Below are 56,739 nucleotides of genomic sequence, written 5' to 3'. Positions count from 1 at the left end.
CTGCTGCCGCCGGCGATCTTCGCGGTGATGGCCGGGCTGTTCCTGTGGGGGATGAACCGCGACGATCCGACCGCGCTGCCGTCGGCCATCGCCGGGCAGCCGGCGCCGCCGGTGGTGCTGACCCCGCTGCCGGGGCAGGGTCCGGCCTTCGACGACGCGCGCCTGCGGGACGGGCAGGTGAAGCTGGTGAACTACTGGGCGAGCTGGTGCGCCCCCTGCCGGGTGGAGCATCCGAACCTGGAGGCGCTGGCAGAGGAGGGGCTGGCGATCTACGGGGTCAACTACAAGGACGACCCGGAAAAGGCGGTGGCCTTCCTGGAGGAGCTGGGGAACCCCTACACCGCCATCGGCGCGGACGGTTCCGGGCGGATGGCGCTGGACTGGGGCCTTTATGGCGTGCCCGAGACCTATGTGATCGACGGCGCGGGCAAGGTGGTGCTGCGCTTCGCCGGCCCGCTGACGCAGCGCGCGATCGAGGAGCAGATCCGCCCGGCGCTGGCCGCGGCGGGCGGGCAGTAGCGGCGCCGGATCAGGGGTTGCGGATCAGCCCGGCGGCGGCAGGAAAGGCAGCACGTCGACGATCATCTGTCCCGCGCCGTCGGGCCGGTCCGACAGGCCGGCGCCGATCAGCGCCACGGCGACAAGCGCGACGACGGGTGCCAGCATGCCGCCCCTGCGGCCGGCCAGCAGCCGCCCGCCCAGCCGGGACAGGACCGCCGTAACCGCCACGACAACGGCGAGTGTCAGCATCCAGACCCGGGCATCGGCATCGGCCATCCGCCAGCGGCCGGACCCGGCGACATGGCCCAGCATCTGGCTGGCGAGCGCCGCCGCGAAAAGCGTCAGCGCGAGGACCGCGGCGAACAGCAGGCTGCGGCCCGCGCGGCGCAGCAGCCGCGCCCCGAAGCCGGGGCCGCCGGGCTGCCGGTCGATCAGCGCGCCCATGACGGGCCAGACCACCAGCGCCAGCACGACCCCGCCCAGCATCAGCGCGCCGGAATTCCGCCCGACGAAGCCCGCGACCTGCGTCACCGCGAGGAAGCCGCCCCCCAGCACCAGGATGGCGACCAGCCCGCCCGCGCCGCGATTGCCGCCGCCGCCCTGCGCGCGCCGGCGCATGTCCTGCCTCTGCCACTCATAGGCCATCTGCTGATGGGCGTTGCGCGGCGCGGCATGGTTGCCGGTGATCGCATCGCCCTGGCCGATCAGCCCGTCATTGCCGTCCCTGTGCATGCGCGTCCCGTCCCTGGCTGTCCCGGGTTCCAGTCGCGGCCAGCCTAGCGCGATTCCGTGCCAGCGTCACCGCGGGGACGGGGCGGGCAAGACAAAAGGGCCGGCGTCGCCGCCGGCCCCCTGTCATCCCTCCGTCCCGGATCAGGACTTGGCGAGGTTGCGCAGCACGTAGTGCAGCACGCCGCCGTTCTTGAGGTATTCGATCTCGACCTCGGTATCGATCCGGCTCTTCAGCTGGATCGTCTTCACCGTGCCGTCGGCATAGGTGATGGTGCAGGGCACGAGGCTGAGCGGCGTGATGTCGCCTTCGAGGCCCTCGATCGTCACCACCTCGTCGCCCTTCAGGCCCAGCGTCTTGCGGTTCTCGCCCGGCATGAACTCGAACGGGATCACGCCCATGCCGACGAGGTTCGAGCGGTGGATGCGCTCGAAGCTTTCGGCGACGACCGCCTTGACGCCCAGAAGGCTGGTGCCCTTGGCCGCCCAGTCCCGCGACGAGCCGGCGCCGTATTCGACCCCGCCGAAGATCACCAGCGGCGTGCCCATCGCCTGATAGGCCATCGAGGCGTCGAAGATCGAGGTCTGCTGCCCGTCCGGCCCCTTGCTGTAGCCGCCTTCGACGCCGTCCAGCATCTCGTTCTTGATGCGGATGTTGGCGAAGGTGCCGCGCATCATCACTTCATGGTTGCCGCGGCGCGAGCCGTAGCTGTTGAAGTCGCGCGGCGCGACCTGACGTTCGGTCAGGTACTGGCCGGCCGGGGTGGTCGGCTTGAACGAGCCCGCGGGCGAGATGTGGTCGGTGGTGATCATGTCGCCGAGGATCGCCAGCACCCGCGCGCCCGAGATGTTCGAGATGGTGCCCGGCTCCTGCGACATGCCGCGGAAATAGGGCGGGTTCTGGATATAGGTCGAGGTCGGCGGCCAGTCATAGGTTTCGCTGTCCGTCGTCTCGACCGCCTGCCACAGCGCGTCGCCCTTGAACACGTCGGCATATTTCGCCTGGAAGGCCTCGCGCGTCACGGTCTTCTCGACCAGGTCCGCGATTTCCTGCTGCGTCGGCCAGATGTCCTTCAGGTAGATGTCGCGCCCGTCGGAGGAAACGCCGAGCGGCTCTGTCGTCAGGTCGATGTTCATGTCGCCCGCGATGGCATAGGCCACGACGAGCGGCGGCGAGGCGAGGTAGTTGGCGCGCACATCGGGGCTGATCCGGCCCTCGAAGTTGCGGTTGCCCGACAGGACGGCCGTCGCGACGAGGTCGTTTTCCGCGATGGCCTTGGAAATCGCCGGATCGCCGAGAGGGCCGGAATTGCCGATGCAGGTGGTGCAGCCATAGCCCACGAGGTTGAAGCCGAGCGCGTCGAGATCGTCCTGCAGGTCGGCGGCGGCGAGGTATTCGCCCACCACCTGCGACCCGGGGGCGAGCGAGGTCTTGACCCAGGGCTTGCGGGTCAGGCCGAGCGCGCGCGCCTTGCGGGCCACCAGACCGGCGCCGATCATCACATAGGGGTTCGAGGTGTTGGTGCAGGAGGTGATCGCCGCGATCACCACCGACCCGTCGCGGATCGTATAGTCGGCACCCTCGACGGCCACGGTCTTGCGGCAGTCCACCGGCGCCTCGATCACGCCGCCCTCGGCGCCCATCTTGGTCGCGTCGGGCGAGACGTCGACGCCGCGATAGTCGGCCACGACCTTGTAGAAGTTGCGCGCCGAGTCGGTCAGCGGGGTGTAGTCCTGCGGCCGCTTCGGACCCGAGATGGCGGGAACGATGGTGCCCATGTCCAGATGCAGGGTCGAGGTGTAGACCGGCTCGTAATCCGCGCCGCGCCACATGCCGTTTTCCTTGGCATAGGCTTCGACCAGCGCGATGCGCGCCTCGTCGCGGCCGGTGTTGCGCAGGTAGCGCAGGGTTTCGCCGTCGATCGGGAAGAAGCCGCAGGTGGCGCCATATTCGGGGGCCATGTTGCCGATGGTGGCACGGTCGGCCAGCGGCAGATGGTCGAGCCCGTCGCCGTAGAATTCGACGAACTTGTTGACCACGCCATGCTTGCGCAGCATCTGCACGACCTTCAGCACCAGGTCGGTGGCGGTGGTGCCTTCAACCATCTTGCCGGTCAGCTTGAAGCCCACGACCTCGGGGATCAGCATCGAGATCGGCTGGCCCAGCATCGCGGCCTCGGCCTCGATCCCGCCGACGCCCCAGCCCAGCACCGCCATGCCGTTGACCATGGTGGTGTGGCTGTCGGTGCCCACCAGCGTGTCCGGATAGGCCACCGTCTCGCCATTCTGGTCGGTATCGGTCCAGACGGTCTGCGCCAGGTATTCGAGGTTCACCTGGTGGCAGATGCCGGTGCCGGGCGGCACCACGCGGAAGTTCTGGAACGCGCTCTGGCCCCATTTCAGGAACTGGTAGCGTTCCATGTTGCGTTCGTATTCCAGTTCGACATTGCGCTGGAAGGCGCGCGGGTTGCCGAATTCGTCGATCATCACCGAATGGTCGATGACCAGATCGACCGGGTTCAGCGGGTTGATCTTCTGCGCATCGCCGCCGAGCGCCTTGATCCCGTCGCGCATCGCGGCGAGGTCGACCACGGCCGGCACGCCGGTGAAGTCCTGCATCAGCACCCGGGCCGGGCGATAGGCGATCTCGCGCGGGTTCTTGCCGCCATTGGCCGCCCAGTCGGAGAAGGCCTTGATGTCCTCGACCGAGACGGTGAAGCCGCCATCCTCGAACCGCAGCATGTTCTCCAGCACGACCTTCAGCGCGGCCGGCAGCCGCGAGAACTGGCCCAGACCGGCCGCTTCCGCGGCGGGGATGGAGTAATAGGCGACCGAGGCACCGCCCGCGCTCAGCGTGCGGCGTGCGCCTGCGGTGTCGTGTCCGGTGATGATGGGCATGGGGTGGCTCCCTTCGCGTGACGAGGAACGGGGTGAGGCTGCGCCCGTCATGCCGCATCGGGGCCACGCGATCAAGGGGGGAGGACCCCGAATGTATACCATGGTGCACAAAAAATCGTGCTGTCCGGCGGCGGATGCCGGCAAAGGATCATCCCGGGGATCATCGGGGAGGTTCGGGGGCGGTGCCGAAAGGACGCACCCCGGCCACGATCCCCCGCATCTCGCAAAACCTTGATTGGCCCGCCGCAGGGGCCGGGATTAGGGAAGAAGACGACAACGGGGATCGGGACGACCACCATGCGCCGCAAGACCTGCGCCGCCTTCGGCTTCTGGCTGGGGCTGACGATGTGTGCCGCCGCACCTGCCGCCTTCGGGCAGGGGGCCGGGCAAGATCAGCGTCAGGCGGGGCAGTCGGGCGCGGCCGCCGCGCCCGGGGAGCGGATCGCGGGCACCGATGCCGCGGGTTCGCCCGGGGTTTCGGACGAGGGGCTGGAAGGGCTCGAGGATTTCCTGCGCGGCGCCATCGACCGCGCGGCGGGCTTCAGCCTGATGCAGCAGCCGCGCCCCACCCCCACCACAGCCCCGGCGACGGCGCCCGCGAATACGGGCACCGCCGCCGCAGCGGAGGCGCCGATCCTCGACCAGCACCCCGTCGTCGTCGAGCTGTACACCTCTCAGGGCTGTTCCGCCTGTCCGCCTGCCGATGCGCTGCTGGCGGAATTCGCCGGGCGCGAGGACGTGATCGCGCTGGCCCTGCATGTCGACTACTGGGACTACATCGGCTGGGCGGACCGCTTCGCCTCGCCCGACTTCACCCGCCGGCAGAAGGCCTATGCCCGCAGCGCCGGCGAGAAGGCGATCTACACCCCGCAGATGGTGGTGGCGGGCGAGGCGCGGATAGTCGGCCACCGGCCGGTGCAGCTGGTCGGCCAGATCGACGACCGGGCCGCGCGGACCAGCCATGTGCGGCTGGACCTGTCGCGCGCCGCGAATGGCGTCGCCATCCGGCTGGAGGCGCGGCCGCCGCTGCCCGGCCCGGCGCTGGTGCAGCTGGTCCGGTATCGCCCGCAGGAAACGGTGACGATCGAGCGGGGCGAGAATGCCGGCCGCCAGATCACCTACAGCAACATCGTCACCGACTGGCGCCCGGTCGCGGAATGGGACGGGCGTTCGGTGCTGGACCTGACGGCCGAGGTCGCGGGGACGGAACCCTTGGTGGTCATCGTGCAGGAACCGGGTCCGGGCCGCATCCTCGCCGCCGAACGGCTGCAATAGGCGGACCGGCGTCGTCGGCTCAGTCCCGCGCCCGGCGGATCGCGGACCAGCCGCGCTTGCCGCCCGGCCCCTTCCAGCGCCGGTGCACCCAGAACCATTGACCGGGATGGGCGCGCACCTGCGCCTCGAGACTGTCGTTCAGCGCCTGCGTCATCTCGGCCGGCGTGCCGGGGGGGACCGGCGCCTCGACCCGGATGCGGAAGGACAGCCCGTCGGGCTGGCGGATGCCGTAGATCGGCACCAGCAGCGCGTCGTATTTCAGCGCGAGGTCGGCGGCCGAGGTCGCGGTCATCGCCACCTGCCCGAAGAAGGTCAGCGGCAGCCCGTGCATCATGTGCTGGTCCACGACGATGCCCAGCATCCCGCCCGAGCGCAGGAAGCGCACCATCCCCGCCAGCCCCTTCGACCCGCGCGGGAACAGCGGCTCGCCGAGGCTGGAAATCGCGCGGATGTAATGCGCGTCGAACAGGCGGTTCTTCATCGGCTTGTAGAGCCCGCCCACCCGGTAGCCCCGGGCGATCAGCGCCGCCCGCGCCACGTCGTAATTGCCGAAATGCCCGGTTACCAGCACCACGGGCCGCTGCGCCTCATGCGCGGCGGCCAGCGTCGCCGCGCCCGGGCCTTCCAGCGGGATCGCGCGGACCCGGTCCACGAATTCCTGCCCGGAATAAAGCTCCGCAACCGTGCGGCCGATATTGTCGGGCACCGCCACCAGCATCCGCCGCAGCTCGGCCTCCGGCAGGTCGGGCCAGACATGGGCGAGGTTGTCGCGGATGCGCCCGCGCCAGCCGGCAAGCGGGGCCACCAGATGCGCCGTCATCCAGCCGGTCAGCGGCACCCGGCGGCGATAGGGCAGCATCCGCCCCAGCCCCAGCAACCCGCGCAGCGCCGCGTCGCTCGCCCGGTCGGCGAGGCCGGGACGCGGCAGGTCGGGGTCGGGCATGGATGGGGTCGGGTCTGTCATCGGGCCTTTCGCGCAAGCTGCGGGACGCGCGCGGGGCAGGGGGCCGGTCAGCCCCGCGCCGCCCGCGCCTCGCGCCGCCAGACATAGAGACCGGCCCCGGCGATCACAAGCGCACCGAGGACAGTCCAGCGATCCGGCACCGCGTCGAAGAAGAGCCACCCCCACAGCGCGGCGAGGATCAGGCCCAGATAGCCGAAGGGCGCGATGGCCCCCGCCTCGGCCACGGTGAAGGCGCGGATCATGAAGAACTGCCCCGCCGCGCCCAGCAGTCCCAGCCCCGCGAAGGCCGCGACATGGGCGGCGGCGACGGGCTGCCACAGCGCGGGCAGCATCGCCGTGGTCACCGCCGTGCCCACCATCGCCGCATAGAAGAGCGAGGTCGCCGCCCCGTCGCGCCCGCCCGCCGCCCGGGTCAGCAGCGCGAAGCCCGCATAGCAGCAGGCCGCGCCGAGCGGCAGCAGCGCCGCCACCGAAAACACCCCGCTGCCCGGCCGGATCACGATCATCGCCCCGGTCAGGGCCGCGGCGATGCCGATGGCCCGGCGCGGCCCCAGCCGTTCGCCCAGGAACAGCGCCGCGCCGAGCGTGATCAGCACCGGGTTCACATCCATGATCGCCGTCGCCTCGGCCAGGCCGATATGCGGCAGCGCCAGGAAGAACAGCCCCGTGGCGCCGAATTGCAGGATCGACCGGCCGACCTGCAGCGGCAGCGCGCGGGTGCGCAGCACCGTGGCGAGCCGGGGCGCGAAGACGAGCGTCAGCAGCAGCATCTGCCCCGCATAGCGCGCCCAGACCACCTGCAGCGGCGGATACTGGCCGGTGAGGAACTTGGCCACCGCATCCATCAGCGTGAAACAGACGAGCCCGCCCAGCATAAGGACGATGCCCCGGCCGGGTTGCGACAGGAAGAGCGGAACGGTTGTCATCTGGCGATCTCTTGCATCCTGCGCGCGGCCCCGCCGCGGCCGGCCCCTTGTCCGGCAGCCCGCAGCCTGCCCGCACCGGCTATAGGCACGGCGCGCCGGGGCGACAAGCCCGGCCGGGGGGGGGTGGTGTGCGATGGGGGCGACAGGGGGGCGAGGGACGCCATGCCGGGCGCGCGATCCGGGGCGCCGCGCCGCCGCCCTCAGGTTTCCTCCGCCGAGACGAGGAACAGCTCTCCCGCCGTCTCGAGCTCGCGGATGGCGGCGACGATGGCGGCCTGCGCCTCTTCGGCCTCCTTCGGCTTCACGCTGCGGCCCGCCATTTCTTCCCGCAACGCGGCGGCCATCCGTTGCGAGATGTTGGACAGGATGAATTCCGTGCTGGCGGCCTCGCGCCCGGCGGCGCCGGCCAGCGCCGTGGTCAGCACCGTCTGGTCGACCCGGCGCAGCACCTTGGGGATGTCGCGCGGGTCGATGCGGACGGGGATGTTGGCGAAGGTGAAGATCGCGCGCCGCACCTCCTGCGCGAAGCTCTCGTCCTCGGCCTCCAGCCCCTCCAGCACCTCGTCGCGGGTGGTGGCGGCCGAGGCGTTCAGCATCGCGCCCACCCGTTCCACCGGGCCCTCGTCGAAGGCCGCGACCGGCTGCGCCTCCAGCTGCGCGGCGAGCGCCCGGCCGATGCGCAGCACCGTCGCCGGATCGACCTTGCCGGTCAGCGACACGCCATAGGCGATGCGCCGTGCCCGGTCGCCCGGCACCCGGCCGAGCAGCGCCGCCGCCCGCGCCACCGGCAGCTTCGACATCAGCACCGCCGCCACCTCGGGGCTTTCGGCAAGGACCAGGGGCAGCAGCCGGTCGGGATCGAGCCCCGTGATCCGCGCCCAAGGATCGGCATCCGCGGCCTCGCCCGCCACCAGCCGCAGCCGGTGCCGCGCGGCGGGCGACAGATGCGGTTCCAGCAGCGTGAGGGCACCGGGCAGGCCTTCGGGAAAGGAGAGGCCGATATCCTCCACCCCCGACAGGAATTCCTCCAGCACCGCGTCGACGGTGGCGCGGTCCACAGGCCGCATGCGCCCCACCTCTTCCGCCAGCGCGGCCTGCAGGTCGTCGGGCAGCTGCGCCAGCGGCAGGTCGATCCCTTCCCGCGCCATCAGCCGGATCAGGATCGCCGCCTTCTGCCGCCCCGTTAGCCGCCCCTGCGGACGGCCGGGCGCGCGGCCGGCGCGGCCGGGTCCGGCGGCGGGGATACCGGGCAGGGGATCCTGCGCGGCAAGCGGAAAGGCGGCGGTCATTCTGCCCGGGCTCCGTGCTGTGGAGTGCCGGGGCAGGATCGGGCGGCGGCGTTAAGGCCGCGTTACGCCGTCAGCTGGAAACGGTGATGCAGCTCTGGCTCGCCTCGTCCCATTGCGTGCCCTGGGCGCAGGACAGCCGCGCCTCGTCATGCTCGCAGCCCTGCGCGGCGGCAAGGCCGGGGACCAGCAGCACCGGCAACAGCGCCAGCGCCGACAGGGCGCGGCGCAGGCGGGCAAGGGCGGCAGGGTAGCGGGACGGGGTGGAAGGCGGGATCGCGACCGGCATCGTCAGTCCTCCTCGGGCGGGTATGGCATGGGTCCAAAAGACCACGCCCGCCCGAGTCGCCCCGCATCACGCCTGCGTGACGGCAAGGCCGCCGGCGGCGGCGCTCACGCCTCGCCGAAGACCCGGGCGAAGATCGTGTCCACATGCTTGGTGTGATAGCCGAGGTCGAACTTCTCCTCGATCTCGGCAGGCGACAGGGCCGCCGTCACCTCGGGATCGGCCAGAAGCTCGGCCTTGAAGTCGGCGCCCTGCTCCCAGACCTTCATCGCGTTGCGCTGCACCAGCCGATAGGCGTCCTCGCGGCTGACGCCCGCCTGGGTCAGCGCCAGCAGCACCCGCTGCGACATGACCAGCCCGTTGAACTTGTTGAGGTTCCTCATCATGTTCTCGGGATAGATCACCAGCTTCTCGATCACCCCCGCCAGCCGGTTCAGCGCGAAATCCAGATGGATCGTCGTGTCCGGGCCGATGCCGCGTTCCACCGAGGAATGCGAGATGTCGCGTTCGTGCCACAGCGCCACATTCTCCATCGCCGGGATCACCGCCATCCGCACCAGCCGGGCGAGACCCGTCAGGTTCTCGGTCAGCACCGGGTTGCGCTTGTGCGGCATCGCGCTCGACCCCTTCTGGCCGGGCGAGAAATATTCCTCGGCCTCCAGCACCTCGGTCCGCTGCATGTGCCGGATCTCGATCGCCACATTCTCGATCGACGAGGCGATGACGCCGAGCGTGGCGAAGAACATCGCATGGCGGTCGCGGGGGATGACCTGGGTGCTGATCGGCTCGGGCACCAGCCCCATCCGGGCGCAGACATGCGCCTCGACCTCGGGGTCGATATTGGCGAAGGTGCCGACCGCGCCGGAAATCGCTCCCGTCGCCACCTCCTCGCGCGCCGCCAGCAGCCGGCGGCGGTTGCGGTCCATCTCGGCATAGAAGCGGGCGAAGGTCAGGCCCATGGTGGTGGGCTCGGCATGGATGCCGTGGCTGCGGCCGATGCGCAGCGTGTGGCGATGTTCCATCGCCCGTGCCTTCAGCGCCGCCAGCAGCCGGTCCATGTCGGCCAGCAGGATGTCGGCCGCGCGCACCAGCTGGATGTTCAGCGTGGTGTCGAGCACGTCCGAGGAGGTCATGCCCTGATGGACGAAGCGCGCCTCGTCTGCGCCCACATGTTCGGCCAGATGCGTCAGGAAGGCGATCACGTCATGCTTGGTCACCGCCTCGATCTCGTCGATGCGGGCCACGTCGAAGGTCACGTCGCGGGCCTTCCAGACGGCCTCGGCATTCTCGCGCGGGATCACGCCCAGGGCCGCCTGCGCGTCGCAGGCATGGGCCTCGATCTCGAACCAGATGCGGAACCGGGTCTCGGGCGACCAGATGGCGACCATCTCGGGGCGGGCATAGCGCGGGATCATCGGCGGGCCTTTCATCGGGGCGGAACTGGGGGGCGGAACTGGGGCCAGCCCATAGCGCCGGCGCGCCCCTGCCGCAAGCGCCGCCCCCATTCCGATCCCCCTGCGCGCCGCTGCGGCTGACCAAAATATCCCGGGGTGAACGGGCGCGGCACGCGCCCGGAGGGGCAGAGCCCCCGCCTTGCCGTCCCCGCCATCCCGCGCACGGCTTGCGCCCCGCGCCCGCCCGCGCCACATAGGGAAGGCCATGCAGACCGAACTGATCCTGTCCACCTATAACAGCCCCCGCGCGCTGAAGCTGACGTTGCTTTCCGTCACCCGGCAGAGCCGGCGGCCGGACTCCGTCTGCGTGGCCGATGACGGCTCGGGGCCCGAGACGCTGGCGGTGATCGAGGAGATGCGCGCCCGCTTCCCGGACCTGCCCTTCCGCCATGTCTGGCACGAGGACCGCGGCTTCCAGAAGAACGAGATCCTGAACCGCGCCATCGCCAGTTCGACGGCGGACTACCTCGTCTTCATCGACGGCGACTGCCTGATCCATCCGGGCTTCGTCGCGCGGCATCTGCAGCTGGCGCGGCCCGACCGGTTCCTGTCGGGCAGCCTGATCCGGCTCGACACGCCCACGACCGAGGCGGTGACCGAGGAGGACGTGCTGTCGGGCCGGGTTTTCGACCGGGGCTGGCTCGCGCGGACCGGCACCTTCCGGCGGTTCAGCACCCGGCTGAAGGCGGGGCTGCTGCCCCCCTGGGCGGGCGACCTGCTGGAGACGGTCTATCCGGTCGGGCGCAACTGGTGCGGGGCGAACGGATCGGCCTATCGCGCCGCGATCCTGAAGGTGAACGGGCTCGACGAGACGATGAAATACGGCGGCGGCGACAAGGAATTCGGCATCCGGCTGGAAAACTCCGGCGTGAGGGGCCGCCATGTCCGCTTCACCGCGCCGCTGGTGCATCTGGACCATCCGCGCGGCTACAAGGACGCGGCGAAGATCCGCGACCACCGCGCGAAGATCGCCCATGCCCGGCGGTCGGGCAAGGTCTGGGCCGAGGCGGGGATCGCCGCGCGCCGCCCCGCCGATTGATGCCGCGCGATTGTCGCGCGCGCGATTTCCACGATTGTCGTCCGGCCCGCGACCCCGTATCTGCGAGATAAGGTGAGGGCCCGCGCGACCGGATCGTGCCGGAACAGGCGCCTTCCCGCCCGCCGAGGAGGGACGTCGGATGAGCATCGCCAAGCGGCTGCGCCGGTTCATGAAACGCCATGGCCTGCGGCCGCCCACCTTCCTGCTCAACGACAACGGCCGCCGCGTGCGCCGGCTGGCGGCGACGGTCGGGCCGGGCGATGTCGTCATCGACCTTGGCGCGCATGTCGGCGAGGTCGCGGCCGAGTTCGCGCGCCGGGGGGCCGTGGTCCATGCCTTCGAGGCGCATCCCGGCATCTTCGCCGAGCTGCGCAAGCGCTCCGCGGGCTATCCCAACATTCACGTCTACAATGAGGCCGTGTCCGACACCGCAGGTCCGGTCACGCTCTATTTCCGCGACTCCGTGCGGAAGAACGCCTTCTATCAGGGCTCGACGCTGGCCGAGGGCAAGTCCGACCTGGATTACAGCCATGCGGTCGAGGTGCCGGGCCGGCCGCTGAGCGAGATCGTGGCGGGCATTGGCGGGCCGGTGCGGCTACTGAAGATGGATATCGAGGGGATGGAATACCGCGTCCTGGCGGAACTGATCGACTCGGGCCTTGCGCCGCAGGTGGGCGAGGCCTTCGTCGAATGCCATGTCGGCAAGGTCGAGGGGCTGGAGACGCAGAAGGCCGAGGTGATCGCGCGGCTTCAGGCGGCGGGGCTGGCCGAACGCTATCACTTCGACTGGCACTGACGGGGGTCCGGCTTGCGCACTGCCATCGCCACGGGGGGCTACTGGAAGCCCGGGGAAACCTTCGTCAACCGGCATATCCAGCATCTGTTCGGCGGCGATACCGTGGTCGTGGCGAACCGGCTGCGCGACGGCAATCCCTATGACAAGCCCTGCGCCACGCGCCGTCGCGCCCGCTTCGCCGCCGCCGACCTGTGGCAGCAGCCGGTGGCGAGCCTGCAGGGGATGCGCCGCTGGTCCACCACCACCGTGCCCCATGGCCGCACCCGCCGCGCGCTGGAAGCCTTCCTGCGCGCCGAGAGGGTAGAGGCAATCCTCGCGGAATTCGGGTCCGAGGCCATCGCGCTCGCCCCGGTGGCCGAGGGGCTGGGCCTGCCGATCTTCGGCTACTTCCGCGGCTACGATGCGTCGAAGGACCTGCGCAAGGAGCGGGTCTGCGAGGCCTATCGCCGGGCGATGCCGAAGCTGGCGGGTGTTTTCGCGGTGTCGCGCTTCCTTCTCGATAATCTCGCGGCCCATGGCATCCGCCATCCGCAGAGCTTCGTCATCCCCTCGGGCGTGGATGTGCGCCGCTTCGTGCCGGGAGAGAAGCGGCCCGGCAGCTTCCTTGCCGTGGGCCGGCTGATCGACAAGAAGGCGCCGCAGATCACGCTGCGCGCCTTTGCCGATGCGGCGCGCGACCGGCCCGGGGCGCGGCTCGACGTGGCCGGCGACGGCCCGCTGCTGGAGGAGTGCCGGGCGCTGGTCGACGGGCTGGGGATGACGGGGCGGATCACCCTGCACGGTGCGCTGCCGCATGACCGGGTGCGCGCGATGCTGGCCGAAACGGAGGTCTTCCTGCAGCATTCGCTGACCGATGCGCAGGGCAATACCGAAGGCCTGCCCACCGCCATCCAGGAGGCGATGGCGGCGGGCTGTGCGGTGATCTCGACCCGTCATGCCGGCATTCCCGAGGCGGTGGAGGAAGGCGCGACCGGCTGGCTGGTGGCCGAACGCGACGAGCCGGGATTCACCGCCCGCATCGCCGCGGCGCTGGCGGATCCGGGGCTTGCGGCCATGGGCGCCCGCGCCCGGCAGGTGGCCGAGGCGCGTTTTGACAATGCCCGGCTGCTGGCAGAACTGGAAATGCGGATGCGGGCGCTGGCGGGTCGCTGAGGCGGCGGACGGAAGCCCGCGGGGATGCCGCGCGGCCGCAAGCCATCCCGGGGGCGAGAGGCGCGAGAAGCCGCTTGAATGCCGGCGCGCGGCTCGTCATTCTGCCCCGAACCGCGGCGCGCTTTTCCGTGACCGGCGGATCAGTCAGGTTGAAACGGTTCTGTGACGCCCCCAGATATTGGGGCGGAAATGCGGGGAAGGCCGAGGGCTGCCGAAAGCCGGGGCCGGGACCTTCCTGCCGAACAGAGGATAGAGCATGAACGAACCCCTTGCCTCCAGCTATCCGGTCCTGCCGCTGCGCGACATCGTGGTCTTCCCCCACATGATCGTGCCGCTGTTCGTGGGCCGCGAAAAGTCGGTGCGCGCGCTGGAAGAGGTCATGGCCGATGACAAGCAGATCCTGCTGTCCAGCCAGATCGACCCCGCCGTGGACGATCCCGGCGCCGACGGCATCTACCGTGTCGGCGTGCTGGCTTCGGTGCTGCAACTGCTGAAGCTGCCGGACGGCACCGTGAAGGTGCTGGTCGAGGGGCGGGCGCGGGTGAAGATCACCGAATTCCTGCCGAACGACGCCTTTTTCGAGGCCCGCGCCGAACGCCTGTCGGAAACCGTGGGCGACCGCGAGGCCGAGGCCGCGCTGGTCCGGTCCGTGGCCGAGGATTTCGAGCGCTACGCCAAGATCAAGAAGAACATCCCCGAAGAGGCACTGACCGCCGTCGCCGAGGCGCGCGATCCGGCGAAGCTTGCCGATATCGCGGCGGGGCATCTGGGGATCGAGGTCGCGCAGAAGCAGGACCTGCTGGAAACGCTCGACATCGCCACGCGGCTGGAAAAGGTCTTTGGCCTGATGCAGGGCGAGATGTCCGTCATCCAGGTCGAGAAGAAGATCAAGTCGCGCGTCAAGACGCAGATGGAGCGGACGCAGCGCGAATACTACCTGAACGAGCAGATGAAGGCGATCCAGCGCGAGCTTGGCGATGGCGACGAAAGCCAGAACGAGATTGCGGAACTGGAAGAGCGCATCGCCGCCACCAAGTTCTCGAAGGAGGCGCGCGAGAAGGCGCAGGCCGAGCTGAAGAAGCTGAAGTCGATGTCGCCGATGTCGGCAGAGGCGACGGTCGTGCGCAATTACCTCGACTGGATGCTGTCGCTGCCCTGGGGCGTGAAGTCCAAGGTCAAGAAGGATCTGTCGCTGGCCGAGAAGGTGCTCGACACCGATCACTACGGGCTGGAAAAGGTCAAGGAGCGGATCGTCGAATATCTCGCCGTGCAGGCGCGTTCGACCAAGCTCAAGGGGCCGATCCTCTGCCTCGTCGGCCCTCCGGGCGTCGGCAAGACCTCGCTGGGGCGCAGCGTGGCCAAGGCCACGGGGCGCGAGTTCATCCGCATCAGCCTGGGCGGCGTGCGTGACGAATCCGAAATCCGCGGCCACCGGCGGACCTATATCGGCTCGATGCCCGGCAAGATCATCCAGGCGCTGAAGAAGGCCAAGACGACCAACCCGCTGATCCTGCTCGACGAGATCGACAAGATGGGGCAGGACTTCCGCGGCGACCCGGCCAGCGCGATGCTGGAGGTGCTGGACCCGGAACAGAACGCGACCTTCGTGGACCACTATCTGGAAGTGGAATACGACCTGTCGAACGTGATGTTCCTGACCACCGCCAACAGCTACAACATGCCCGGCCCGCTGCTGGACCGGATGGAGATCATCAGCCTCGCCGGCTATACCGAGGACGAGAAGCGCGAGATCGCCAAGCAGCATCTGCTGCCGAAGCAGGTCAAGAACCACGGCCTGAAGAAGGGCGAGTTCACCGTCACCGATGCCGGCCTGACCGAGATGATCCGCACCTATACCCGCGAGGCCGGGGTGCGGAACCTCGAACGCGAGATCGCCAAGCTGGCGCGGAAGGCCGTGACCAAGATCCTCAAGAAAGAGGCGCAGACCGTCACCGTGGACGCCGACAATGTCGAGGACTTCCTCGGCGTGAAGCGGTTCCGCTATGGCCTGGCCGAGAAGGAGGATCAGGTGGGCGTCGTCACCGGGCTGGCCTGGACCAGCGTGGGCGGTGACCTGCTGCAGATCGAGGCGCTGAAGCTGCCGGGCAAGGGCCGGATGAAGACCACCGGCAAGCTGGGCGACGTGATGAAGGAGTCGATCGAGGCGGCGTCGAGCTATGTCCGCTCGGTGGCGCCGGCGGTCGGGGTCAAGCCCCCGGTCTTCGACAAGATCGACATCCATGTCCACGTCCCGGACGGGGCGACGCCCAAGGACGGGCCTTCGGCAGGTCTGGCGATGGTGACCTCCATCGTGTCGGTCCTGACCCAGATCCCGGTGCGCAAGGACATCGCCATGACCGGCGAGGTGTCGCTGCGCGGCAACGCGATGGCGATCGGCGGGCTGAAGGAAAAGCTGCTGGCGGCGCTGAGGGGCGGCATCAAGACCGTGATGATCCCCGAAGAGAATGCCAAGGACCTGCCCGAGATCCCGGACAGCGTGAAATCGGGGCTGGAGATCATTCCGGTCAGCCATGTGCGCGAGGTTCTTGCCCGCGCGCTGGTGCGCCAGCCCGAGCCGGTGGAATGGGACGAGGCGGCCGAAGAGGCGGCGGCCCGCGCGGCGGCCCAGCAGGCCGGCAGCGGGCAGATGGGCCACGTGGCCCACTGATCCTGCCACGGGATTGAAACGGGAAGGGGGCGTGCCGTCGGGCGCGCCCCTTTCTGTTCCGGCCATGCGGTCTGGCCGAATCGTGCCGCTGGCGGTGCGGGCAGCGCTGCGATATGATTCGCCTGTATCCGTTTCACCGGCCCGGAAGGCGACCCGCATGACCAAGACCCCGACCCCGCGCAGCCCGGCCGCATCCCGCAGCCGCAGCACGGCCGCCAAGGCCGATCCGGCCGCCGACGCCCCGGCGAAGAAGACGCCCGCCCGCAAGCCCAAGGCCGCGGCGGCGCCTGCCGTCACCCCTGCAGACACCCTCGTTGACGCACCCGCGCCGGAGGCCGCCGAGCCGGCGCCCGCCGGGCCGGTCCTGCGGAAGAAGGACCTGATCGACCGGGTGGTCGCGGCCTCGGGCGCGAAGAAGAAGGTGGCGAAGGACGTGGTCGAGGCGACGCTGCAGGTGCTGGGCGACGCGCTGGCCGCGGGCGACCAGCTGGTGCTGCCGCCCTTCGGCCATGCCCATCGCACCAAGACCAAGGACACCGCCGCGGGCGGGGCCACGCTGACGGTCAAGCTGCGCCGGGGCGGGGCGAAGAAGCCCGCCGGCACGGCTGCCGAAAGCGGCGCAGAAACTGCCGCCGAGGGGCTTGCAGAGCCGGCCGAGTGAGGCTATCCAGCACGCCACCGGGTGATTAGCTCAGCGGTAGAGCGCTTCGTTCACATCGAAGATGTCAGGAGTTCGAATCTCTTATCACCCACCATCATTCGCGCCTGCGCCCGCGCCCCGGCATCGTCCGGGGCGTTTTGCTGTCGGGGCTCCGGTTTGCGGAACCGGGCGTGTGGCTGGTTCGTTGGCCCTGCGCAATCGCAAGGAGGCCGACATGAGCGACAGCACGAAGCGTCCCGACGAAGCCGCCCCGGAGGGCACGCCCTCGGACCATCCCGGCTCCACCACCCGCAAGGGCGAGTCGCAGCGGCCGGCAGAGCCGGCGAAGCCGATCTCCGAGGAGAATCGCGAACTGCGCCACGGCGAGAAAGACTGACACGCCGGCTGCGACGCCGCGATGACCCTCGAACAGGGCGGCCGATCCGGGGCCGCCCTTGTCATGTCCGGCTCCCCGTGTTGCGGCCCCTCCCGCGCCCGCGCGCGCCCCCGATACCCGACGGTGACCGGCGCTGCGGCTGACTGTGCCGCGCCCCGCGACGGGCGCGGGGCAGGAGGGACCGGCATGAGACAGGCTTGCTCGCCGCGCGGGATCGCGGCGCTGATGGCGCATGAGGGCATCGTGCCCGCGCCCTATCGCGACGCGGCGGGGATCTGGACCTTCGGCATCGGCCATACCGCCGCCGCCGGCGCGCCCGATCCGGCACGGATGCCGCGCGGGATGCCCACGGATCTCGACGCGGCACTGGCGCGGGCGGTGCAGCTCTTCGCCGCGGATCTGGCGCGCCACGCGGCAGAGGTGGCGGCGGCACTGGCGGTGCCGGTCGCGGCGCATGAATTCGACGCGGCGGTCAGCTTCCATTTCAACACCGGCGCCATCGCCCGGGCCGACTGGGTGCGCCGGCTGAACGCGGGCGACCGGCCGGGCGCGGCGGCGGCGATGATGAACTGGACCCGGCCCGCCGCCCTGCGTCCGCGGCGCGAGGCGGAACAGAGGCTGTTCCGCGACGGCATCTATCCCGACCAGCCGGTGCCGGTCTGGCAGGTGGACACCGCAGGCCGCGTCCGCTGGCAGCCCTTGCGGCAGCTCTCGCCCGAGGCGGCGGCGGCGCTGGTCCAGGCACCGGCAAAGGCGCCACCCGCGCCGGGCTGGATCGACGCGCTGGTCCGGGCCGCCGCACGGCTGCTGGCGGGGAGGGTCGCGTGATGCATCTCTCCCCCGTCCTCGCCCGGATCGCGCTGCGCTATGCCGCGGGCGCACTGGTGGCCTATGGCCTGCTTGCCCCCGAGACCGGCCGGCAGATCGCCGTCGATCCCGATCTGGCGCTGATCCTCGGCGCGCTGATCGGCATGCTGGCCGAGGCCGCCTATGCCCGGGTCAGGGCGCGCGGAGGCCGGACATGATCGCGCGGCTGCTGGCATGGCTCCTGCGCGGCGGCGGCCGGGCGATCGCGGCCCGGCTGGCGGAGGCCCACACGGCCCGCGCCGCCGCCGCGACCGAGGCCGATCGCCTGCAGGCGGACCTGCGGATCCGCGCGCTGGAGGCGGAAGAGGCCGCCGCCGCCCGTCTGGCCGACCTGCGTCGGGCCACCGCCGGCCAGTGGGAGATGCGGGCGCTGGTGATGACCGCGGGCCTGCCCGCCGCCGCGCATTTCGGCGCCGTCTGCCTCGACAGCGCGCTGCCGGGCCTGTTCCCCGGCTGGGTCGTGCAGGCGCTGCCGGGGCCGATGGCGGACTGGCAGGGCTCGATCCTGCTCAGCCTTTTCGGGCTTTCCGCGGCGAAGGGCGTGGCGGCGGTGCTGGCGGCGCGGCGCTAGCGCCCGCCCCCTGCAGCTGACCCAAATATCCCGGGGGGAGGCTGCGGCAGCAGCCGGGGGGCAGCGCCCCCCTCCGCCCTCTCAGCCCTCCAGCACCAGCAGGTCCGCGGGCGCCAGCGAGACCTGCACCCGGTCGCCCGGCTGGGGCGGGGGCTGGTCGGGGCGGTTGAAGGTGTCGAGCGACAGGGTCGACAGCCCCGCCTTCGCCTTGACCCGGATCACCGCGCCCAGGAAATCGACCTCGGTGATCTCGGCAGGCAGGATCAGGTCGCGGCCCGGCGCCGCGCCCAGGCTCACCGCCTCGGGCCGGCAGGCCAGCGTCACCCGCTCGCCCGCGGGCAGGGGGCGGGACAGCGCCACTTCCTGATGGCCGATCCGCACCCGGCCCGCGTTCGGGTCCAGCACCGCCGCCTCGATCCGGTTCAGCTGCCCCACGAATTCCGCGACGAAGCGGGTGGCGGGGCGGTTGTAGATCTCGAAGGGGCGGCCGATCTGTTCGGCGATGCCGCCATACATCACCGCCACCCGGTCGGAAATCGACAGCGCCTCTTCCTGGTCATGAGTGACGAAGATCGTGGTGATCCCGAGGTCGCGCTGGATCTCGCGGATCTGGGCGCGGAGGCTGACGCGGATCTTGGCGTCCAGCGCCGACAGCGGCTCGTCGAGCAGCAGCACCTGCGGGCGCGGTGCCAGCGCCCGGGCCAGCGCCACCCGCTGCTGCTGGCCGCCCGACAGCTGGAACGGATAGCGGGCGCCCAGATCGGGCAGGCCGATCATCTGCAGCATCTCCTGCACGCGGCGGGCGCGCTCCTCGCCGCCCACGCCCTTGACCTTCAGCCCGAAGGCCACGTTCTCGGCCACGGTCAGGTTGGGGAACAGCGCATAGGCCTGGAACACCATGCCGATGCTGCGCTGGTTCGGGCGCAGATGCGTCACGTCCTTGCCGTCGATGCGGATCGTGCCCGAGGTCGGCGTCTCGAACCCCGCCACCATCCGCAGCACCGTGGTCTTGCCGCAGCCCGACGGCCCGAGGAAGGACACGAACTCGCCCTTCTCCACCGACAGGCTGAAATCCTTGACGACGCGGGTGGGTCCGAAGGACTTTTCCAGATGCTCGATCGTGAGGAAGGTCATCGACGCTCTACCCTGTTGTGTTTGCTCAGCCGCGTGGCCAGCTGGATCAGGCCCATGCAGGCCCAGGTGATGGTGAAGGCGATCACCGCCAGCGCGGCGGGTTCATAGGCGCGGTTGCCGCCCATCCAGACCATGTAGGGGCCGAAGGCGGGGCGGTTCAGCAGCGCCGCAAGGACATATTCGCCGATGACGATGGCGAAGGTCAGGAAGGCGCCCGACAGGATCGAGACCAGCACGTTCGGCAGGATGATCCGGCCGAGGATGGTGCCCCAGCCGGCGCCGAGGCTTTGCGCGGCCTCGGTCAGGGTGCCCACGTCGATGGTGCGCAGCCCGGTATCCACGGCCCGGTACATGTAGGGCAGGGACAGCGTGGCATAGCCGAACATCAGCAGGATGTTGGTGCCCATCGCGGTGCCGGTCATCGGCAGCCAGCTCGAGGTGTTGTAGAGCCGGATATAGCCGAAGACGATGACGATGGGCGGGATCACCAGCGGCAGCAGGGTGACGAATTCCACATAGGGCCGCAGCCAGGGCAGTTTCAGCCGCACCCAGAAGGCGGTGGGGGCGACGATCAGCACCCCCAGCACGATCGTGCACAGCGCCATCACCACCGAATAGCTGAAGGTGGCGACGAATTGCGGATCGCTCAGCACGTTGCGATAGGCGTCGAAGGAATATTCGCCCCGCCGCGCCCGCAGGCTGAACTCGAACATGCCGATCAGCGGCAGGAAGAAATAGAGCAGCCCCAGCACGAAGGCGATCCAGGACCAGACCTTCGGCGAGGCGAGGTTCGGCCGGAAGCGGCGGCCCGGGCCGGGGGCCGGCAGGGAACCGGGCACGGGGCCGGCGACGGGGGCGCGGGGGGACAGGTCCTGCACGGTCATTTCAGCCACCGTTCGGCGCGGGCGCGCAAGAGGATGTAGGCCAGGTTGGCAAGCCCGGTGATGACGATCATTCCGAAGGCCACGGCATATCCCAGATGCGGATTGCCCAGCACATCGCCCCGGATCTGCGCGAAGAGGATGATCGGCGCGATCGACAGCGACGACCCGGTCAGCGCCATCGCCGTCGCCACCGCGCCGAAGCTGTTGGCGAAGAGCAGCGCGAAGGTGCCGAGCAGCGAGGGCCACAGCACCGGCAGCGCCACCATGCGCCAGTATTGCGCCCCGGTGGCGCCCAGGCTTTCGGCCGCCTCGCGCCATTCCCGCTTCAGCCCGTCGAGCGCGGGGGTGATGATCAGCACCATCAGCGGGATCTGGAAGTAGAGATAGGTCAGCACCAGCCCGGTGAAGGTGATCAGGTTGAAGCCGAGCGCCATCAGCCGGATGCCGAACAGCTCGTTCAGCAGCACCGTGACCAGCCCCAGCCGGCCCAGCGTGGCGATGAAGGCGAAGGCCAGCGGCACGCCCGCGAATTGCGAGGCGACGCCCGAGAAGGTCATCAGCGCCGAGCGGATCGCCGGCGGCAGCCCGCCGCGGGTGACGGCGGCGGCCAGCAGCAGCCCGAACAGGCAGCCGAGCCCGGCCGAGATCAGGCTGAGCTTGATGGAAATCCAGAAGGGGCCGAGGATCTGCGGCGTGAACAGGCCCGCAAGGTTGCCCAGGGTGAAGGCACCCTCGGGCGTGCGGAACGCGCCCAGCACGATGTTCAGCGTCGGCAGGATCAGGAACAGCACCGCGAAGGCGGCGAAGGGCGCGATGCCGATCCATGTCGTCGGCAGGCGCAGCGGCCTGCGCGCCGGTCGTGCCGCGCCCGCGCTGTCGGCAGAGGTCGCGCCGGTCATCTCGGTCATCCCTGTCCCCCGGTTGCGGGTCCGGCCGCGGGGGCCGGACCTCGTTTCGGCTTGCGGTCGGGGCCGCGGGCGCGGCCCCCCGAGGCGTTACTGGACGTTGGCGCCGACGACGCTATCCCAGCCACCGGACACGGCGGCCTTGTTGGCTTCCTGCTGTTCCACGGTCGGGAACACGGCGCGGGCATAGCCCTCGGCCGGGGGCAGCGCGTCCAGCAGTTCCTGCGGGATCTTGCCGGCCTCGACCATCGCGTTGAAGCGGGCGGGGTGGCAGTAGCCGGCCAGCCAGCCGAGCTGACCTTCGTCCGAGTACAGGTATTCCATCCACAGCTTGGCCGCGTTCGGATGCGGCGCATAGGCCGAGATCGCCTGGACGTAGACGCCGGCGAGGCTCGGGCCTTCGGGGATCACGACTTCCATCGGGGGGTTGCCGGCCAGCGAGTCGCGCCAGGCGAGCAGGTTGTAGTCCCAGGCAGCGACGATCGGGGTCTGGCCCTGGGCGATGGTGCCCGACTTGGCGGTGACCGGGACGAAGTTGCCGGCCTTGTTGATCTCGGCCATCAGCTCGAGGCCCTTCTCGCCCGACTCGGTGCCCGGCTCGGCGCCGCGCGACATGCCGGCCGACATCAGCGCCAGGATCGCCTGGTTCGAGGCGCGCGGGTCGCCGGTCAGCGCGAAGGAGGCGGCATATTCCGGCTTCAGCAGGTCTTCCCAGGACATCGGCACGTTGTCCACCAGATCGGTGTTCACGCCGAAGGCCATGACGCCGTAATAGTCGCCATACCAGTAGCCGTCCGGATCCTTCACGTCATCCGGGATCTCGTCCCAGGTCGCGACCTTGTAGGGCTGGATCAGGCCCTCGTCCTTGGCCTGCGGGCCGAAGGCGAGGCCCACGTCCAGAACGTCGGGCGCCTGCGGGCCGGTGTTGCCCTGGTTGGCGCGGACGGCTTCCAGTTCGTCGGCAGAGCCCGCGTCGGGGTTCAGCTCGTTCACTTCGATCTCGGGATACTTCGCCTTGAAGCCCTCGATGACCTTGCCATAGCCGCACCAGTCATGGGGCAGGGCGATGGTGGTCAGCATGCCTTCGGCCTTGGCCGCGGCTTCCAGTTCGGCCATCGACTGCGCCTGGACCATCGCGGTCGAGGCCAAGAGCGAGGCGAGGGCGAGCGTGCCCGTCACTTTGGTGATCATCTTCAACTCCCAGGGTTCCGGTTCCGGTTCGACCGTCGGCAAGGTGCCGCCCAGTCTCCAGCGGCGGGCCTAGCGGCGGTTCGCGTAAGTAATGTGACACTGCGTTCCGGTGCAGGGGGCCGCTTCTGCGCGGCGGTTGCCCCCGCGTCAGATGGGACGCGAGGTGCTGCAGTCGCAGTCGCAGGAAACCGACGCTTTGGCCCGGGATTCCGACATTCGCGCCGCATCCGGCGGCGTGCCGGTCAGTCCTCGCCCAGAAACGCCGCCACCATCGCCGAATCCGGCCGCGCCAGATCGTCGATCACGTCGAAATGGTGCCGGCCGGGCTGTTCGACGCTGCGGACCGGGCAGCCGAGCCCGGACCAGACGGCGGCGATCGTGCGGGTCTGGCCGAGGAAGGCAGGCCGTTCCCCGGCACCGACCCAGGCCGTCACCTCGATCCCGTCGCGCGGTTCGCAGAGCGCGGGGCTTTCGGCGCGGGCCGCGGCGAGCTGCGTCAGCCCCAGGGCCGGCGCCATGCGCGTGTGCCGCAGCGGCCGCAGGTCGGCCAGCGCGCTGATGGCCAGCACCCCGGTCAGGCGGCGGGCCACCGGCTCCGCCAGAGGGCTGTCGGCGCAGGCCAGCCGCAGCGCCAGTTGCGCCCCGGCCGAATGCCCCGCCAGCCGGATCGGCCCCGGCACCCGGGCCCCCGCCGCGCCGGCCGCCGCGGCGCAGGCGGCAAGGATGCCGGGCAGGTCCGCCCCGGGCGCGAGCGGGTAGGAGGGGATCGCCACCGCCCAGCCCCGGGCCAGCGCCCCCGCCGCCAGATGCGACCAGTCCTCGCGCCCGAAGGCCATCCAGTAGCCGCCATGCAGGAAGAGGGCCAGCCCACGGGGCGGGCCATCCGGATGGAAGAGGTCGAGGCACTCGCGCGGATCGGTGCCATAGCGCAGCCCGGCCTCGACGCGCCCGGGCGTCGCGTCGCGCAGATCCGCCACGAAGCCCGTTGCCCGCGCCTGCCAGCGGGCCGGATAGTCGGCGCCGCCGGGGATATGGGCGGCATTGGCATAGGCGTCGTCCCAGTCGATGGTCACAGGCATGGCCTTCGGTTTGCGCCGATGTCATCGGCGGGTTGCACGGGGCGGGAGCCTGGCCGCCCGCGCCGGCGGCGTCTCGCCCGCCCGCGACCATCTTGTGTGCGAAAAGCCGCGACCGGAACCGCATTTCGCGCGCGCGGCATTCGCCGCCCTTGCCAGAACGGGTTAAGCTACGACATAGGCACGCAGCAGATTTGCCCGCGCTTGCAGCGGGCGCCCTTCGTTCCTGTTGCCCTTCGTGGAGTTTCCGCCCGTGCTGCGACCCTTGCGTCCCGTCACACCGTCCCCCCGGCCCGCGTTCCGCCGGCTGATGCCCGCGGCGCTGGTCCTCGTGGCCGCGCTGGCCGCCGGCCCGCTGGCCGCCGAGACCGCGCCCGGACAGCCAATCCCGGTTTCCGCCCCGGCGGCGGAACCGGCCTTCGCCCCGGCCTATGGCGCGGCGCAGCCCTTCAGCTTCGACCTGCTGGCCGAACGCGCCCGGGCGATGGCGGCGGCGCCCTGGCACGCGCCCGAGGTGGCCCAGCCCGAGGTGCTGGAACGGATCGACTATGACGCGCATTGGCGCATCCGCTTTCGCCCCGAGGCGACGGTGACGGTGGGCGACGTGCCGATGCAGTTCTTCCATCTGGGCACCTATTTCCGCAGCCCGGTGAAGATGAGCGTCGTCGAGGGCGGCGAGGCGCGCGAGGTTCTGTACGATCCGCGCTTCTTCGACATGCCCGAGGACAGCCCCGCCCGGGCGCTGACGCAGGGCACGGGCTTTGCCGGGTTCCGGCTGATGCGGCCGGACATGAAGACCGACTGGATCAGCTTCCTCGGCGGCGCCTATTTCCGCACCGACGGCGCGCTGCGGCAATACGGCCTGTCGGCGCGCGGCCTGGCGATCAACACCGGCCTGTCGATCCCCGAGGAATTTCCGCGTTTCAGCGAGTTCTACATCGAGAAGCCGCAGGACGGATCGGCCACGGTGATCATCCATGCGCTGATGGACAGCCCTTCGGTCACCGGCGCCTACCGGATGGTGACGACCAATACCGAAGGGCAGGGGCAGGTGATGGAGATCTCCAGCCGCCTGTTCTTCCGCCAGCCGGTGGAGCGGTTGGGGATCGGGCCGCTGACCTCGATGTTCTGGTATTCCGAGACGAACCGGGTGCTGGGCTTCGACTGGCGGCCCGAGGTGCATGACACCGACGGGCTGATGATGGTGATGGGCAATGGCGAACAGGTCTGGCGCCCGCTGCACAACCCCTCGCGCGTCGTCACCTCCAGCTTCGTGACGGAAAACCCGCAGGGCTTCGGCCTGATCCAGCGCGACCGCGACTATGAGAATTACGAGGATGACGGGGTGTTCTACGACAAGCGCCCCGCCGTCTGGATCGAGCCGCTGTCGCCCTGGGGCAAGGGACAGGTGCAACTGGTCGAGATCCCGACCAATGACGAGATCTACGACAATATCGTCGCCTACTGGAACCCGGCCGAGCCGCCCCAGGCCGGGCAGGAACTGGACTTCGACTATCGCCTGCACTGGGGCGTCGATGCGCCCGTCTCCTCGCCGCTGGCCCGCACCGTGGCCAGCCGGATCGGCGCGGGCGGCGTGCCCGGCCATCCGCGCCCGGCGGGGCACCTGAAATTCGCGCTGGATTTCGAGGGGCCGGCGGTCGACGGCCTCGGCCAGCAGGACGGCGTCACGCCCGAGATCACGCTGCCGGAGGGCGTCGATCTGGTGCAGGCTTATGCGCTGCCGGTGGTGGGCACCGACCGCTGGCGGCTGATCTTCGACATCGCCGCCAACGGGGCCGAGACGGTGGACATCCGGGCCTATCTGTCGCGGCAGGGCCAGCCGCTGACCGAGACCTGGCTGGGCCAGGTGCAGCCCGCGCAATACGACCGCGCCCGCTGAGCGCCCGGTCCTCCGGCCCCGTGCGGGGCCGGTCTTCCCTCTATTTCATAGTCCCGGACTCGGCATTTGTCCTGCCGGGCCCGGCCGGGTCCGGGCCGTGCCCGCAGCCGCGCCTGCGGTTTTCCACAATTGACGCCCGGGAAGCCCCCCCTGCGACAGCAGCGTGATTGACGCCTTATCGCGGCTTCGCCATAGGAAGGCGCAATGGGGCCGGAACGGCCGCATCCAACAGGGGTACAGGTGACAGGGAGGACGGTATGGGTGGGCTTCTAGGCCTTTCCAGGCTCATCGACCGCGCCAACGAGGCGATCGGGCGGGCGGTGGCCTGGCTGATCCTCGTGGCAATCGTGGTGAGCGCAGGCAACGCGATCGTGCGCAAGACGCTGAACACATCGTCGAACGCATGGCTGGAACTGCAATGGTATCTGTTCGGGGCGGCGTTCCTGCTGGCCGCGGCCTATACGCTGAAGCAGAACGAACATATCCGCATCGACATCCTCTATGGCGCGCTGCCGCGGCGGGTGCAGCACTGGATCGACCTCTTGGGGCATATCTTCTACCTGATGCCCTTCGCCCTGCTGATGATCTATTATCTCGTCCCCTATGTGCTGCGGTCCTGGGAACTGGGCGAGGTCTCTACCAATTCGGGCGGGCTGATCCTGTGGCCGGCCAAGCTGCTGCTGCTGATCGGCTTCTTCCTGCTGGCGCTGCAGGGCGTGTCGGAGATCATCAAGAAGATCGCGGTGATGACCGGGCAGATCCCCGATGACGGGCCGCATGGCTCGTCCCATGGCGCGGCGGATACGGTCGCCGAAGCCTCGGCCGGGGAGAGCCGCTGATGGAATTCATCGCCACCAACCTCGCCCCGATCATGTTCGGATCGCTGATCCTGTTCCTGATCGTGGGTTATCCCGTGGCCTTCGCGCTGGCCGCGAACGGGTTGCTGTTCTTCTTTATCGGGGTCGAGCTTGCGCCGCTGTCGAACGGGGTGATCTCGCTCGACTGGCCGCTGCTCAACACCATGCCGAACCGGCTGTGGGGGGTGATGTCGAACGAGACATTGCTTGCCATTCCCTTCTTCACCTTCATGGGGATCGTGCTGGAACGGTCCGGCATGGCCGAGGACCTGCTCGACACCATCGGCCAGCTGTTCGGCCCGGTGCGGGGCGGCCTGGCCTATGCCGTGGTGATCGTGGGCGCGCTGCTGGCCGCCACCACCGGCGTGGTCGCGGCCTCGGTCATCGCCATGGGCCTGATCTCGCTGCCGATCATGCTGCGCTATGGCTATGACCGCAGGCTGGCCTCGGGCGTGATCGCGGCCTCGGGCACGCTGGCGCAGATCGTGCCGCCGAGCCTCGTGCTGATCGTGCTGGCCGACCAGCTGGGCCGGTCGGTCGGCGACATGTACAAGGGCGCGCTGATCCCGGGGCTGGTGCTGACCGGCTTCTACCTGCTTTACATCTTCGTGCTGTCGATCGTCGCACCGTCGCGCGTGCCGGCCCTGCCGAAGGAGGCGCGGACGCTGGGATCGGGCATCACCTCGTTCTTCGTGGCGATGGCGGTCTGCATCGCGATCACCTGGGGCGCGATCTACTGGCTGGAACCCTCGATGGGCGCGGATGCCGACATCATCGGCTTCGGCATCGGGGTGCTGGTGATCTATGCCGCCGCGCTGATCGACAAGGGGCTGAAGCTGAACCTGATGTCGCGGCTGGCGCAGCAGGTGATCATCGTGCTGATCCCGCCGCTGGCGCTGATCTTCCTCGTGCTCGGCACCATCTTCCTCGGCGTGGCGACGCCGACCGAAGGCGGGGCGATGGGGGCCGTGGGGGCGCTGGTCCTCGCGGCGGCCAAGGGCCGGCTGAACATGGGCGTCATCAGCCAGGCGCTGCACTCGACGACCCGGCTGTCGGCCTTCGTCATGTTCATCCTGATCGGGGCGCGGGTCTTCTCGCTGACCTTCTACGGGGTGAACGGGCATCTGTGGGTCGAACATCTGCTGACCTCGCTGCCGGGCGGCGAGGTGGGCTTCCTGATCGTGGTGTCGGTGCTGGTCTTCTTCCTGGCCTTCTTCCTCGACTACTTCGAACTGGCCTTCATCATCGTGCCGCTGCTGGTGCCGCCGGCCGAGGCGCTCGGGATCGACCTGATCTGGTTCGGGGTGATCCTCGCGGTGAACATGCAGACCTCGTTCATGCACCCGCCCTTCGGCTTCGCGCTGCACTTCCTGCGATCGGTGGCGCCGCGGCTGCCGTTCAAGGACCGGGTGACGGGCCAGACGGTGCAGCCGGTGACGACCGGGCAGATCTACCTCGGCGCGGTGCCGTTCCTGGTGATCCAGCTGGTGATGATCGTGGTGGTGGTGGCCTTCCCGCAGATGGTCATGCACTACAGGGGCCCGGCCGTGGACATGGAGAATGTCACGATCACCCTGCCGCAGCTCGGCGGCGGGCTGGGTGGCGGCGGGCTGGGTGGCCTGGGCGGCGGTCTCGGCGGTGGTCTCGGCGGTGGCTTGGGCGGCACGGCACCGGCACCGGGCGCCGCGCCCGCGCCGGGGGCCGCGCCCGGACTGGCTCCGGGACTGGCACCAGGACTGGCTCCGGGGGCCGCGCCGGCACCCGCGCCGGCCACCCCGGCGGCACCTGCCCCGGCACAGCCGGGCGGCCTTGGCGGGCTGCCGCCGGGGCTGCAGCAACCGGGGACGGCGGCGCCTGCGGGCAACTGATCGCCTCGTCCAGACGACACACGGCGGCCCCCTGGGGCCGCCGTTTCCGTTTCCGGGGGGCAGGCTATCGGTGCCGGCATTCCACGACGAGATGCAAAAAAGGCCCCGCGGCATCACCGCGGGGCCTCGTCACTCGATGCGATCCGGGATCAGAGCTTGCCGGCGTTCTGCTGGATCATCATGAACGTGTCGTAGTTGTATTCCGCGATCTGCGCCCAGGTGTAGTTCTCGCTGCGGAAGGCCTTGATCGACTGCCAGATCTTGGCGAAGGCCGGGTTCGAGGCCTCCATTTCGGCATAGACCTCGTTCGCCGCGTTGAAGCAGGCCTCGAGGATCTCGGGCGAGAAGGGACGCAGCTGCGTGCCCTGCGCGACCAGCGACTTGATGGCGGTGGGGTTCTTGTAGTCGTACTTGGCCAGCATGTCGTGGTCGGCGGCCATCGCGGCGGTGCGCAGCAGCGACTGATAGGCGGGCGGCAGGCCCTCATAGGCGGCCTTGTTGAAGTAGAAGTGGACCGTCGGGCCACCTTCCCACCAGCCGGGATAGTAGTAGTAGGGCGCGACCTTGAAGAAGCCCAGCTTCTCGTCGTCATAGGGGCCGACCCATTCGGCAGCGTCGATGGTGCCCTTTTCCAGCGACGGATAGATGTCGCCGCCGGCGATCTGCTGCGGCACCACGCCAAGGCGTTCCATCACCTTGCCGGCGAAGCCGCCGACGCGCATTTTCAGGCCCTGCATGTCGGCCACGGTGTTGATTTCCTTGCGGAACCAGCCACCCATCTGCACGCCGGTATTGCCGCCGGGCAGGGCGTAGATGTTGTGCTGCGCCAGGAACTCGTTGTACAGGTCGATACCGCCGCCATGGTAGTGCCAGGCGTTGATGCCGCGGGCCGACAGCGAGAAGGGCACGGCCGCCGCCACCGCGTAGGTCGGGTCCTTGCCCCAGTAGTAGTAGCCCACCGTGTGGCAGGCCTCGATGTTGCCGGCGGTCACCTCGTCGGCGGCCTGCAGGCCGGGCACCAGTTCGCCGGCCGGGAAGACCTGGATCTGGAAGTTGCCGTCGGTCGCCTCGCTCAGGAACTTCGACAGCGCGTCGGCGCCGCCATAGATCGTGTCCAGCGATTTCGGGAATGACGAGGTCAGGCGCCAGGTCACCTTCGGCATGGTTTGCGCGACGGCGGGTGCAGCCAGCGCGGCCGAGGCGGCGGCAGCGGCCCCGCCGACGCTGGCCTTGGTCAGAAATGAACGACGGTCCATCAGGATCCTCCCTAAGAAACGATAGTCGAGACCGCACGGGAGGATTCCGCGGTTGTTCCGCGGTGTTGCCGTCTCCCTCCCCGGACGGTTCCGGCGTCACGTTTGCATGGGGGCGCAGGCTCTGTCCAGCGCCGGCGCATCGCCAGCGCCCCTTCGCCGCATCCGGCGCCCGGGCGGGCGGTGCGCGGGCCGTGCAAGGCGGCGGGCGCTGCCCCCTGACGCAGCATTCGCCCAAGGCGCGGGCAGTCGGATGGGCGGTTAACCTATGGTCAACACTCGGCATTCCCCGTGATCCCCGCTAGGGCGGACCGGACGAACCGCGCGCCGATTCCGTCGCCGGAATGTCGCATATGGAACTGCCCTTTTGCGGGCGGAATGTTTGGTTTGGGCCGCAGGGGGAACGGCCGGGCGGTCATGCGGGCAGGCGGCCGGCACCGCCCCGGCGGGACGGGTGGTGACGGTGACGGACGAGGATTTCGACTACATCATCGTCGGCGCCGGGTCCGCCGGCTGCGTGCTGGCCGAACGGCTGACCGCCTCGGGCCGGTACCGGGTGCTGCTGCTGGAGGCGGGCGGCAGCGACCTGCGGCTGTTCGTGCAGATGCCGCTCGGCTATGGCAAGCTGTTCTACGACACCGGGGTCAACTGGGCCTATCGCGCCGAACCCGATCCGGGGCTGGCCGGGCAGGCCGATTACTGGCCGCGCGGCAAGGTGCTGGGCGGCTCCTCCTCGATCAACGCGATGGTCTGGATCCGGGGGCATCGCAGCGACTATGACGACTGGCGCGACGCGGGCAATCCGGGCTGGGGCTGGGACGCGGTGCTGCCCGCCTTCCGCGCCATCGAGGACTGGGAGGGCGGCGCCGACGACTGGCGCGGGCAGGGCGGGCCGCTGCACATCTCGGCCAACCGCGCCGGGCTGCATCCGCTGACCCATGCCTACGTCGCTGCCTGCGCCGCCGCGGGCCTGCCCGAGACCCCGGATTTCAACGGCGCGCAGCAAGAGGGCGCGGGCATCTACCAGCTGACGGTGAAGGGCGGGCGGCGGATGTCGGCGGCGCGGGCCTTCCTGCGCCCGGCCCTGCGGCGACGCAACCTGGTGCTGCGGACCCGGGCGCAGGCCACCGGCCTGATCTGGGAGGGCAACCGCGTGACGGGCGTGACTTACCGGCATCGCGGGGGCGAGCGGCGGGCGCGGGCGGGGCGCGAGGTGATCCTCGCCGCCGGGGCGGTCAACACGCCGCAACTGCTGCTGCTGTCGGGGATCGGGCCGGGGGCGGAGCTGCGGGCGATGGGCCTGGACGTGCGCCACGACAATCCGAATGTCGGCCAGCACCTGATGGACCATCAGGGCCTGAACTACACCTGGCGGATGACGGTGCCGACGCTGAACCAGCAGCTGCGCCCCTGGTGGGGCAAGGCGCTGGCCGGAGCGCGCTGGCTGCTGACGGGGGCGGGACCGTTGTCGATGTCGATCAACCAGGGCGGCGGCTTCTTCCGCACCGATCCGGCGCTCGACCGGCCGAACATGCAGCTTTACATGCAGGCCTTCTCGACCATCATCCCGCGCGTGGGCGAACGGCCGGTGCTGACGCCCGATCCCTTCCCGGGCCTGTCGCTGGGCCTGTCGAACTGCCGCCCGTCCAGCCGGGGCTGGATCCGGCTCGCCAGTGCCGATCCCTTCGCCGCGCCGCGCATTCAGCCCAACGCCTTTTCCACCGAGGGCGACGTGGCCGAGATGCTGGCGGCGGTGAAATTCCTGCGCCGGATCGCTGCCGCCCCGCCGCTGGCCGGGCTGATCGCCGAGGAGCTGCGCCCCGGCCCCGCCACCGCCACGGATGAGGAGCTGATCGCCGATTTCCGGCTGCGGTCGGGGACCGTCTATCACGCCTCGGGCACGGCGCGGATGGGGCCGGACCCGGCCGGCGCGGTGGTGGATGCGCGGCTGCGCGTGCATGGCGTGCCGGGGCTGCGGGTCGCCGATGCCTCGATCTTTCCCACCATCCCCGGCGGAAACACCAACGCCCCGGCGATCCTCGTCGGCTGGAAGGCGGCCGAGATGGTGCTGGAGGATGCGCGCTGACGGCGTCGCGACGTCCTAGACGAAGGCCCGCGTCGGCCGGTCGAACACCTTCCGGCCCATCAGGCTCGCCACCAGATCGACCATCAGCCGGGCCGTCCGCCCGCGTTCGTCGAGGAAGGGGTTCAGCTCCACGAGGTCGAGCGAGGTGACGAGCCCGCTTTCGTGCAGCAGTTCCATCACCAGATGCGCCTCGCGGAAGGTGGTGCCGCCCGGAACGGTGGTGCCCACGGCAGGCGCGATCGACGGGTCGAGGAAATCCACGTCCAGCGAGACATGCAGCAATCCGTTCCGGGATTTCACCACGTCCAGAAATTCCCGCAACGGCGCCACGATCCCGAATTCGTCCAGCACCCGCATGTCGTTGATGTCGATCTCGCCCTCCTGCAGCGCCGCATGTTCGGCGGGGTCGACCGAGCGGATGCCATAGAGGCTGATGTTCCCGGTCGGCAGCGGCGCGGGGAAGGGCGGGAAGGCGTCGAAGCCCGGGCGCCCGGCGATATAGGCCACGGGCGTGCCGTGCAGGTTGCCGGACTTCGTCGTCAGCGGCGTGTGATAGTCGGAATGCGCGTCCAGCCACAGCAGGAACAGCGGCCGGCCCACCGCCTGCGCATGGGCGGCGACGCCCGCGACCGACCCCAGCGACAGCGAATGGTCGCCGCCGAGAAAGATCGGGAACCCGCCCTCGGCCAGCGCCGCCCGGCCCGCGGCGGACAGCGCCTCGGTCCAGCCCACGGTTTCGGCAAGGGAATGCACCGCCGGGTTGGGGCAGGTCACCTCGCGCAGGGGCGGCAGCGCCACATCGCCGCGGTCGGTCACCTGATGGCCGAGGTCGGCCAGCATCCCGGCGATCCCCGCGACCCGATAGGCGGCCGGCCCCATCAGGCAGCCGGGGCGGCGCTGGCCGGTATCGACGGGCGCGCCGATCAGGTGACAGGCGATCTTGCCCGTCCGGGCGGCGGCTTCGGGCGGCGATTGGGTCATGGCATCCTCGCAGGGAAAAGCTGGCTCGCAGGGAAGGGCTGGCAGCCCGCATATCTGGCGGTGTCGCGGCGCGGGACGCAAGCATGGCGCGGCGGCAGTCCGGCGGCCCGGCATGAAAAAGGCGCCTCGGAGGGCGCCTTTCGCGGGCCAGGGCCCGCATCGCGAAGGGGGAGGCGGTTCAGCCGCCCCAGGTGCGGACCGGACCGCAATCCATGTGCACGAAGTTCGACCGCGAGTATTTGCCGACGCCGCCCGCGCTGCAGGCCGAGGCCGCCTTGAACATCTGCGACACCGACCGCGAGGTCAGCCGCAGGTCCGCCGCCTGGCCTTTCATGTGCAGCGAGTTCTTCGCCACGCCGCCCGACCGCGACCGCAGCATCGCATTGGTCTGGGGCGAGCGATAGCCCGAAAGCATCATGTAGGGTTCCGACACGTCCATCAGCCGGTGCGAGGCCGCGGCGATGTCGATGGTGCGCGCATCGAAGCGCACCGCCTGATCCGTGCGCCAGTCGCGCATGAAGTGATTGATTTCGGTCATCGCCTCGGGGATGTACTCGCCGTCCAGCCAGTAGATCGTGTCGAGGCTTTCGCCCGTCCGGCCCGAATACATGCGGATGCGGCGCACATCGCCCGCGCCGCGGAGGAAGCCGAAGGCATTGGAGTAGGTCGGGGCCGCCACGACAGCCGTCGCCGCGAAAATCCCCAGCACCCCGCGCCGCGAGATGCAACCGGTGTGGTCAGTCATGGATGCGCCTGTCCCGTCGTCTCGCCGCAGTTTTTTGCGGCATTCTTCAAGTTATCCCCAAGTGCACCGCGTTTATGCCATGCCCGGGGCATCCTGCCAACGCTCTCGTGGACGAACGGGCGGGCCGGCTGCGGGAATAGGCAGAATATTGCTTAATCCCGTGGCATTGCCGGGCCGTGGACAGCCGGCGCGCCTGCCTGTGGCCAAGATGCGACAATTCTGCGCTTGCGCTGCGCGCCACCCGTGGACAGCCGCGCGGCAAAGCCGCACCTTCCGCCGAAGGCGCGGCAAAAGCGATGTGGGGACAAGGTGATGCGGTCTGCGATCGGGCGGTTCGGGCGATGGACGGCGGTGGCGGCGCTGCTGGCGGGGGCGCCGCAGATGGCGGGCGCGACCGCCGACAGCCTGATCTCGCCTTTCGCGCAGGCCTTGGCCGAGGCCAGCGCCGGGTCCGGGGTGTTGCAGGACTTCTACCGCGCGCGTAACCAGATGCCGATCTGGACCACGCCCGAGGATGGCGCGCGGCGCGCGGCGCTGTTCGCGGCGCTGGACGGCGCGGCGGATCACGGGCTGCCGACGGGCCGCTATGACCCCGTCCGCCTGCGCGCGGGCATCGCCGCGATCCGCAGCGAAAGCGACCGCGCCCGGATCGAGGCAGAGCTGAGCCTCGCCTTCCTCGCCTATGCGCATGACATCAGTTCGGGCGTGCTGGACCCGGCGCGGATCGACGCCGGGATCGTGCGAGAGCTGCACCGCCCCGATCCGGCGGCGCTGCTGGCGGCCATCGCGGGGGCGGATCCGGCGCGGGTGCTGCGGGGGCTGGCGCCGCAGGCGCCGCAATATGCGCAATTGCGCAAGGCCCGGCTCGACCTGCGGCGCGCCATCGAGGGCGGTGGCTGGGGTGCCGAGGTTCCGGCGGGCAAGCTGCAGCCGGGCGACAGCGGCCCGGCGGTGGTGGCGTTGCGCGACCGGCTGGCGGCGATGGGCTATCTGGGCCGCACCGCCACGCGCGACTTCGACGGCATGCTGCAGGGGGCGGTCCAGCAGTTCCAGCTCGACCACGGGCTGACCCCGGACGGCATCGCCGGCGAGGCGACCATCGCCGAGGTCAACGTCCCGCCCGAGGCGCGGATGGAATCGGTGATCGTCGCGATGGAGCGGCTGCGCTGGATGAACGGCACCGAACTGGGCGACCGGCATGTCTGGGTCAACCTGCCCGATTTCACCGCCCGCATCGTCGACCATGGCAGCGTGACCTTCGAGACGGTCAGCGTCGTCGGCATGAACCAGTCCGACCGCCGCACCCCCGAATTCTCGGACATGATGGAATACATGGTGGTCAACCCCACCTGGTATGTGCCCCGCAGCATCACGGTGAAGGAATATCTGCCGATGCTGCAGAAGAACCCCAACGCCGTCAGCCATCTGAACGTGGTCGACAGGTCGGGGCGGGTGGTCAGCCGCTCCTCGGTCAACTTCGCGGCCTACAGCGCCCGCACCTTCCCCTATTCGATCAACCAGCCGCCGTCGGATGCCAATGCGCTCGGGCTGGTGAAGTTCATGTTCCCCAACCAGTGGAACATCTACCTGCACGACACCCCGTCGAAGTCGCTGTTCCAGAAAGAGGTGCGCGCCTTCAGCCACGGCTGCATCCGGCTGGGCCGGCCCTTCGACTTCGCCTATGCGCTGCTGGCCGCCCAGTCCGACGACCCCGAGGGCCTGTTCGCCGCGCATCTGGACCCGGGCCGGGAATCGCGCATCAACCTCGACCGGCCGGTGCCGGTGCATCTGGTCTATTTCACCGCCTGGCCGACCCCGCGGGGGCGGATGGACTATCGTCGCGACATCTACGGGCGCGATGCGGCGATTTTCGACGCGCTGGCCGCCGCCGGGGTGGCACTTCCGGCGGTTGGTGGCTAGATCGTCCGAAGGTGGCCCGATCGGTCGCCGGCGGAGGTGAGATGCGCGCGACCGACCATTCCCTGACCGAGATCGCCCGGGCCATCGGCGGGCGGGTCTGCGGCGACGGTGCGCTGCGGGTGACGGGCGCCGCCGAACCCGCGCAGGCGGGCCCTGCCCAGCTGGCACTGGCGATGGACCCGAAATATGCGCCCGGGCTGGCACAGGGGCAGGCGCGGGCGGCGGTGCTGTGGGACGGGGCGGACTGGCAGGGGATGGGCCTCGCCGGCGCCATCCTGATCGACCGGCCGCGCCTGGCCATGTCGGGGCTGACGCGGGTCTTCGACCCCGGCCCGGCCATCGCGCCCGGCATCCATCCCGCCGCCATCGTCGATCCCGCCGCCTTCATCGGCCCCGGCGCGGCCATCGGTCCCTTCGTCACCATCGGCGCGGACGTGGTCATCGGCCCCGGCGCCCGCATCGCCGCCCATGCCAGCATCGCCGAAGGCGCGCGGATCGGCAGCGACGCGCTGATCCTGCAGGGCGCCCGGATCGGGGCGCGGGTGGCGATCGGCGACCGCTTCATTTGCCAGCCGGGCGCGGTGATCGGCTCGGACGGCTTCTCCTTCGTGACCGAGCAGAAATCGGGCGTCGAGGAAATCCGCGAAACCCTGGGCGAGCGCGGTGCGGTCACCGCCCAGCCCTGGCTGCGGATCCATTCGCTGGGCACGGTCGAGATCGGCGACGACGTCGAGGTGGGCGCGAACTGCGCCATCGACCGGGGCACGGTGCGCGCCACCCGCATCGGAGACGGCACCAAGCTCGACAACCTCGTCCATGTCGGCCACAACGTGCAGGTGGGCCGCGACTGCCTGCTGTGCGGGCAGGTGGGCATCGCCGGATCGGCCCGGATCGGCGACCGGGTGGTGCTGGGCGGGCAATGCGGGGTCAGCGACAACATCTTCGTGGGCGACGACGTCATCGCGGGCGGGGCTACCAAGATCTTCACCAATGCGCCGGCGGGGCGGGTGCTGCTCGGCTCGCCCGCGCTGAAGATGGAAAGCCATGTCGAGGCGTGGAAGAACATCCGCCGTCTGGGGCGGCTGTTCGCGCAGGTGGCGGAACTTAAAGAAGCTGTTACAAAGCTCGGCCAGAAGGGCTGACCGCCCGGCGTTCGGGCGATGGAAGGATAGAACCATGAGCGACAGCGCAAGCGTCAAGGACCGCGTCATCGCCATCATCGCCGAACAGGCCGTGCTGGACCCCGAACAGGTGACGCTGGACTCGAGCCTCGAGGATCTGGGGATCGACAGCCTCGGGCTCGTCGAATCGATCTTCGCCATCGAGGAGGCCTTCGACATCTCGGTTCCGTTCAACGCCAACGATCCGTCGCAGAGCGAGTTCGACATCTCCTCGGTCGCGGCCATCGTCGCGGCGGTGGAAAAGCTGATCGCCGGGCAGACCGCATGACCGAGGCACGACCCGGCGCGCCCCGGCGCGTCGCGATCACCGGCGCGGGCACGATCAACGCGCTCGGCCATGACGTTGCCGCCACCTTCGACGCCTTCCGCGAGGGCCGCTGCGGCATCGGCGAATTGCAGTTCCGTGACGTGGACCGGCTGTCGATCCGCATCGGCGGGCAGGTCCGCGACTACGATCCCGAGGCGCATTTCAACCGCCAGCAGATCGCGCTCTACGACCGGTTCACCCAGTTCACCCTGCTGGCCGCCCGTCAGGCGATCGACCAGTCGGGCCTGAACTTCAACGGCAACCTGGGCTATGAAGCCGGGGTGGTGCTGGGGACCGCCGCGGGCGGCATGAACACCTGGGACGACAACTACCGGCTGGTCTATGAAGAGGGGAAGAACCGCGTCCACCCCTTCGTGGTGCCGAAGCTGATGAATTCCGCCGCGGCCAGCCATGTCAGCATGGAATGGAACCTGCGCGGCCCCTCCTTCACCGTCTCGACCGCCTGCGCCAGTTCCAACCACGCCATGGGCCTCGCCTTCCAGATGGTCCGCTCGGGCGCCTGCAAGGCGATGGTGACCGGCGGGTCCGAGGCGATGCTGACCTTCGGCGGCATCAAGGCCTGGGAGGGGCTGCGGGTGATGTCGCGCGACGCCTGCCGGCCGTTCAGCGCCAACCGCAACGGCATGGTGCAGGGCGAGGGCGCGGGCGTCTTCGTCTTCGAGGACTGGGACCATGCCCGCGCCCGCGGTGCCGATATCCTGGCCGAGGTGATCGGCTTCGCCATGTCCTCGGACGCGTCGGATATCGTGATGCCCTCGCAGCAGGGGGCCGAGCGGGCGATTTCCGGCTGCCTGCGCGACGCGCGGCTGAACCCCGAGGAAGTGGGCTATATCAACGCTCACGGCACCGGCACCGCCGCCAATGACAAGACCGAAAGCGCGGCCGTCGCCCATGCCTTCGGCCAGCATGCCGACCGGGTGATGATCTCCTCCACCAAGTCGATGCATGGCCATATCATCGGCGGCACCGGCGCGGTGGAGCTGCTGGCCTGCATCCTGGCCCTGCGCGACGGCATCGTCGCGCCCACCGTGGGCTATGAGGAGCCGGACCCGGAATGCGCGCTGGACGTGGTGCCGAACGTGGCGCGCGAGGCGCGGGTCGAGGTCGCGCTGTCCAACGCCTTTGCCTTCGGCGGGCTGAACGCGGTGATCGCGCTGCGCCGCGCCTGAGTGCGCGCGACGGCGGCCGGAATGCGAAACGCCGCCCGGTCGGGGCGGCGTTCTGCGTTCGGGCGCCGCGGTTGCCCGCGATCAGTTGCCCGCGATCAGTTGCCGGACGGGGCTGCGGCGGCCGCGGCCGCGTTCGCCTTCTCGTTCGCGGCGGCGACCGCCTCGAACCCGGCGGTGAAGCCCCGCAGCGACAGTGTCAGCGCCACGCGCTGGTCGGGCGCGCCGAGCGGCGTGATAGCGACGGTCGCCTCGTTGCCGCGGCGGAAGGCGTCGAGTTCGGCCTGCGTGAAGCCGACCCGCGCCACACAGCCCTGTTGCGCGCAGAAGGTGAAGCCATAGCGCTTGGCCTCGCCACCGTCGATCTGCAGGATCACCGCCTCGGTCAGCAGGGTTTCCAGCGGGGCCATGATCGTGGCACCGGCCACCGCCTCCTGCCCCTCGGGCAGGCCGAACATGCTGAACTCGGCCACCGCATTGCCGCGGTCGTCGTTCAGCAGCTGGTACAGCTGGCAAGGGTCCGCGCCGGATTCGGTGCGCAGGCAGCGCTGCTGCCAGTCGCCATGCGTCGCCGCGACATAGGGCTGGCCGATGCCGCCTTCCTCGGCCGGAGCCTCGGCAGCAGCGGGCGCATCGGCGGAGGGGGCATCGGCGGGCGCCTCGGCAGCGGGGGCGGGCGTTTCTGCCGGCGCGGCCGGCGCGGCGTCCTGTGCGACGGCGGGAAGGGCCGCACCGAGCGCCAGAACGAGCGCGAGGCGGAGCGGGGTCTTGAAATCGGTCATGTCATGCACCGTGGGTCAGAGCTCTTCGCGCGCCGGTCTAGCACGCGGTCCCCGTAGTGTCAGGTGCCGAAGCGGCGATCAAGGGCGGACTGGCGTGACGATTGCGCGATCCCGCCGCCGCGATGGCTGCCGCGATGCCTGCGCCGGGCGTCCGCGGGCCGTTGCGGGGGCCGGAAAAAGGAAAAGGGCCCCGGACGGACCCTTTTCCCGATGCGCTCCCTGTCGGACTGGCCGACTTAGTGATTGCAGGGGACGCTAGGCACTTCGGCGGCAGGCGTCAACAGGAACGAATTCCCCATATGCGATGCATGAAGCGGCGGCCGCCATTGCCTTGCAGACGGGCGCCCGGCAGACCCGATGCCCGCGATCCGGGCGGCGGTGCGACGGCGCGGGGCCTGCCCGCGGCGCGATGCGCGAAAAAAGGGCCGCGTCCGCAGACACGGCCCAGTCCGACAGGGAGGAAGCACATGCCGCGCGGGACTACGGCGCGGCCCGCCCACTCTGGCGCGAGCCGGTTAAGGATGTATTGTCGGACCGGCGCCGGCCGTGTCCGGCCCGCAAGACGACAGGGGGGGGCGGCATGACGGGTATTCTGGAGGGCGAGGCGATCTTCGTCGGCGGCGGCGGCCCGGGCCATGCCGAACCCCAGCATCTGCTGCTGAAATACGGCAACCGCCACGGCCTGATCGCGGGGGCGACCGGCACCGGCAAGACCGTGACCCTGCAGGTTCTGGCCGAGGGGTTTTCCGCCGCGGGGGTGCCGGTCTTCCTGTCCGACGTGAAGGGCGATCTGGCGGGCATGGCCAAAGCCGGCGACCCCGCGGGCAAGCTGCACGCCGCCTTCGCCGAACGCGCGGCCACCATCGGTTACGACCTGGCCTATGCCGCGACCCCTGTCACCTTCTGGGATCTCTGGGGCGAGCAGGGCCATCCGGTGCGGACCACGGTGACCGAGATGGGGCCGCTGCTGCTGGCCCGACTGCTCGACCTGACCGAGGCGCAGGAGGGCGTGCTGAACATCGCCTTCCGGCTGGCGGATGAAGAAGGCCTGCCGCTGCTGGACCTGAAGGACCTGCAGGCGATGCTGGTCTGGATCGGGCAGAACGCCGATGCCATCGGCCTGCGCTATGGCAATGTCGCCGCCGCCAGCATCGGCGCGATCCAGCGGCAGTTGCTGGTGCTGGAAAATCAGGGCGGGGCGGGGTTCTTCGGCGAACCGGCGCTGGATCTGGCCGACATGATGGCCCCCGCGCCTGGCGGGGCGGGCCGGGTCAACATCCTTGCCGCCGACCGGCTGATGGGGGCGCCGCGGCTGTACGCGACCTTCCTGCTGTGGCTTCTGTCGGAACTCTTCGAGACACTGCCCGAGGTGGGCGACCCCGACCGCCCGAGATTCGTGTTCTTCTTCGACGAGGCGCATCTGCTGTTCGACGACGCGCCCAAGGCGCTGGTGGACAAGGTGGAACAGGTGGCCCGGCTGATCCGGTCCAAGGGCGTGGGCGTCTATTTCGTCACCCAGAACCCCGCCGACGTGCCCGACGACGTGCTGGGCCAGCTGGGCAACCGGGTGCAGCACGCGCTGCGCGCCTTCACCGCGAAGGACCAGAAGGATCTGGCCCGTGCCGCGCAGAACTATCGCGCCAATCCCGGGTTCGACACCGAAACCGCGATCCGGGAGGTGGGGACCGGCGAGGCCGTGACCTCGTTCCTTCAGGCCAAGGGCGTGCCGGGGATGGTGCAGTGCACGCTGGTGCGCCCGCCGGCGAGCCAGCTGGGCCCGATCGCCGGGGAAGAGCGCGCGGCCATCGTCGCGGCCTCGCCCTATGGCGCGAAATATGCGGTGGCGGTGGATCGCGACAGCGCCTTCGAGCGGCTCGCGGCACGGGCGGAGGCCGCCGGGAAGGCCGCCGCCGCGGCCGAGGAAACCGAGGCCCGGGCCGAGGCCGAGGAGCGGGAGTTCCGGTCTGCCCGCCGCTATGACGGCAAGACGGTGGGCAAGTCTACCGCGCGTCCCGCCGGCACCGCGCGGCGCAGCTCGCGGTCCGACAGCATCGTCGAAACCTTCGGCAAAAGCCTCGCGCGGCAGGTGGGCAATCAGGCGGGGCGGACGCTGGTGCGCGGCATCCTCGGCGGGCTGTTCAAGGCGCGCTGAGACGGCGGAGTGCGGAAAGGCGACCGGGGCGGAACCAAAGCCGCGCACGGTCGTTGTCACGGCAATTCACCCTTCCGTGACAGGATGTTAGCCATGACGCTCGCCCGTTCCCTGGCCCTGGCCGGCCTGTGCCTGACGCCCGGACTGCTGCCCGTCGCCGCCAGCGCCGACCATTGCACCCGCACCATCACCGCCATCGACGGCACCGCCCCCTGCGTGCTGGCGCTGCATGAGACCTCGATCGGTCCGACCGGCGCCAAGCATATCCGCGTCACCCCCACCGCCGCGCCGGCCCCGGGCAGCGATTTCGCCGTGGGCGACACCTTCCCGATCTATGACCACAACATGCTGATCGACCCGCCGCGCTATGGCCTGCCGGCGGTCACCGGCAACTGGCGCTATTACCGCGCCGAGGGCGTGACCTACCGCGTGGATGCCGAAACCCACGCGGTGCTGGAAGTCATGGACGTGACCGGGCTCGCGCTGCTGGACTGAGCTATTCCGCCGCCACCCGGCGCGGCTTCAGCATCGGCTTGAGGTAGCGCCCGGTATGGCTGCGCTCGGCCTCGGCCACCTGTTCCGGGGTGCCGGTGGCGACGATCTCGCCGCCGCCGTCGCCGCCCTCGGGGCCGATGTCGATGATCCAGTCGGCGGTCTTGATGACATCGAGGTTGTGCTCGATCACCACGACGGTGTTGCCCTGCTCGACCAGTTCATGCAGCACTTCAAGAAGTTTGCGCACATCCTCGAAATGCAGGCCGGTCGTCGGTTCGTCGAGGATATAGAGCGTGCGGCCCGTGGACCTGCGGCTGAGCTCCTTCGACAGCTTCACCCGCTGCGCCTCGCCGCCCGACAGCGTCGTCGCCTGCTGGCCGACCTTGATATAGCCCAGCCCCACCTGCACCAGCGCATCCATCTTTTCCCGGATCGCGGGCACGGCGGCGAAGAAGCCCTGCGCATCCTCGACCGTCATGTCAAGAACGTCGGATATGCTCTTGTTCTTGAACTTGATTTCCAGCGTCTCACGGTTATAGCGCTTGCCCTTGCAAGTCTCGCATTCGACATAGACGTCGGGCAGGAAATGCATCTCGATCTTGATCACGCCATCGCCCTGGCAGGCCTCGCAGCGCCCGCCCTTGACGTTGAAGCTGAACCGACCGGGCTTGTAGCCCCGCGCCTGTGACTCGGGCAGGCCCGCGAACCAGTCGCGGATCGGTCCGAAGGCGCCGGTATAGGTGGCGGGGTTCGACCGCGGGGTGCGGCCGATCGGGCGCTGGTCGATGTCAATCACCTTGTCCAGATGCTCGAAGCCGCGGATCGTGTCGCAGGGGGCGGGCGTCTCCCGCGCGCCGTTCAGCCGCAGCGCCGCGGTCTTGTAGAGCGTCTCGATGGTCAGGGTGGACTTGCCGCCGCCGGACACGCCAGTGACGCAGACGAAGCGGCCCAGCGGGAATTCGGCGGTCACCGCCTTCAGGTTGTTGCCGGTCGCGCGTTCCACCACCAGCTTCTTGCCGTTGCCCTTGCGCCGCGTCGCGGGCACCGCGATCTCGCGATGGCCCGACAGGTACTGGCCGGTCAGGCTGGCCGGGTCGGCGGCAATGGCTGCGGGCGTGCCATGCGCCACCACCGCGCCGCCATGCACCCCCGCGCCTGGCCCCATGTCGAACACGTAATCCGCATGGCGGATCGCATCCTCGTCATGTTCCACCACCAGCACGGTGTTGCCCTGGTCGCGCAGGTTCTTCAGCGTGGTCAGCAGCCGGTCGTTGTCGCGCTGGTGCAGGCCGATGGACGGTTCGTCGAGCACATAGAGAACCCCGGTCAGGCCCGAGCCGATCTGGCTGGCCAGCCGGATGCGCTGGCTTTCGCCGCCCGACAGCGTGCCCGCCGCGCGAGACAGCGTCAGGTAGTCGAGCCCGACATTGACGAGGAAGCCCAGCCGTTCGCGCACCTCCTTCAGGATCGCGCGGGCGATCTCGTTCTTCTGGGCGCTCAGCGCGGCGGGCACCGTCTCGACCCAGGCGAAGGCCTCCTTGATCGACATCTCGACGACCTGGCCCACATGCAGGCCCGCGATCTTCACCGCCAGGGCCTCGGGCTTCAGCCGGTAGCCGCCGCAGGCATGGCAGGGGCGGTTGTTCTGCCAGCGTTCCATTTCCTCGCGCGACCAGGCGCTGTCGGTCTCGCGATAGCGCCGCTCCATGTTGGGGATGATCCCCTCGAAGCTGCGGGTGACGGAATAGACCCGGCCACCCTCGTCGAAGCGGAAGGGGATCTCCTCGCCGCCCGATCCGTGCAGCAGCAGCTTGTGCACCGCTTCGGGCAGGTCCTTCCACGGCTTGCGCTTGTCGAAGCCATAGAACTTGGCCAGCGCGTCGATGGTCTGGGTCTGGTAGGGGCTTTTCGACTTCGCCCAGGGGGCCAGTGCGCCCTGCGCCAGGCTCAGCGTCACGTCGGGCACGATCAGCCGTTCGTCGAAGAACAGCTCCATCCCCAGCCCGTCGCAGACCGGGCAGGCGCCGAAGGGCGCGTTGAAGGAAAACAGCCGCGGCTCGATTTCCGGGATGGTGAAGCCCGAGACCGGGCAGGCGAAATTCTCGGAAAAGGTGATCCGCTCGGGCACGAAGCCTTCGGGCGGCTCGGCGGGGGCGGCCATTTCCAGCACCGCGATGCCGTCGGCAAGGTCCAGCGCGGTGCGCAGGCTGTCGGCCAGCCGCGTTTCCAGCCCCTCGCGCACCACGATCCGGTCCACCACCACGTCGATGTCATGGCGGAACTTCTTGTCCAGCGCCGGCACCTCGTCGATCTCGTGGAAATTGCCGTCGACCTTCAGCCGCTGGAAGCCCTGCTTGCGCAGCTCGGCGATCTCCTTGCGGTATTCGCCCTTGCGGTCGCGCACGATCGGGGCCAGCAGATAGGCGCGGCTGCCCTCGGGCAGGGCCATGACCGCATCCACCATGTCCTGCACCTGCATCGCGGTGATCGGCAGGCCGGTCGCGGGGCTATAGGGCGTACCGGCCCGCGCATAGAGCAGGCGCAGATAGTCGTAGATCTCGGTCACGGTGCCCACGGTCGAACGCGGGTTCTTCGACGTGGTCTTCTGCTCGATCGAGATGGCAGGGGACAGGCCCGAGATATGGTCCACGTCCGGCTTGCCCATCATGTCGAGGAACTGCCGGGCATAGGCCGACAGCGATTCGACATAGCGGCGCTGGCCTTCCGCATAGATCGTGTCGAAGGCCAGCGAGGACTTGCCCGACCCCGACAGGCCGGTAATCACGGTGAAACTGTCCCGGGGAATGTCGACATCGACGCCCTTGAGGTTGTGTTCGCGTGCGCCGCGCACCTCGATGAACTTCTGTTCGGCCATGATGCCCCCGCTTTCGACTGGCAAGAGATAGGGCAGGCCGCCCGAGTCTCCAAGCCGGAATAGTAAACGAAAGGTGAACATTCGCAACCGCGGCAGAATCGGGCCGGCGGAGGGCCGCGCGACGGCGGGCCGGCGGCCCCCCGGTGCCGGGGATGCGCCCTTGCAGGGGCGCGCGCCGACCGTCATAACGGACCGGAGGCCGCCGCCGGCCCTCCCATGACCTGCGAGAGATGTTAGACCTCACCTTCTGGCTGACCGCCGCCGCCATCCTCGTGCTTCTGGCGCTATCCGCCTTCTTCTCCGGTTCCGAAACCGCCCTCACCGCCGCCTCGCGCGCCAAGCTGCACGGGCGGGCCGAACGCGGCGACCGCGGCGCGGCCGTGGCGTTGCGGATCACCGAGGACAGCGAACGGCTGATCGGCGCGCTGCTGCTTGGCAACAACGTGGTCAACATCCTGTCCGCCTCGCTGGCGACGGCGCTGCTGACCCGGCTGTTCGGCCAGTCGGGCGTGGCGTTGGCGACGCTGGTGATGACGGCGCTGGTGCTGGTCTTTTCCGAGGTGATGCCCAAGACCTATGCCATCACCAATTCCGAGGCCGCCGCCGCCCGGGTGGCCCCCCCGGTGCGGGTGCTGGTGCTGGTGCTGTCGCCGGTGGTCTCCGTGGTCCGCACGCTGGTGCGCGGCCTGCTGTGGCTGGTGGGCGTGCGCACCGATCCGCGCGCGGCGATGTTCTCGGTCCGCGACGAGATCCTCGGCGCGCTGGCGCTCGGCCATCAGGAGGGCACGGTCGAAAAGGAAGACCGCGACCGTCTGCTGGGGGCGCTCGACCTGGCCGACCGCACGGTCGAGGAGATCATGTTGCCGCGCGGCCAGATCGAGATGATCGACGCGGAACTCGACCCGCGCGAGATCGTGAAGGCGGTGCTGGCCTCGTCGCATACCCGCCTGCCGATCTACCGGACGGAGCGCGAGAACATCCTCGGCATCCTGCATTCCAAGGACCTGCTGCGCGCGGTCGAACGCAATGCCGCGACCGGGCCGGACGGCCGCGCGAAGCTGAGCGAGCTCGACGTGCTGTCGGTGGCGATGCCGGCCTATTTCGTGCCGGAAACCACGCCGCTGGACGAACAGATGCGCGAATTCCTCAAGCGGCGGACGCATTTCGCGCTGGTGGTGGACGAATACGGCGACCTGCGCGGGCTGATCACGCTGGAAGACATCATCGAGGAGATCGTGGGCGAGATCGCCGACGAATTCGACCCCGCCGAGGCCGAGGCGATCAAGAAGACGCCCGAGGGCGACTGGCTGGTGGACGGGTCGGTGACGATCCGCGACCTGAACCGGGCGCAGGATTGGCACCTGCCGGATGACGAGGCCAATACCGTCGCCGGTCTGGTGATCCACGAGGCCGAGACGATCCCGACGCAGGGGCAAGTCTTCACCTTCCACGGCTTCCGCTTCGAGGTGGTGGCGCGCAAGAACAACCGCGTGACCAAGCTGCGCATCCGCCCGGTCGAGGCCTAGGCGGGCGGCTGCAGCGCCCCGATCAGCAGCCGCAGCGCATGGTCGACGCTGGCGCGGCGCACCGCGTCGCGGCCGAGCGCGCCGAATTCCACCGTCTCCGTCGCCGTGGGCCCGTCCCGGCGGGCCAGGGCAAAGCAGACCCTGCCCTCGGGTTTGTGCGCGCTGCCGCCCGGCCCGGCGATCCCCGTCGTGCTGACCGCCAGCGCCGCGTCCGATCGCGCCAGCGCGCCCTCGGCCATCTCGCGCGCGACCGGTTCCGACACCGCGCCATGGGCGTCGAGCGTTTCGGCCCGCACCCCCAGCATCGCCCGTTTCGCCGCGTTGGAATAGGTGACGAAGCCCCGGTCGAACACATCGGACGATCCCGCCACATCGGTGATCGCCGCGGCCACCATGCCGCCGGTGCAGCTTTCGGCGGTGGCGATCGTCGCGCCCCGGGCGCGGGCGGCCTCCAGCAGGCGCGGGGCGAGGGGGGTCATCGTCCGGCCCTCACATGAACAGCCCGTGGGCGATGCCGGCGGCCACCATCGTCGCCACCCCGGCGAAGAGGCCCGCCAGCAGATCGTCGAGCATGATCCCCGCGCCGTCGTTGCGCCGGTCGGCACGGCCGATGGGCCCGGGTTTCCAGATGTCGAAGAGGCGGAAGAACAGGAAGGCCGCGACCCAGCCCGGATAGGGGAAGTGCCAGCTGTCCAACCCCATCAGCCAGAACCCGGCCGAGGGGAAGCACAGCGCCAGCCATTGTCCGGCCACCTCGTCGATCACCACCTCGGCCGGGTCCTCGCCCGGACGGTCGCGCAGCACCCGCCCGCAGGCCCAGAACCCGGCAAAGGCCGCGACGACCGCCGCCGCCAGCAGCAGCGGGAAATGCCCGATCCCGTGCAGCGCGATCCCCGCGCCGATGGCCGCCGCCGCCGCCCATGTGCCGGGGGCAGGGCGCAGATAGCCGATGCCGCCCACCGTCGCCACCGCCAGCGGCAGGGTCCAGGGGCCGCGGCGCAGCTTCTTCGGCGGGTCCGGGTTCAGCCGTTCGGCCAGCGTCTCGCGTTCCATTCCGTCCTATCCCTGCAGCAGCGTGGCGGTCGCCAGCGCGGCGATGCCTTCCTCGCGCCCCGTGAAGCCCAGGCGTTCCGACGTGGTGGCCTTGACCGACACCCGGTCGGCCGCGATGCCGATGATGCGGGCGAGTTCGGCCTGCATCGCTGCGGCATGGGGTCCCACCTTCGGCCGTTCGCAGATCAGCGTCACATCCACCGACGAGATGGCATAGCCGCGCGCCCGGGCAAGCCTCGCTGCATGGGACAGGAAGATCTCGCTGGCCGCGCCCTTCCATTGCGGGTCCGAGGGCGGGAAGTGGCGGCCGATATCGCCCTCGGCCAGCGCGCCGTAGATCGCATCGGTCAGGGCATGCATGCCGACATCGGCGTCGGAATGGCCCAGCAGGCCGCGGCCATGCGGCACCCGGACCCCGCACAGCATGACGTGATCGCCTTCGCAGAAGGCATGCACGTCGAAGCCGTTGCCCATCCGCACGTCCATCGCCGTCCTCCCCGTCAACCGTCGCGCCAGGATCGCCCCGGCGCGGGCGAGGTCGCCGGGCCAGGTGATCTTCAGATTGTCCTCCTCGCCCTCGACGATGGCCACGTCAAGCCCGGCGGCGCGGGCGAGTTCCACGTCGTCGGCGGCCTCGGCGGGTCCGTCACGATGCGCGGCGAGGATGGCGTCGAAGCGGAATCCCTGCGGCGTCTGCGCCCGCCACAGCCCCGCGCGGTCGCGGGTGCCGGTGACGCGGCCCCCGGCGCCGGTCCACAGCGCATCGGTCACCGCCAGCGCGGGCGCGGCGCCGGGGCAGGTGTCGAGCGCCGCCAGAACCCGCCCGATCAGGTCCGGCGAGACGAGGGGCCGTGCCCCGTCATGGATCAGCACGCGGGTCACCCCCGCGCCGTCGAGCAGGTCCAGCGCCGCGCGGGTGCTGGCGGCGCGGGTCGCGCCGCCGGTGGTCAGCGTCACCCGGCCCCCCAGCAGCAGCGCCGCGCGGCCCATGTCGTCGGGATGCACGACGACCACGATCCGGTCCACCCGGCCCGCGAAGGCCGCGACCGCATGGGCCAGCACCGGCCGGTCGCCAAGTGTCTGCCACTGCTTCGGGATTTCGCCCCCGGCCCGGGTTCCGCGCCCGGCGGCAACGATGATGGCGGCGGTGGTCATGCGGCGTCACCTGTCCTGCGGGATCAGCCGGGGCATAGCCGTCGCGCAGGGCTTCGGCAAGGCGAGGGATGCCGCCATCCCTGCGCGCGGCGGTTCAATCTGCGGCAGTGGCGCTCAAATATTGTGCAACCCGTGTTTCTGCCGGTATTTCCGCCGGGCATGCGTTGCGATTCCCCCGGCAAGGGCGTAGCCCGAAGCCAACCGCTTAAGGATTAGGCACTTGTCCATTCAGCTAGCAGGTCTTCAGCTGGACCCGCCGGTGCTGCTGGCGCCCATGGCCGGCATCACCGACCTTCCCTTCCGCCGCACCGTCGCCGGGTTCGGCGCGGGCCTGCTGGTGTCGGAAATGGTGGCATCGGGCGAGATGGTGACGGCGCGGCCCTCGGTCCGGGCCAAGGCGCGGGTCGATCTGGGGCTGGGGGCGGGGCCCGTCACCTCGGTCCAGCTGGCCGGGCGCGAGGCGGAACCGATGGCCGAGGCGGCGCGGATCGTGGCCGATCTGGGCGCGCCGATCATCGACATCAACATGGGCTGCCCGGCGAAGAAGGTCACGGGCGGGCTGTCGGGATCGGCGCTGATGCGCGACCTCGACCATGCGTTGCGGCTGATCGAGGCGGTGACGGGCGCGGTCGACGTGCCGGTGACGCTGAAGATGCGGCTCGGCTGGGACGGCGATTGCCTGAACGCCGCCGATCTGGCCCGCCGGGCGGAAGGCGCGGGGGTGCGGATGGTCACGGTGCACGGACGCACCCGAATGCAGTTCTACACCGGCCGCGCCGACTGGTCCGCCATCGCCCCTGTGGTGCGGGCGGTGACGGTGCCGGTGATCGCCAATGGCGATGTGGTCGATGCCGCCTCGGCCCGGGCGGCGCGCGCGGCCTCGGGCGCGGCGGGGGTGATGGTCGGGCGCGGGGCGCAGGGCGCGCCCTGGCGGCTGGCGGAGATCGCCCATGTCCTGCATGGCACGCCCGCGCCGGCGGTGCCCTACGGCGCCGCCCGTGCGGATCTGGTGGCGGCGCATTACGAGGCGATGCTGGACTTCTATGGCCGGGACCTGGGCCTGCGCATCGCCCGCAAGCACCTCGGCTGGTATTGCGCTGCGGCGGGGGCCGACCCGGCGCTGCGCCGCGGGCTGATGGCGGTCGACAGCCCGGCGGCGGTGCTGGCGCTGCTGCGGGCGGGTCTGGCCGAGACCGACCGCGCCAGCGAGGCCGCCGCCCGCGAGGCGGCCCGTTCCGCCGGCGCCGCCGAGGCGGAGGCCGCATGAAGAAGGTCACCGAACGCCTGCCGCTGCCCGGGACGATCTGGAACGCGCTGCCCTTGCCCGCGATCCTCGTGGATATCGAGGACCGGCTGGTCGCGGCCAATCCGGCGGCGGAGGATTTCCTCAACGCCTCGTCCCGCACCTTGGCGGGCGCGCCGCTGAACGACCGCCTGGCCATCGACGCCCCGATGGAAGAGGTGCTGGCCCGGGTGCGCGGCAACCAGTCGGCGCTGTTCGTCAACGATGTGGACGTGGGCACCGGTGACCGGCCGCCGGTCCTGTGCAACATGCAGATCGCGCCCCTGAACGACGCCAATGCCACGCTGCTGGTGACCTTTGCGCCGCGCGAGCTGGCCGACCGGCTGGGCCGGGCGCAGGTGGTGCAGTCGGCGGCGAAATCGGCGATCGGCATGGCCGAGATGCTGGCGCATGAGATCAAGAACCCGCTGGCCGGCATCGCCGGGGCGGCGCAACTGCTGTCCATGTCGCTGTCGGCCGAGGATCGCGAACTGACCGACCTGATCGTCGAGGAAACCCGGCGCATCGTGAAGCTGCTGGAACAGGTCGAACAGTTCGGCAACCTGCGCCCGCCGGAACTGCGCCCGGTCAACATCCACGACGTGCTGGACCGCGCGCGGCGCTCGTCGCTGGTGGGCTTTGCCGCCCATATGCAGATCCTCGAGGAATACGATCCCTCGCTGCCCTCGACCATGGGCGACATGGACCAGCTGCTGCAGGTCTTCCTCAACCTGCTGAAGAACGCCGCCGAGGCCTCGCGCGGCGAGCCGGGGACGATCCGCATCCGCACCTTCTATGACCTGTCGCTGCGGCTGCGGCGCCGCGACGGAACCGGGCGCAGCCTGCCGCTGCAGGTCGAGATCATCGACGACGGCCGCGGCATTCCGCCCGACATCGCGCAGGACATCTTCGAGCCCTTCGTCTCGGGCCGCGAGAACGGCACGGGTCTGGGCCTCGCGCTGGTGTCGAAGATCATCGGCGACCATGGTGGCTGGATCAGCGTCGACAGCGTGCCCGGCCGCACCGTGTTCCGCATTTCCCTGCCCATCGCGCCCAAGGGCGCCGATGCGGCGACGACCCCGCAGGAGTAGACCCGATGGACGGCACCGTTCTTGTCGCTGACGACGACCGCACGATCCGCACCGTGCTGACGCAGGCCCTGACCCGCGCGGGCTGCAAGGTTCATGCGACCTCGTCGCTGACGACGCTGATGCGGTGGGTCGAGGAGGGGAAGGGCGATCTCGTCATCTCGGACGTGATCATGCCCGATGGCAACGGGCTGGAGGCGCTGCCCCGCATCGGCAAGGAGCGGCCCGGCCTGCCGGTGATCGTGATCTCGGCCCAGAACACGATCATGACCGCGATCCAGGCCGCCGAGGCCGAGGCCTATGACTACCTGCCCAAGCCCTTCGACCTGCCGGACCTGATGAAGCGCGCGGCGCGGGCGCTGGAACAGAAGCGCCGCGCCGCCCCGCCGAAACCGGTGGCCGAGGTGACGCGGACCGAGCCGGGCAGCGACCTGCCGCTGGTCGGACGCACCCCGGCGATGCAGGCCTTGTACCGGCTGGTGGCGCGGGTGATGAACACCGACCTCGCGGTGCTGATCTCGGGCGAGAGCGGCACGGGCAAGTCGCTGATCGCCCGCGCGATCCATGACTTCTCCGACCGGCGGACGCTGCCCTTCGTGGTGGCGCAGGCGCAGGACCTGCAGGGGGCGGACGGACCCTCGGCGCTGATCGCGCGGGTCCGGGGCGGCAGCCTCGTCTTCGACGAGGTGGGCGATTTCGACGACGAGGCGCAGGGCCGGATCGTCCGCCTGCTCGACGCGCTCGGCAACAGCGCGCCGCGGATCATGGCCACCAGCCAGATCGACCTGTCGCGGCGGATGGAACAGGGCGGCTTCCGGCAGGACCTGTTCTACCGGCTGGGGGGTGTCACCCTGACCGTGCCGGCGCTGCGCGAACGGGTGGACGACATCCCGGCGCTGGCCGAACATTTCCTGCAGAAGGGCGAACGCGACGGCTTCCCGCTGCGCCGCTTCTCGGCCGAGGCGATGGACCTCGTGCGCGCCTACAGCTGGCCCGGCAATGTGCGCCAGCTGGAAAACACCGTGCGCCGGCTGATGGTGACCTCGCCCGAGGAAGAGATCGCCCGCGGCGAGGTCGAGGCGATCCTCGGCAGCCAGCCGGCGATGGAGCCGCTGCGCGGCGGAGCCGAGGGCGACCGGCTGTCCACCTCGGTCGCCAAGCACCTGAAACGCTACTTCGACCTACATGGCGGCGCGCTGCCGCCGCCGGGCCTGTATGGCCGGATCCTGCGCGAGGTGGAGATGCCGCTGATCGAGATCGCGCTGGATGCCACCGCCGGCAATCAGGCGAAATGTGCCGATCTGCTGGGGATCAACCGCAATACCTTGCGCAAGAAGATCACCGAGCTGGATATCCGCGTGACACGCCGTCGCAAGTTGATGTAAAAGCGCCACAGTGCCTGTGGCGGGCGAGGGGCGGTTTCCGCCCCCGATGCGCCGGGTGCGGCGCGGCAAGGCCCCGAAAAGTGCGCCCCGCGCGAGGCAGGCCCCGACACGGGGTTCGGACGGAGGCACCGGCAGAACGTGGCGCGCGAATCGTGACCGAGGCCCGGACAGAGGCCAGCGCATCCGGCGAGGGCGACCGCCCGCGCCGCGCGCCCGGCTCCGGCGGCCGGACGCCCCGTCAGGGCTCTGCCGGCGCGTGGGAGCGGCTGGCCCGGCTGCGGCGGATGCGGCGGTTGCAGAACCTCGGCACGATCGGGCTGGTGATCCTCGGGCCGGCGCTGACGATGGCCACCTTCCTCGCGCTCGGGCCCTTCGAACAGGGCGCCTCCTCCTTCGGGCTGCGGGCGGTGGTGCTGGCCGACCTCGTCTACATCCTCGTGGTGGCGGGGCTGGTCTTCGCCCGGCTGGCGCGGATGGTCGCGGCGCGGCGGGCGCAATCGGCGGGCTCGCGCCTGCACCTGCGGCTGACCGGCGTCTTCGCGGGGATGGCGCTGGTGCCCACGGTGCTGGTTGCGGTCTTTGCCGGGCTGACGGTGAATATCGGGCTGGAAGGCTGGTTTTCGGAACGGGTGCGGCAGGCGCTCGGCTCCTCGTTGGCGGCGGCAGAGGCCTATGAGGCCGAACACCGCCGAGACCTCGTCACCGATGCCGAGGCGCTGGCCGCCTATCTGAACGTCTCGCGCCAGGCCACCTTCTTCATGAGCGACGGCGACCTGCGGCAGCTGCTGACCCAGGGCCAGGCGCAGATCCAGCGCGGCCTGCGCGAGGCCTATGTGATCGACGCGCAGGGCGAGATCCGCGCCCGGGGCGACCGCAGCTATCTGTTCAACTTCGAGACGCCCGATCCCGCCGCCATGTCCCGCGCCGACGCGGGCGAGACGGTGGTGATCGAGGACTGGGACAATAACGAGTTCCGCGCCCTGATCCGGCTGGACCCCTATGTCGACCGCTACCTCTATGTCTCGCGCAATGTCGACGGGCAGATCCTCAGCCTGCTGGACGACACCCGCAAGACCGTCACCCTGTATCGCCAGCTGGAATCCGACCGCGGCCGGGTGCTGTTCGAATTCTCGCTGCTCTACCTCGGCTTCGCGCTGATCCTGATCCTCGCCGCCGTCTGGCTGGGCCTGTGGTTCGCCGAACGGCTGGCGCGGCCGGTGGGACGGCTCGCCGGCGCGGCGCAGCGGGTGGGCGCGGGCGATCTGGACGTGCAGGTGCTGGAGGAACGCGGCGACGACGAGATCTCGATGCTGGGCCGGGTCTTCAACCAGATGACCCGGCAGCTGAAGGGCCAGCGCGAGGCGCTGGTCGCCACCCACCGCCAGACCGACGAACGGCGGCGACTGTTCGATTCCGTGCTGTCCTCGGTCACCGCCGGGGTGATCGGGCTCGACGCGCAGGGACGGGTCGATTTCCTCAACCGCTCGGCGGCGCGGCTGCTGGCGGTGGAGCCGGGACCGGCGGACGAACGGCCGCTGGCCGAGGTGGTGCCGGAATTCGCCGAGCTGTTCCACCGCCTGCGCGAGGGCGTGTCCGAGACGGTGCAGGACGAGATCCGCCTGTCGCGGGAGGGCCGGCTGGAAAGCCTGCTGGTGCGGATGGCGATGCGGCGGCGGGTCGACGGGCGGCTGGAAGGCTATGTGGTGGCCTTCGACGACGTCACCGAACTGGTGGGCGCGCAGCGCATGGCGGCCTGGGGCGACGTGGCCCGCCGCATCGCGCATGAGATCAAGAACCCGCTGACCCCCATCCAGCTGTCGGCGGAACGCATCCGGCGCAAGTTCGGCCGCGGGCTGGAGGGCGCCGAGGCCGAGGCGCTGGACCAGATGGTGGACGTGATCGTGCGCCAGACCAACGACCTGCGCCGCATCGTCGACGAGTTCAGCCGTTTCGCCCGGATGCCGGAACCCGACCGCCGCGACACCGACCTGACGCGGCTGATGCGCGACGCGGTGACCTTGCAGGAAGGCGCGCTGCACGGCGCCAGGCTGGTGGCCGACCTGCCCGCGGCGCCGGTGATCGTGGAACTGGATGCGACGATGATCGGGCAGGCGGTGACGAACATCGTGAAGAACGCGGGCGAAGCCGTTGAATCCCTGCTTGAAAACGGCGCACCGGAAGGATACGTCCCCGAGGTGCGGGTCAGCATGACCGATGCTCCCGATCTCGTGACCATCCGCGTGATGGACAACGGCGCGGGCCTGCCCGAGGATCGCGGGCGGTTGTTCGAACCCTATTACACCACGCGGTCGCGCGGCACCGGACTGGGCCTGCCGATCGTCAAGAAGATCGTCGAGGAACATGGCGGCACGCTGACCCTGACCGACGCGCCGCCCTTCGCCGCGGGGGCGCATCGCGGCGCGCTGGCGGAGATCCGGCTGCCCCGGGCGCGGGCGGCGCGGGCGGGGGTGCGGGCCGAAAGCGACCCGCCGCACAGCGCGCCGCAGACACCGGCCGACGCGGGCGGCACCGAACCGGAACAGGCCTTCAAGGAGACGCAGACATGACCCCGAACCGCGACGGCAGGACGGGCGACATCCTCATCGTGGATGACGAGCGCGACATTCGCGAACTGATCTCGGACATCCTGAAGGACGAGGGCTTCACCACCCGGCTCGCGGCCAATTCCGACGACTGCATGACCCAGATCAACGCCGAGGCGCCGGCGCTGATGATCCTCGACATCTGGCTGAAGGACAGCCGCATGGACGGGATCGACATCCTGAAGACCGTCAAGCGCGACAACCCGGACGTGCCGGTGGTCATCATCTCGGGCCACGGCAATATCGAGATCGCGGTGGCGGCGATCAAGCAGGGGGCCTACGACTTCATCGAGAAGCCGTTCAACATCGACCAGCTGATGGTCGTCATCACCCGGGCGATGGAAACCAGCCGGTTGCGGCGCGAGAATGCGAGCCTGCGCCGCCGCGACGTGACCTCGTCCGAGATGATCGGCTCCTCCGCCGCCTTCCGCGGCCTGCGCGCCAATCTCGACAAGGTGACGAAGTCGAACGCCCGGGTGATGCTGACCGGCCAGCCCGGCAGCGGCAAGGAGGTCGCCGCCCGCTACATCCATGTCAATTCCAACCGCGCCAGCGGCCCCTTCGTCTCGGTCTCCTCGGCCTCGGTAGAACCCGAGCGGATGGAAGAGGTGCTGTTCGGCCGCGAAAGCGCCGAACGGGGGGTGGAAAAGGGCCTCCTGGAACAGGCGCATGGCGGCATCGTCTATTTCGACGAGGTGGCCGACATGCCCCCCGGCACCCAGTCCAAGATCCTGCGCGTGCTGGTGGACCAGCAGTTCACCCGCGTCGGCGGGTCGGACAAGGTGCGCGTCGACCTGCGGGTGATCTCCTCCACCACCCGCGACCTCGCCGCCGAGATCGCCGCGGGACGCTTCCGGCAGGAGCTCTACGACCGGCTGAACGTGGTGCCGATCACCGTGCCGTCGCTGGCCGACCGGCGCGAGGACATCCCGGAACTCGCCCGGCATTTCGTGGCGATGTTCAACCGCACGCAGGGCCTGCCGCTGCGCGCCCTGTCCGAAGAGGCCGAGGCGCTGATGCAGACCATGGCCTGGCCGGGGAACGTGCGGCAGCTGCGCAACGTCATCGAGCGGGCGCTGATCCTCGGTGACGGGCCGGGCCCGATCGAGGCGCGGGAACTGCCGGGTCAGGGTCCGGGCGGCGAGGGCGACGAGGGGCGGATCGTGCTGTCGGGGGGGCTGGCCACGCTGCCCCTGCGCGAGGCGCGGGAACTGTTCGAGCGCGAATACCTGCTGACCCAGATCAACCGCTTCGGCGGCAATATCAGCCGCACCGCGAATTTCGTCGGCATGGAACGGTCGGCCCTGCACCGCAAGCTGAAATCGCTGGGCGTGGTCACCACCGCCAAATCCGGCGCCCGCATCGCCCAGTTCGAGGACGAGCCGCTGGAGACCGAGGACGAACTGGGCGAATGAGGCCGGCCAACGGCGCAGGGGGCGCTGCCCCCGTCGCCTGCGGCGACTCCCCCGGGATATTGGGAAACAGAAGATGCAGGGCAAGGAACGCCCCGCACCGGCGGACAATGCGGACAAGCCGGGCGGGGCGCCATCTCCTGTTGCGGTCATCGGCGTCCCCGCCTGTACCGCAGCCCCAGTCTCGCCGCGCGAGGTTAACGGAACCTTGCTGCCATCTTCTGTTCGCAAATATCCTCGGGGGAGCGCGAGGGGGCAGACGGCCCCCTCGCTGCCCGGCCGGCGGTTCCCGCGCGATTGACCTTCCCGCGCGGCGCGGCCTATCAAGGGCCGGCGGCACCAGCGAGGACGCATGAAGATCATCATCTGCGGGGCAGGGCAGGTCGGCTGGCAGATCGCCCGGCACCTGTCGGTCGAAAAGAACGACGTGACCGTGGTCGACAGCAATCCCGAACTGGTGCGCCGGGCCGCCGACACGCTGGACGTGCAGGGGGTGGCGGGCTTCGCCTCCTATCCCGAGGTGCTGGAACGGGCGGGCGCCCGCGATGCCGACCTGATCATCGCCGCCACCCATTCCGACGAGGTGAACATGGTCACCTGCCAGGTGGCCCATTCCGTCTTCGGCATCACCCGCAAGATCGCCCGCATCCGCGCGCAGGGCTACCTCGAGGCGATCTATTCCGACCTCTACCGCACCGATCACCTGCCCATCGACGTGGTGATCTCGCCCGAGCGCGAGGTGGCGGAGGCGGCGCTGCAGCGGATCGCGGCGCCCGCGACCTTCGATACCGAGAACTTCCTCGGCGGGCGGGTGCAGTTGCTGGGCATCGCGCTGGACGAGGATTGCCCGGTGCTGAACACGCCGCTGCGGCAGCTGACGGAACTGTTTTCCACCCTGCGCGCCATCGTGGCGGGGGTGCGGCGCGAGGGGCGGTTGTTCGCGCCGGAGGCGGGCGACCAGCTGTATGCGGCCGACCAGATCTATGTGTTCAGCCATATCGAGGATG

General features: G+C 70.0%; 48 protein-coding genes and 1 tRNA gene (2 of these 49 cut by a window edge). 29 read left to right on the top strand and 20 right to left on the bottom strand.

The window, feature by feature from the left end; translation table 11 throughout:
- Positions 1-519, top strand: the 3' portion of a protein-coding gene (locus tag EEY80_RS13950; RefSeq protein ID WP_126977360.1) for a DsbE family thiol:disulfide interchange protein. Its footprint begins 18 nt before the window's first position; only the last 519 of its 537 coding nucleotides appear in the window; its start codon lies off the left edge, out of view; it ends in the stop codon at positions 517-519.
- A 24-nt stretch (positions 520-543) separates the two neighbouring features.
- Here the strand turns inward: EEY80_RS13950 and EEY80_RS13945 are convergent, their stop codons facing one another.
- A complete protein-coding gene (locus EEY80_RS13945; protein ID WP_126977358.1) occupies positions 544-1,233 on the bottom strand; it encodes a hypothetical protein in 690 nt (229 codons plus the stop codon).
- 141 nt (positions 1,234-1,374) lie between these two features.
- Complete coding sequence (acnA, locus tag EEY80_RS13940; RefSeq protein ID WP_126977356.1) at positions 1,375-4,128, bottom strand: aconitate hydratase AcnA; 2,754 nt, start codon at positions 4,126-4,128, stop codon at positions 1,375-1,377.
- Between the two features lie 297 nt (positions 4,129-4,425).
- Here acnA and EEY80_RS13935 point away from each other — a divergent pair, with 297 nt between their 5' ends.
- Positions 4,426-5,403 (top strand): DUF1223 domain-containing protein, encoded by a 978-nt coding sequence (locus tag EEY80_RS13935; RefSeq protein ID WP_235829848.1) that lies wholly within the window; start codon positions 4,426-4,428, stop codon positions 5,401-5,403.
- Positions 5,404-5,422: 19 nt separating this feature from the next.
- On the opposite strand, the gene EEY80_RS13930 is transcribed toward EEY80_RS13935, so the two are convergent.
- The 5 genes from EEY80_RS13930 to purB form a co-directional block, all read right to left on the bottom strand.
- Positions 5,423-6,367 (bottom strand): lysophospholipid acyltransferase family protein, encoded by a 945-nt coding sequence (locus EEY80_RS13930; RefSeq protein ID WP_407920735.1) that lies wholly within the window; start codon positions 6,365-6,367, stop codon positions 5,423-5,425.
- Positions 6,368-6,414: 47 nt separating this feature from the next.
- Entirely contained in the window at positions 6,415-7,293 is an 879-nt protein-coding gene (locus EEY80_RS13925) for a DMT family transporter (protein WP_126977354.1), read from the bottom strand.
- 200 nt (positions 7,294-7,493) lie between these two features.
- The gene (locus EEY80_RS13920) at positions 7,494-8,582 is read right to left on the bottom strand and encodes a flagellar motor switch protein FliG (protein ID WP_126977352.1); all 1,089 of its coding nucleotides are present in this window, start codon (positions 8,580-8,582) and stop codon (positions 7,494-7,496) included.
- Positions 8,583-8,652: 70 nt separating this feature from the next.
- A complete protein-coding gene (locus EEY80_RS13915; protein ID WP_126977350.1) occupies positions 8,653-8,868 on the bottom strand; it encodes a hypothetical protein in 216 nt (71 codons plus the stop codon).
- A 104-nt stretch (positions 8,869-8,972) separates the two neighbouring features.
- Positions 8,973-10,280 carry an adenylosuccinate lyase gene (gene purB, locus EEY80_RS13910; protein ID WP_126977348.1) on the bottom strand — a complete coding sequence of 436 codons (1,308 nt, stop codon included), beginning with the start codon at positions 10,278-10,280 and terminating at the stop codon, positions 8,973-8,975.
- Between the two features lie 244 nt (positions 10,281-10,524).
- Here purB and EEY80_RS13905 point away from each other — a divergent pair, with 244 nt between their 5' ends.
- The 10 genes from EEY80_RS13905 to EEY80_RS13865 all read left to right on the top strand — a co-directional run bounded on the left by EEY80_RS13905 (position 10,525) and on the right by EEY80_RS13865 (position 18,449).
- A complete protein-coding gene (locus EEY80_RS13905; protein ID WP_126977346.1) occupies positions 10,525-11,358 on the top strand; it encodes a glycosyltransferase in 834 nt (277 codons plus the stop codon).
- Positions 11,359-11,497: 139 nt separating this feature from the next.
- Entirely contained in the window at positions 11,498-12,154 is a 657-nt protein-coding gene (locus tag EEY80_RS13900; protein WP_126977344.1) for an FkbM family methyltransferase, read from the top strand.
- 12 nt (positions 12,155-12,166) lie between these two features.
- On the top strand, positions 12,167-13,306 hold the full coding sequence (locus EEY80_RS13895) for a glycosyltransferase (RefSeq protein ID WP_126977342.1): 1,140 nt from the start codon (positions 12,167-12,169) through the stop codon (positions 13,304-13,306).
- A 256-nt stretch (positions 13,307-13,562) separates the two neighbouring features.
- On the top strand, positions 13,563-15,974 hold the full coding sequence (lon, locus tag EEY80_RS13890) for an endopeptidase La (protein WP_126977340.1): 2,412 nt from the start codon (positions 13,563-13,565) through the stop codon (positions 15,972-15,974).
- A 157-nt stretch (positions 15,975-16,131) separates the two neighbouring features.
- Complete coding sequence (locus EEY80_RS13885) at positions 16,132-16,635, top strand: HU family DNA-binding protein (protein WP_126977338.1); 504 nt, start codon at positions 16,132-16,134, stop codon at positions 16,633-16,635.
- 19 nt (positions 16,636-16,654) lie between these two features.
- Positions 16,655-16,729 (top strand) — tRNA-Val (locus EEY80_RS13880).
- 120 nt (positions 16,730-16,849) lie between these two features.
- Positions 16,850-17,011, top strand: coding sequence for a hypothetical protein (locus EEY80_RS20135; protein ID WP_164738262.1), 162 nt, complete (start codon positions 16,850-16,852; stop codon positions 17,009-17,011).
- A 186-nt stretch (positions 17,012-17,197) separates the two neighbouring features.
- Complete coding sequence (locus EEY80_RS13875; RefSeq protein ID WP_126977336.1) at positions 17,198-17,839, top strand: lysozyme; 642 nt, start codon at positions 17,198-17,200, stop codon at positions 17,837-17,839.
- Positions 17,836-18,036 carry a hypothetical protein gene (locus EEY80_RS13870; RefSeq protein WP_205749122.1) on the top strand — a complete coding sequence of 67 codons (201 nt, stop codon included), beginning with the start codon at positions 17,836-17,838 and terminating at the stop codon, positions 18,034-18,036. The genes EEY80_RS13875 and EEY80_RS13870 overlap by 4 nt, the downstream gene beginning before the upstream one ends.
- On the top strand, positions 18,033-18,449 hold the full coding sequence (locus EEY80_RS13865) for a hypothetical protein (protein WP_126977334.1): 417 nt from the start codon (positions 18,033-18,035) through the stop codon (positions 18,447-18,449). Before EEY80_RS13870 ends, EEY80_RS13865 begins: the two co-directional genes overlap by 4 nt.
- An 81-nt stretch (positions 18,450-18,530) precedes the next feature.
- On the opposite strand, the gene EEY80_RS13860 is transcribed toward EEY80_RS13865, so the two are convergent.
- The 5 genes from EEY80_RS13860 to EEY80_RS13840 all read right to left on the bottom strand — a co-directional run bounded on the left by EEY80_RS13860 (position 18,531) and on the right by EEY80_RS13840 (position 23,642).
- Complete coding sequence (locus EEY80_RS13860; RefSeq protein WP_126977332.1) at positions 18,531-19,583, bottom strand: ABC transporter ATP-binding protein; 1,053 nt, start codon at positions 19,581-19,583, stop codon at positions 18,531-18,533.
- Positions 19,580-20,467: an ABC transporter permease gene (locus tag EEY80_RS13855; protein ID WP_126977330.1), complete on the bottom strand. Its 888-nt coding sequence runs from the start codon at positions 20,465-20,467 to the stop codon at positions 19,580-19,582. Before EEY80_RS13855 ends, EEY80_RS13860 begins: the two co-directional genes overlap by 4 nt.
- Positions 20,464-21,366, bottom strand: a complete 903-nt coding sequence (locus EEY80_RS13850) for an ABC transporter permease (protein WP_126977427.1) — start codon at positions 21,364-21,366, stop codon at positions 20,464-20,466. Before EEY80_RS13850 ends, EEY80_RS13855 begins: the two co-directional genes overlap by 4 nt.
- Before the next feature lie 96 nt (positions 21,367-21,462).
- Positions 21,463-22,551 (bottom strand): ABC transporter substrate-binding protein, encoded by a 1,089-nt coding sequence (locus tag EEY80_RS13845; RefSeq protein WP_126977425.1) that lies wholly within the window; start codon positions 22,549-22,551, stop codon positions 21,463-21,465.
- Positions 22,552-22,805: 254 nt separating this feature from the next.
- Positions 22,806-23,642 carry an alpha/beta hydrolase gene (locus EEY80_RS13840; RefSeq protein WP_126977328.1) on the bottom strand — a complete coding sequence of 279 codons (837 nt, stop codon included), beginning with the start codon at positions 23,640-23,642 and terminating at the stop codon, positions 22,806-22,808.
- 250 nt (positions 23,643-23,892) lie between these two features.
- Here EEY80_RS13840 and EEY80_RS13835 point away from each other — a divergent pair, with 250 nt between their 5' ends.
- The 3 genes from EEY80_RS13835 to EEY80_RS13825 all read left to right on the top strand — a co-directional run bounded on the left by EEY80_RS13835 (position 23,893) and on the right by EEY80_RS13825 (position 28,264).
- Positions 23,893-25,539, top strand: a complete 1,647-nt coding sequence (locus EEY80_RS13835; protein WP_235829847.1) for a glucan biosynthesis protein — start codon at positions 23,893-23,895, stop codon at positions 25,537-25,539.
- Between the two features lie 257 nt (positions 25,540-25,796).
- Positions 25,797-26,378, top strand: a complete 582-nt coding sequence (locus EEY80_RS13830; RefSeq protein ID WP_126977326.1) for a TRAP transporter small permease subunit — start codon at positions 25,797-25,799, stop codon at positions 26,376-26,378.
- Complete coding sequence (locus EEY80_RS13825) at positions 26,375-28,264, top strand: TRAP transporter large permease (protein ID WP_126977324.1); 1,890 nt, start codon at positions 26,375-26,377, stop codon at positions 28,262-28,264. The genes EEY80_RS13830 and EEY80_RS13825 overlap by 4 nt, the downstream gene beginning before the upstream one ends.
- A 149-nt stretch (positions 28,265-28,413) precedes the next feature.
- On the opposite strand, the gene EEY80_RS13820 is transcribed toward EEY80_RS13825, so the two are convergent.
- Positions 28,414-29,520 carry a TRAP transporter substrate-binding protein gene (locus tag EEY80_RS13820; RefSeq protein ID WP_126977322.1) on the bottom strand — a complete coding sequence of 369 codons (1,107 nt, stop codon included), beginning with the start codon at positions 29,518-29,520 and terminating at the stop codon, positions 28,414-28,416.
- Positions 29,521-29,974: 454 nt separating this feature from the next.
- Here EEY80_RS13820 and EEY80_RS13815 point away from each other — a divergent pair, with 454 nt between their 5' ends.
- A complete protein-coding gene (locus tag EEY80_RS13815; protein ID WP_126977320.1) occupies positions 29,975-31,603 on the top strand; it encodes a GMC family oxidoreductase in 1,629 nt (542 codons plus the stop codon).
- Between the two features lie 15 nt (positions 31,604-31,618).
- On the opposite strand, the gene rocF is transcribed toward EEY80_RS13815, so the two are convergent.
- Both rocF and EEY80_RS13805 read right to left on the bottom strand, forming a co-directional pair.
- Entirely contained in the window at positions 31,619-32,584 is a 966-nt protein-coding gene (rocF, locus tag EEY80_RS13810; RefSeq protein ID WP_126977318.1) for an arginase, read from the bottom strand.
- A gap of 178 nt (positions 32,585-32,762) precedes the next feature.
- Positions 32,763-33,329 carry a YcbK family protein gene (locus EEY80_RS13805; RefSeq protein WP_126977316.1) on the bottom strand — a complete coding sequence of 189 codons (567 nt, stop codon included), beginning with the start codon at positions 33,327-33,329 and terminating at the stop codon, positions 32,763-32,765.
- A 312-nt stretch (positions 33,330-33,641) separates the two neighbouring features.
- Here EEY80_RS13805 and EEY80_RS13800 point away from each other — a divergent pair, with 312 nt between their 5' ends.
- Genes EEY80_RS13800 through EEY80_RS13785 form a run of 4 tightly spaced genes read left to right on the top strand, consistent with a single transcriptional unit; the run spans position 33,642 to position 37,927 of the window.
- Entirely contained in the window at positions 33,642-35,249 is a 1,608-nt protein-coding gene (locus EEY80_RS13800; RefSeq protein ID WP_126977314.1) for a L,D-transpeptidase family protein, read from the top strand.
- Positions 35,250-35,290: 41 nt separating this feature from the next.
- Entirely contained in the window at positions 35,291-36,391 is a 1,101-nt protein-coding gene (locus EEY80_RS13795) for a UDP-3-O-(3-hydroxymyristoyl)glucosamine N-acyltransferase (RefSeq protein WP_126977312.1), read from the top strand.
- A 34-nt stretch (positions 36,392-36,425) separates the two neighbouring features.
- A complete protein-coding gene (locus EEY80_RS13790; RefSeq protein ID WP_126977310.1) occupies positions 36,426-36,698 on the top strand; it encodes an acyl carrier protein in 273 nt (90 codons plus the stop codon).
- A complete protein-coding gene (locus tag EEY80_RS13785; RefSeq protein WP_126977308.1) occupies positions 36,695-37,927 on the top strand; it encodes a beta-ketoacyl-[acyl-carrier-protein] synthase family protein in 1,233 nt (410 codons plus the stop codon). The genes EEY80_RS13790 and EEY80_RS13785 overlap by 4 nt, the downstream gene beginning before the upstream one ends.
- Positions 37,928-38,022: 95 nt before the next feature.
- On the opposite strand, the gene EEY80_RS13780 is transcribed toward EEY80_RS13785, so the two are convergent.
- A complete protein-coding gene (locus EEY80_RS13780) occupies positions 38,023-38,706 on the bottom strand; it encodes an invasion associated locus B family protein (RefSeq protein ID WP_126977306.1) in 684 nt (227 codons plus the stop codon).
- A 580-nt stretch (positions 38,707-39,286) separates the two neighbouring features.
- Between EEY80_RS13780 and EEY80_RS13775 the strand changes: the two genes are divergently transcribed.
- Positions 39,287-40,858, top strand: coding sequence for a helicase HerA-like domain-containing protein (locus EEY80_RS13775; protein ID WP_126977304.1), 1,572 nt, complete (start codon positions 39,287-39,289; stop codon positions 40,856-40,858).
- 93 nt (positions 40,859-40,951) lie between these two features.
- A complete protein-coding gene (locus EEY80_RS13770) occupies positions 40,952-41,353 on the top strand; it encodes a hypothetical protein (RefSeq protein WP_126977303.1) in 402 nt (133 codons plus the stop codon).
- A gap of 1 nt (position 41,354) precedes the next feature.
- Here the strand turns inward: EEY80_RS13770 and uvrA are convergent, their stop codons facing one another.
- Positions 41,355-44,228 (bottom strand): excinuclease ABC subunit UvrA, encoded by a 2,874-nt coding sequence (gene uvrA / locus EEY80_RS13765; protein ID WP_126977301.1) that lies wholly within the window; start codon positions 44,226-44,228, stop codon positions 41,355-41,357.
- A 230-nt stretch (positions 44,229-44,458) separates the two neighbouring features.
- Here uvrA and EEY80_RS13760 point away from each other — a divergent pair, with 230 nt between their 5' ends.
- Positions 44,459-45,754, top strand: coding sequence for an HlyC/CorC family transporter (locus EEY80_RS13760; protein WP_126977298.1), 1,296 nt, complete (start codon positions 44,459-44,461; stop codon positions 45,752-45,754).
- Here the strand turns inward: EEY80_RS13760 and EEY80_RS13755 are convergent.
- Genes EEY80_RS13755 through EEY80_RS13745 form a run of 3 tightly spaced genes read right to left on the bottom strand, consistent with a single transcriptional unit; the run spans position 45,751 to position 47,962 of the window.
- A complete protein-coding gene (locus EEY80_RS13755) occupies positions 45,751-46,233 on the bottom strand; it encodes a CinA family protein (protein WP_126977296.1) in 483 nt (160 codons plus the stop codon). The two genes, EEY80_RS13760 and EEY80_RS13755, sit on opposite strands and share 4 nt — an antisense overlap.
- Before the next feature lie 10 nt (positions 46,234-46,243).
- Positions 46,244-46,807: a phosphatidylglycerophosphatase A family protein gene (locus EEY80_RS13750; RefSeq protein WP_126977294.1), complete on the bottom strand. Its 564-nt coding sequence runs from the start codon at positions 46,805-46,807 to the stop codon at positions 46,244-46,246.
- A gap of 6 nt (positions 46,808-46,813) precedes the next feature.
- Positions 46,814-47,962 carry a bifunctional 2-C-methyl-D-erythritol 4-phosphate cytidylyltransferase/2-C-methyl-D-erythritol 2,4-cyclodiphosphate synthase gene (locus EEY80_RS13745; RefSeq protein ID WP_126977292.1) on the bottom strand — a complete coding sequence of 383 codons (1,149 nt, stop codon included), beginning with the start codon at positions 47,960-47,962 and terminating at the stop codon, positions 46,814-46,816.
- Between the two features lie 220 nt (positions 47,963-48,182).
- Between EEY80_RS13745 and dusB the strand changes: the two genes are divergently transcribed.
- From dusB to trkA, 6 genes are all read left to right on the top strand, one after another.
- On the top strand, positions 48,183-49,229 hold the full coding sequence (gene dusB, locus EEY80_RS13740; protein WP_126977290.1) for a tRNA dihydrouridine synthase DusB: 1,047 nt from the start codon (positions 48,183-48,185) through the stop codon (positions 49,227-49,229).
- The gene (locus EEY80_RS13735) at positions 49,226-50,335 is read left to right on the top strand and encodes a two-component system sensor histidine kinase NtrB (RefSeq protein WP_126977288.1); all 1,110 of its coding nucleotides are present in this window, start codon (positions 49,226-49,228) and stop codon (positions 50,333-50,335) included. Before dusB ends, EEY80_RS13735 begins: the two co-directional genes overlap by 4 nt.
- Positions 50,336-50,340: 5 nt before the next feature.
- Positions 50,341-51,717 carry a response regulator gene (locus EEY80_RS13730; protein WP_126977286.1) on the top strand — a complete coding sequence of 459 codons (1,377 nt, stop codon included), beginning with the start codon at positions 50,341-50,343 and terminating at the stop codon, positions 51,715-51,717.
- A 284-nt stretch (positions 51,718-52,001) separates the two neighbouring features.
- Positions 52,002-54,284, top strand: coding sequence for a sensor histidine kinase NtrY-like (locus EEY80_RS13725; RefSeq protein ID WP_126977421.1), 2,283 nt, complete (start codon positions 52,002-52,004; stop codon positions 54,282-54,284).
- Positions 54,281-55,735, top strand: a complete 1,455-nt coding sequence (ntrX, locus tag EEY80_RS13720) for a nitrogen assimilation response regulator NtrX (protein WP_126977284.1) — start codon at positions 54,281-54,283, stop codon at positions 55,733-55,735. The genes EEY80_RS13725 and ntrX overlap by 4 nt, the downstream gene beginning before the upstream one ends.
- A gap of 349 nt (positions 55,736-56,084) precedes the next feature.
- On the top strand, positions 56,085-56,739 hold the beginning of the coding sequence (trkA, locus tag EEY80_RS13715; RefSeq protein ID WP_126977282.1) for a Trk system potassium transporter TrkA. The gene runs 722 nt beyond the window's last position; 655 of the gene's 1,377 nt are visible here — the first part of the coding sequence; its start codon is at positions 56,085-56,087; its stop codon lies off the right edge, out of view.

It is taken from the genome of Frigidibacter oleivorans, from assembly GCF_003993775.1.
GTDB lineage: Bacteria > Pseudomonadota > Alphaproteobacteria > Rhodobacterales > Rhodobacteraceae > Frigidibacter > Frigidibacter oleivorans.
This window is presented reverse-complemented; position numbering and strand designations above follow the sequence as displayed.

What these genes read in the sequence shown, in the direction of transcription:
- EEY80_RS13800 (WP_126977314.1), top strand. Translation starts at nt 33,642, where the DNA reads ATGCGGTCTGCGATCGGGCGGTTCGGGCGATGGACGGCGGTGGCGGCG.
- EEY80_RS13735 (WP_126977288.1), top strand. Translation starts at nt 49,226, where the DNA reads ATGAAGAAGGTCACCGAACGCCTGCCGCTGCCCGGGACGATCTGGAAC.
- EEY80_RS13790 (WP_126977310.1), top strand. Translation starts at nt 36,426, where the DNA reads ATGAGCGACAGCGCAAGCGTCAAGGACCGCGTCATCGCCATCATCGCC.
- EEY80_RS13750 (WP_126977294.1), bottom strand. Translation starts at nt 46,807, where the DNA reads ATGGAACGCGAGACGCTGGCCGAACGGCTGAACCCGGACCCGCCGAAG.
- EEY80_RS13885 (WP_126977338.1), top strand. Translation starts at nt 16,132, where the DNA reads ATGACCAAGACCCCGACCCCGCGCAGCCCGGCCGCATCCCGCAGCCGC.
- EEY80_RS13905 (WP_126977346.1), top strand. Translation starts at nt 10,525, where the DNA reads ATGCAGACCGAACTGATCCTGTCCACCTATAACAGCCCCCGCGCGCTG.
- lon (WP_126977340.1), top strand. Translation starts at nt 13,563, where the DNA reads ATGAACGAACCCCTTGCCTCCAGCTATCCGGTCCTGCCGCTGCGCGAC.
- EEY80_RS13915 (WP_126977350.1), bottom strand. Translation starts at nt 8,868, where the DNA reads ATGCCGGTCGCGATCCCGCCTTCCACCCCGTCCCGCTACCCTGCCGCC.
- EEY80_RS13730 (WP_126977286.1), top strand. Translation starts at nt 50,341, where the DNA reads ATGGACGGCACCGTTCTTGTCGCTGACGACGACCGCACGATCCGCACC.
- EEY80_RS13745 (WP_126977292.1), bottom strand. Translation starts at nt 47,962, where the DNA reads ATGACCACCGCCGCCATCATCGTTGCCGCCGGGCGCGGAACCCGGGCC.
- uvrA (WP_126977301.1), bottom strand. Translation starts at nt 44,228, where the DNA reads ATGGCCGAACAGAAGTTCATCGAGGTGCGCGGCGCACGCGAACACAAC.
- EEY80_RS13860 (WP_126977332.1), bottom strand. Translation starts at nt 19,583, where the DNA reads ATGACCTTCCTCACGATCGAGCATCTGGAAAAGTCCTTCGGACCCACC.
- EEY80_RS13755 (WP_126977296.1), bottom strand. Translation starts at nt 46,233, where the DNA reads ATGACCCCCCTCGCCCCGCGCCTGCTGGAGGCCGCCCGCGCCCGGGGC.
- EEY80_RS13945 (WP_126977358.1), bottom strand. Translation starts at nt 1,233, where the DNA reads ATGCACAGGGACGGCAATGACGGGCTGATCGGCCAGGGCGATGCGATC.
- EEY80_RS13850 (WP_126977427.1), bottom strand. Translation starts at nt 21,366, where the DNA reads ATGACCGGCGCGACCTCTGCCGACAGCGCGGGCGCGGCACGACCGGCG.
- EEY80_RS13780 (WP_126977306.1), bottom strand. Translation starts at nt 38,706, where the DNA reads ATGACCGATTTCAAGACCCCGCTCCGCCTCGCGCTCGTTCTGGCGCTC.
- EEY80_RS13900 (WP_126977344.1), top strand. Translation starts at nt 11,498, where the DNA reads ATGAGCATCGCCAAGCGGCTGCGCCGGTTCATGAAACGCCATGGCCTG.
- purB (WP_126977348.1), bottom strand. Translation starts at nt 10,280, where the DNA reads ATGATCCCGCGCTATGCCCGCCCCGAGATGGTCGCCATCTGGTCGCCC.
- EEY80_RS13770 (WP_126977303.1), top strand. Translation starts at nt 40,952, where the DNA reads ATGACGCTCGCCCGTTCCCTGGCCCTGGCCGGCCTGTGCCTGACGCCC.
- EEY80_RS13805 (WP_126977316.1), bottom strand. Translation starts at nt 33,329, where the DNA reads ATGACTGACCACACCGGTTGCATCTCGCGGCGCGGGGTGCTGGGGATT.
- ntrX (WP_126977284.1), top strand. Translation starts at nt 54,281, where the DNA reads ATGACCCCGAACCGCGACGGCAGGACGGGCGACATCCTCATCGTGGAT.
- rocF (WP_126977318.1), bottom strand. Translation starts at nt 32,584, where the DNA reads ATGACCCAATCGCCGCCCGAAGCCGCCGCCCGGACGGGCAAGATCGCC.
- EEY80_RS13855 (WP_126977330.1), bottom strand. Translation starts at nt 20,467, where the DNA reads ATGACCGTGCAGGACCTGTCCCCCCGCGCCCCCGTCGCCGGCCCCGTG.
- EEY80_RS13795 (WP_126977312.1), top strand. Translation starts at nt 35,291, where the DNA reads ATGCGCGCGACCGACCATTCCCTGACCGAGATCGCCCGGGCCATCGGC.
- EEY80_RS20135 (WP_164738262.1), top strand. Translation starts at nt 16,850, where the DNA reads ATGAGCGACAGCACGAAGCGTCCCGACGAAGCCGCCCCGGAGGGCACG.
- EEY80_RS13920 (WP_126977352.1), bottom strand. Translation starts at nt 8,582, where the DNA reads ATGACCGCCGCCTTTCCGCTTGCCGCGCAGGATCCCCTGCCCGGTATC.
- EEY80_RS13935 (WP_235829848.1), top strand. Translation starts at nt 4,426, where the DNA reads ATGCGCCGCAAGACCTGCGCCGCCTTCGGCTTCTGGCTGGGGCTGACG.
- EEY80_RS13785 (WP_126977308.1), top strand. Translation starts at nt 36,695, where the DNA reads ATGACCGAGGCACGACCCGGCGCGCCCCGGCGCGTCGCGATCACCGGC.
- EEY80_RS13830 (WP_126977326.1), top strand. Translation starts at nt 25,797, where the DNA reads ATGGGTGGGCTTCTAGGCCTTTCCAGGCTCATCGACCGCGCCAACGAG.
- EEY80_RS13725 (WP_126977421.1), top strand. Translation starts at nt 52,002, where the DNA reads ATGCGGCGGTTGCAGAACCTCGGCACGATCGGGCTGGTGATCCTCGGG.
- EEY80_RS13820 (WP_126977322.1), bottom strand. Translation starts at nt 29,520, where the DNA reads ATGGACCGTCGTTCATTTCTGACCAAGGCCAGCGTCGGCGGGGCCGCT.
- EEY80_RS13775 (WP_126977304.1), top strand. Translation starts at nt 39,287, where the DNA reads ATGACGGGTATTCTGGAGGGCGAGGCGATCTTCGTCGGCGGCGGCGGC.
- acnA (WP_126977356.1), bottom strand. Translation starts at nt 4,128, where the DNA reads ATGCCCATCATCACCGGACACGACACCGCAGGCGCACGCCGCACGCTG.
- EEY80_RS13840 (WP_126977328.1), bottom strand. Translation starts at nt 23,642, where the DNA reads ATGCCTGTGACCATCGACTGGGACGACGCCTATGCCAATGCCGCCCAT.
- EEY80_RS13865 (WP_126977334.1), top strand. Translation starts at nt 18,033, where the DNA reads ATGATCGCGCGGCTGCTGGCATGGCTCCTGCGCGGCGGCGGCCGGGCG.
- EEY80_RS13925 (WP_126977354.1), bottom strand. Translation starts at nt 7,293, where the DNA reads ATGACAACCGTTCCGCTCTTCCTGTCGCAACCCGGCCGGGGCATCGTC.
- EEY80_RS13760 (WP_126977298.1), top strand. Translation starts at nt 44,459, where the DNA reads ATGTTAGACCTCACCTTCTGGCTGACCGCCGCCGCCATCCTCGTGCTT.
- EEY80_RS13930 (WP_407920735.1), bottom strand. Translation starts at nt 6,367, where the DNA reads ATGACAGACCCGACCCCATCCATGCCCGACCCCGACCTGCCGCGTCCC.
- EEY80_RS13875 (WP_126977336.1), top strand. Translation starts at nt 17,198, where the DNA reads ATGAGACAGGCTTGCTCGCCGCGCGGGATCGCGGCGCTGATGGCGCAT.